Origin of the sequence: Variovorax sp. M-6 (genome assembly GCF_052114385.1) — a bacterium.
Taxonomy (GTDB): Bacteria; Pseudomonadota; Gammaproteobacteria; order Burkholderiales; family Burkholderiaceae_C; genus Variovorax.
In genome coordinates, this window is record NZ_JBFREQ010000015.1 from 1 (window position 1) to 54,036 (window position 54,036).

Here is a 54,036-nt window from a genome sequence, read left to right on the forward strand (position 1 = left end):
AGTCCGGCCCAGCTGCCGGCCATGGCCGACGCGATCCGGAAGCTGAAGTCCGAGGCGGACTATGCGGCCTTCTCCGAACGCTTCGCGGTGCGCCGCACCGACCCCGGCTTCTGGGCCGTGAGCGATGCGCTGGTCGAGCGCTATCGCCGTGACCAGCCGATCCAAGCCGGCATCCTGGACCTCAACCGCTTCGAAAACCGGTGACCGCGCCAGGGCCGGCGCAGCCAGGCTCGTTGGTGAAACACCGCGGAACCGGCTTTGCCGGGCCGCTGGTGTTGCCCCCGGCAGGGGGTGGGAGGGCTACACGCAGTGAGCCCGACCTGGGGGCGAGCCCAGTTCTTCGAGAATGGGGCAATCCGGCCGGTGGTCGCCGTGGCAGCAGTCGGCCAGCCGCTCCAGCGTCCGCTTCATCGCGCTCATCTCCTCGATGCGGCGGTGCAGGTCGGCCGCGTGCGTGAGCGCGATGCGCTTGACGTCCGCGCTGGCGCGGCCCTTGTTCTGCCACAGCTTCAGCAGTTCGGCGATCTCGGCCATGCTGAAGCCCAGGTCGCGCGCGCGCCGGATGAAGCGCAGCGTGTGGACGTTGCTCTCGGTGTATTGCCGGTAGCCCGCGTCGGTGCGCGCGACTTCTGGCAGCAGGCCCAGCGATTCGTAGTGCCGCACCATCTTGGCCGAGACGCCCGAGAGGGCCGCGGCCTGGCCGATGTTGAAGGGTTCCGTGTTCATCGATCCATCTCCGTGCCATGGGCTGCGTTCATCGTGCCTGTCCCTTCCAGCGCCGCAGCAGCAGCGCATTGCTCACCACGCTCACGCTGCTGAAGGCCATCGCGGCGCCGGCGATCACCGGGCTCAGCAGCCCGAAGGCCGCCAGCGGAATCCCGACCACGTTGTACGCGAAGGCCCAGAACAGGTTCTGGCGGATCTTGGCGTAGGTGCGGCGCGAGATGTCGATCGCGTCGCTGACCAGGGCCGGGTCGCCGCGCATCAGCGTGATGCCGGCCGCGTGCATCGCGACGTCGGTGCCGGTGGACATCGCGATGCCGACGTCGGCCGCGGCCAGCGCCGGCGCATCGTTGATGCCGTCGCCCACCATCGCGACGCGAACGCCGTCCGCCTTCAGTTGCCCGATGATCACCGCCTTGTCCTCGGGCAGCACTTCGGCCCGGACCGTGTCGATCTTCAGCAGGCGGGCCACCGCCTCGGCGGCGCCGCGGTTGTCGCCCGAGACCAGGGCGGTGCGGATGCCCTGCGCGTGCAGCCGCTCGATGGCCGCCGCGGCGCTGGGCTTGGGCTGGTCGCCGAACGCGAGCAGGCCGACCAGGGTGGGGCTGGCGCTCAGGTCGGCGAGCCACGAGACCGTGCGCCCTTCGGACGCCAGTTGCAGGGCGCGCTCGCCGAGCCGCCCCAGCGGCACCGAAAGCTCACCCATGAAGCGGGTGCTGCCCAGGCGCAGCGCGCGGCCGTCGACGATCGCCGCCACGCCGCGTCCCGCCACCGCCCGCACCTCGCTGGCCTGGCCGATCGCGACGCCGGCCTGGCGCGCGGCGTCCAGCACCGCGCGGGCGAGTGGATGCTCGCTGCCCGCCTGGAGGGTGGCACTGGCGCAAAGCAGGGCCTGTGCATCGCCGTCGACCGCCTCGCAGGCCACCAGCTCGGGGCGGCCCTCGGTCAGCGTGCCGGTCTTGTCGAAGGCGACGATCCCGACGCCGTGCGCCACCTCGAGCGCCTCGGCGTCCTTGATCAGCACCCCATGCCGGGCGGCGACGCCGGTGCCGGCCATGATCGCGGTCGGCGTCGCCAGCCCGAGCGCGCAGGGGCAGGCGATCACGAGCACCGCGACCGCGTTGAGGATCGCGGTTTCCCATTGGCCGGTGCCGAGGCCCCAGCCCAGGAAGGTCAGCAGCGCGATGCCGATCACCACCGGCACGAACACGCTGCTCACGCGGTCGACCAGGCGCTGGATCGGCGCCTTCTTCGCCTGCGCCGATTCCACCAGCCGCACGATGCGCGCGAGCGTGGATTCGGCGCCGACCGCGGTGGTGCGGACCACCAGCAGGCCTGCGCCGTTGACCGAGCCGCCGGTCACGGTGTCGGCCGCCTGTTTGGCGACCGGCAGGCTTTCGCCGGTGATGAGCGATTCGTCGACTTCGCTCGTGCCCTCGATCACCAGGGCGTCGACGGGCACACGCTCGCCCGGCCGGATCACGACCAGGTCATCGACCCGGACCTGCCCCAGCGGCAGGTCCCGGTCGACGCCGTCGCGGCGCACGCGGGCCCGGTCGGGGCGCAGCGCATGGAGCGCGCGGATCGCCTCGGTGGTCTGGTGTTTGGCCCGCGTTTCGAGCCACTTGCCCAGCAGCACCAGCGTGATCACCACGGCCGAGGCTTCGAAGTAGAGGTGGGGCATGCCGTGGTCCGCGTGCGCGAGCAGCAGGTACACGCTGAGTCCGTAGGCGGCCGTCGTCCCGAGCGCCACGAGCAGGTCCATGTTGCCGGCGCGGGCCTTCAGGGCCTTCCATCCCGAACGGTAGAAGCGCGCGCCCAGCCAGAACTGCACCGGCGTGGCCAGCGCGAACTGCACCCAGCCGTCGAGCATCCACTCCTTGCCGAACATCAGTCCGAACATCGGCAGCACCAGGGGCGTGGAGAGCAGCGCAGCCGCGATCACGGGCCAGGCATCGCTGCGGCGGTCGGGCCTGGCCGCCGTCGCGTCGGAAACGGCGGAGCCTTCGGCCGATGGCGCTTCCTCGCCGACGCTGTAGCCCGCCTTCTCGATGGCGGTACGCAGGGCGCCGAGCGCGACCGAGCCGTCGGCGCGCACGTTGGCTGCTTCGGTGGCGAGGTTGACGCTGGCTTCCGTCACGCCGGGGACGGCTGTCAGGGAGCGCTCGACGCGGGCCACGCAGGACGCGCAGGTCATTCCTTCGATCGGCAGCGAAAACTCCTGGAAGCCGGCTGCGCCAGGCGGTAGCGCCAGGCTGTTGTTCATTGATTGCTCCTGTCTTTCGAACCTCGATGAGCGAGGAATGAAGGGAGTATCAACCTTCCCATCATGGGAGGGTCAAGCCGTTTCGCGCACCTTCCGTTCGCACTACGCCGATTGAAAGTTAGTATTTTTTTGTTACGTCGCTTATGCTGCAACGCCTAAGGAGATGCCATGGGCGCGAGCGAGATCGAACCGATGATGTCCACGACCACCGACTGCCGCATATGGGTGGACGACCCCGCCGGCTTCACGACCCGCAAGGTGGGGAGGTTCCACCACAACTACCACCAGCATCCGCTGTTCCAGCTGCCCGAACTCGAGGCGCTGGCGAAGGAGTTGATGCCCCTGAAGCAGTGCCGCTTCGTCAAGCAGGGCGTGACGCAGGCCTCTGCCTTCGCGCACGCCAGCGAGCACCCCGACGGGCGCGGCATCGAGGACGTCTTCAGGCGGATCGAGGAGCCGGGTTCGTGGATCGCGCTCTACGATGTCGAAGTCGTTCCGCGCTACCAGGCCCTGCTCGACGGCATCCTGGACCACATGCGCGAGACGGTCGAGCGCGAGCAGCCGGGCATCTTCCTGGTGACCGGCTTCATCTTCATTTCCGCTCCGCCGTCGGTGACGCCGTTCCACATCGACCGCGAGAACAACTTCTGGCTGCAGTTGCGCGGACGCAAGGTCATGAATGTCTGGGAAGCGACCGACCGGGTCGTGGTGCCCGCGCCCGCGGTGGAGGAATTCATCGTCAGGGGTTCGCTGCGGAACGTCCGGCTCCAGGAAGAGTTCAAGGCGCGCAGCCACGAGTTCGACACTCAGGCGGGCGACGGGATCTATTTCCCGAGCACCTCGCCCCACATGACGCGCTCGGATCCCGACTGGACCAAGCCGGGCAACGGCGTCGCCATCTCGATCGGTGTGACCTTCTACACCTCGGTCACGCGCGAGGCGGCGCGCGTGCACCAGCTCAACCGGGTGTTGCGCAAGTGCGGGCTGTCGCCGGTCTATCCGGGCGAGTCCGCCGTTTCGGATGCGATCAAGGCGCCGATCGGCAAGGTGATCGGCGCGGGGCTGTCGTCCCTGTCCCGGATCGCGGCGCCGATCGGTCGCATGCGCCGCTTCGCGAATCCGCCTCCCGGCTCGTTCTGAAGGAGCCGGGTCACCGGCGCATCATGTCGCGCGCCGAGAGCGCCGGCGCGTCGTTGCCCCAGGAGGCGCGTACGAAGGTCAGCACGGCCGCGACGTCGCTGTCGTCGAGCACCTGGTTGAAAGGCGGCATGCCGTAGGGGCGCGGATTGCCGCCGGTGGCGGGCAGGAAGCCGCCGTGGCGCACGATCTGGATCAGGTTGGCCGTGGAATCCATCAGCACGGACCGGTTGCCGGCCAGCGCGGGATAGGCACCCTGGGCGCCCTGGCCGACGTCGCCGTGGCAGTAGGCGCAACGCTGGTCGTAGATCTTCGCGCCGCGTTCCATCACGCGGGCGTCGCGGCGTGCCGGTGCCGAGGCCGGTGCTGCCGGCGGCGGGTCCGCCTGCGGCAGCGCCTTCAGGTACAGGGCCATGGCGTGCAGGTCGGCCTCGTCCAGGTACTGGGTGCTGCGGAACACCACGTCGGCCATCGGGCCCATGACCGAGCCGCGCGGCGACTTGCCGGTTTGCAGCAGTGCCACGATGTCGTGCGGGTTCCAGTCGGCGACGCCGGCTTCCCGCCGCGAGGTCAGCGAAGGCGCATACCAGTTCTCGACCGGGATCAGGCCGCCCGACAGCCCGAGCTTCTCTTCGGTGGCGCCGAGCACGTTGCGCGTGCCGTGGCAGGCGATGCAGTGGCCGAGGCCCTCGACCAGGTAGGCGCCGCGGTTCCATTCGGCCGGCTTGGCCGGATCGGGGACGAAGGTGTCCGGCGTGAACGACAGCGCGCGCCAGACCGCCAGCGCGGCCTGCGTGTCATAGGGGAAGCGCAGCTTGTGCGCGAGGTTGGGTGCCGGCGCCGGCGGAATGCTCTGCAGGTAGGCGAAGATCGCGTCCGAATCCTCGCGCGTCACGCGCGTGAAGCTCGGGTACGGGAAAGCCGGATAGAGCAGCCGCCCGTCCTTCGAGCGGCCGTTGTGCATGGCGCGCCAGAAATGCGCCGGGCTCCAGCTGCCGATGCCGGCCTTCGGATCCGGCGTGAGATTGCTCGAGAACACGGTGCCGAAGGGCGTCTCGATGCCGACGCCGCCCGCGTAGGCGGCGCCGCCGCGCGTCGTATGGCAGCCGGCGCAGTTGCCCGCCAGCGCCAGGTAGCGGCCGCGCTCGATCTGCGCCGCGGTCGGGGTGACGGACGTTGCCGCGACGTCGGGCAGCGTGTCCTCGCCGCGCAGGTTCAGCGCCACGATGGCCACGGTGGCCAGCAGCACGAGGATGGCCAGGGAGGCCAGAAAATAGAAGAAGCGTCGCATGGCGGATCAGCGGTTCATTGCGCTGCAAGGCGTGGGCAGCGGGCCGGGCAGCGCGGCCAGCGGGCGGGTGTCCGCGGGTACGGGCTGCAGCGCCAGCCAGCTGGTCACGGCGTTGATGTCGGCGGTGGTGAGCTTCTTGCCCACCTCGGCCATGCAGTCGGGGGCCCGCGCATGGCGATCGTCGGTGAGCCAGGCGCCGAGCTGGGAGGACAGATAGAGGCGCGGCAGGCCGACCAGCCCCGGAATGCCCGGCTGCACGCCCGTGAGTGCCTGGCCATGGCATTGGGCGCAGGCCGGGATGCCGCGCGCCGCATCGCCCTGGAACACCAGCGCGCGGCCGCGCGCCAGCATCTCGGGCGAGGCATCGGTGGTGGTGCGCACCGGCGGATACGGCAGCTCGAGGCCGGCGAAATAGGCCGCCAGTTCGCGCAGGTAGGCGTCCGACAGGTGCTGCACCATGTGCGTCATGTCCGAGTTGAAGCGGCGACCGTCCCGGAAACTCTGCAACTGGTTGAACAGGTAGCCCTCGGGCTTGCCGGACAGGCGGGGGAAGTAGCCGCCGTCGACGCTGGCGCCCTCGCGCCCGTGGCAGGCGATGCAGGCGGCGGCGCGCTGCTCGATGGTGTCGGGGACCTGCATCGGCGCCGGGGCGGCCGGTACAGCCAGGCTCCAGGCGGCGAGCAGCAGGGTCTGCAGGAGGCGGAGAGGTTTCATGCGTGACGATATTTTTTTAACCATCGACTGTCGGCGATCGGTGATGAAAAGAACAGGCGCAGTGTGACGCGAATCGATCGGATCAGTTGCGCGGCGACCGGCTAAAGTCGCCTCATGAAGTCCCGATTCCTCCAGATGCCCGGCTGGCTGCGGCTGCTGTTCGGCGCCGCCGTCGGCCTGGGCGTCGGCCTTGGGCTCGGGCTGCTGCCCGGGGCGCCCGACGGCGTGACGCGCGGACTGCTGGGCTGGTGCAGCGGGGCGGCCGTGTACCTGCTGCCCGCGTGGTGGCTGGCCGAGACCTGCAACCCCGAGCGTACCCGTTCGCGCGCCCAGTCCCAGGACCAGCCGAATGCGCTGATCCTGGCCATCATGGTGAGCGTCATCGGCGTCAGCATGGTGGTGATCGCGATGCTGCTGCAGAGGGTGCCGCAGCTGTGCGGCGCGCAGCGCATCGGCCACGTCGCGCTCGGCCTCGCGGCGCTCACGGGCTCGTGGCTGATGATCCACACGATCTACGCATTTCACTACGCGCACCGCTACTACCAGGCCGAAATCGAACCGAAGCCGCAGGGACCGGGGCTCAAGTTCCCGGGCAAGCTGGAGCCGGACTACTTCGACTTCCTCTATCACTCCTTCGTGGTCGGCATGACCTCGCAGGTGTCCGACGTGCAGGTCACCTCGCACGAGATGCGGCGCATCACGCTGGTGCACGGCGTGCTGTCCTTCGCCTTCAACATGCTGGTGCTCGCGCTGTCCATCAATGTGGTGGCGTCCTCGATGCAGGGCAGCCCGGGTGGCGATTCAGCCGGCGGCGGTGCTGCGGCGGCCCAGCTTGACCAGTCCTGTCGATAGCGCGACGCCGCAGACGATCACCAGCGCGCAGATCAGCATCCACTGCGTGATCCGCTCGCCCAGGAACACCGCGCCGTAGAACAGCGCGAACACCGGCACCAGGAAGGTCACGGTGAGCGCACGCGCCGGTCCGGCCCGCTCGATCAGCCGGAAGAACAGGATGTAGGCCAGGCCGGTGCAGGCGGTGCCCACCGCCACCAGCGCCAGCCAGGCCTTCAGGCTGGGCATCTGGGCGGGCCACAGCCAGACGGCGGGCAGCGCCAGCGCCAGCGTGGCGCCGATCTGGCTGCCGGTCGCGGTCGCCATCACCGGCACGCCGGCCAGGTGCTTGCGGGTCAGATTGGCCGCGAAGGCGTAGCAGACGCAGGCCGCCAGGCAGGCCCCGATGGCCCAGAGCGCGGCGCTCTCGTCCGCGCCCGAATGGAAGCCGGCGCTGCGCCCGGCCAGCATCGCCACGCCGGCGAAGCCGATCACCAGCCCGAGGATGCGCGAGCGGTCGGGTCGGTCCTTGAACCAGGCCCAGGCGACCAGGGCGCCGAACATCGGCACCGTGGCGTTGAGGACCGCCGCGAGGCCGCTGTTGAGGGTCAGCAGGGCGAAGGAGAAGAAGGCGAAGGGCAGGCCGGAGTTCAGGATGCCGATGCCGAGCGCGGGCTTCCAGTGCTGCCTGAACGCGGACCACTGGCCGCGCAGGAACAGCAGCGGCAGCAGGAACAGCATCGCGATCGCGACCCGCACCGCGGCGGTCGGGAGGGCGCCGAACTCGGCCGCGCCGATGCGCATGAACAGGAACGAGGAGCCCCACAGCGCGCCGAGCAGCACCAGGTCGAACAGCCAGGCCCGGCTGGCGGAAGGGGAAACCGGGGCCTTCGTGGATCGCTCGGGTGGGGCTGCGCTGCACTCGCCTTCGCTCACAGCGCGCCTTCCAGTTCCAGCAGCGCCGACTTGCGGTCGAGCCCGCCGGCATAGCCGGTCAGGGAACCGTCGGCGCCGAGCACGCGGTGGCAGGGCACGATCACGCTGATCGGGTTGCGCCCGACCGCCGCGCCCACCGCGCGCACCGCGGCCGGATTGCCGACGCCGGCGCTCAAGGCGCCATAGCTGGTGGTCTGGCCGGCCGGGATGGCGAGCAGCGCCTGCCACACCGACTGCTGGAACGCGGTGCCGTGGGACAGGTCCAGCGGCAGGTCGAAGTGCTCGCGCCGGCCGGCGAAGTAGTCGCCCAGCTGCGCTGCAGCTTCGCGCAGCACCGGGTGCGCATCGTCGGTCTGCCAGCCGCTCGTGTCGGGCCCGTGGCGCTGGCGGTCGAACCAGGCGCCGGCCAGTCCCTGGCCGGTGGCGGCCAGCGTGATGCCGCCGAGCGGACTGTCGATGTGGGTGCTGTAGATGGTCGCAGTCTTGAATTTCATGGTATTCAGGCGATGGCGCCGGTGCAGGGTCGGGAGTCGGCGGTCGCATCGACCGCCGGGGAGGGGGCGGGACGCTGCCAGGCGCGCAGCACGGCATAGCCGCGCCAGGGCCGCCAGGCCAGCGAGGCTTCGGCCGCGGCGCGCGCCGAACCGACGCCGAGCGCCTTCTGCAGCGCCACGTCGCCGGCCGGGAAGGCATCGGGCCAGCGCAGCGCGCGCATCGCGATGTACTGCGCGGTCCAGTCGCCGATGCCGGGCAGCGCCTGCAGCGCCGCGAGGGTGGCGGGGACGTCGGCGCCGGCGTGCAGCGCGAGCCGGCCTTCGAGCACTTCGTGCGCCACGGCCAGCAGCGCGGCCTGCCGCTGGCGCACGATGCCGAGCCCGCCCAGCGCATCGCCGCTGGCACCGGCGATGGCCGCGGGCGTCGGGAACAGGCGGTCCAGGCCGTCGATCGGCGTCGCGATCGGCTCGCCGAAGGCCTCGACCAGCCGCGAGCCCAGCGTGCGCGCCGCCGCCACCGTGATCTGCTGGCCCAGCACGGCGCGCACCGCAAGCTCGAAACCGTCGACCGTGCCCGGCACGCGCAGCCCGTCGCCGTCGGGAAAGCTGGCATGCAGCGCGCTGTTGATCGCCATCGGCTCGGCGTCCAGGTCCAGCATCGCGCGCACGCGGCTGATCACGGTCGGCAGCACCGCGGCGAGCGAATCGCCCACGCGCAGCAGGAGCTGCTCGCGCCCGGGGTCGAAGCGCAGCTGCAGCCAGCCCGCGAGGCTGCGGCCGCCCTGCGTCACGCGCAGCGTGCGCGCGAGCTGCGGCTTGCCGCCGTGGTCGGTCGACAGCTCGACGCCGCGCAGCGCCCGGCGAGCGAAGAAACCCAGCATCGCCTCGCTGTCGTAGGGCGGACGAAAACCCAGCCGCACGTCGACCGATTCGCCCTCGCGGCCGCCGCTGGTGGCGCCGGCGCGGCGCAGGGCGCTCGGATTCAGCCCGTAGTGCGTGACGAATGCGGCATTGAAGCGGCGCACGCTGGCGAAGCCGCTGGCCAACGCGACCTGCGTCATCGGCAGGTGGGTGTCGGCAATCAGTTGCTTGGCGGCCAGCAGGCGGCGGGTCTGCAGGTACTGCAGCGGCGAGACGCCGAACTGGCTTTCGAAGATGCGGCGCAGGTGGCGGTCGCTGACGCCGAGCCGCTCGGCGATGCGGGCCGCGCCGGGCCCGTCGTCGCTCCAGGCATCGGGCTCGTCGATCAGGCGCGCGGCCTGCAGCGCCAGGATGCGCGAGGCATCCTCGGTCGACCAGCTCGCGGCCCGCGGCGCTAGCTCGGGCCGGCAGCGCAGGCAGGGCCTGAAGCCGGCGGCCTCGGCCTGCGCCGCGTGGCGGAAGAAGCAGCAGTTCTCGCGCCGCGGCAGCTTGACGCGGCAGACCGGCCGGCAATAGACGCCGGTGGAGGTCACGCCGGTGAAGAAGGAGCCGTCGAAGCGTGCGTCGTGGGCCTTCATGGCCAGGTAGCAGGCATCGCTTTCGAGTCCGGCGGTGGAGGCGGGGGCGGCTGGCATGCAACGATGATACGGCCGCGCTTGTGCAAGAGTAGCCATTTTCGGACATCTGGCTCCCTGGGCCCATGCCTACAATGTTCTACGTTTTTGGAACTTTCAGGGGATAGCTTTCATGCAGCTCAGCGCATCGATCTTCAAGGCCTACGACATTCGCGGCGTGGTGCCCGCCACGCTCGACGCGGAAGTCGCCGAAGCGCTCGGCAGGGCCTTCGGCAGCGCCGCGCGCGCGGCCGGCGAGAAGGCGGTGGCCGTGGGCCGCGACGGCCGGCTGTCGGGGCCGGCACTGGTCGAGGCGCTGATCGAGGGCCTGGTCGCCACCGGCATCGAGGTCATCGACGTCGGCGCGGTCACCACGCCGATGCTCTACTTCGCGGCGCACACCCTGTGCASCAGCGGCATCCAGGTCACCGGCAGCCACAACCCGAAGGACTACAACGGCTTCAAGATGGTGCTGGCCGGCCGCGCGATCTACGGCGACGAGATCCAGCGCCTGCGCCAGGTCATGGAAGCCGGCAGCGCGAAGCTCGCGCCCGGCGGCAGCGTGCGCAAGGTCGACGTGACCGAGGCCTACACGCAACGCATCGTCGGCGACATCAAGCTCGCGCGGCCGCTGAAGATCGTGGTCGATTCGGGCAACGGCATCGCCGGCGCCTCGGCTCCCTCCATCCTGCGCGCCATCGGCTGCGAGGTGACCGAACTGTTCAGCGAGGTCGACGGCGATTTCCCCAACCACCATCCCGATCCGAGCAAGCCCGAGAACCTGAAGGACCTGATCGCCGCGCTGCAGTCGGGCGACGCCGAGCTGGGCCTGGCCTTCGACGGCGACGGCGACCGCCTGGGCATCGTCACCAAGGACGGCAGCAACATCTATCCCGACCGCCAGATGATGCTGTTCGCGCAGGACGTGCTGTCGCGCGTGCCGGGCGGCACCATCGTCTACGACGTCAAGTGCTCGCAGCGCCTGGGCCCGGCGATCGAGGCCGCGGGCGGCAAGCCGATGATCTACAAGACCGGCCATTCGCTGATCAAGGCCAAGATGAAGGAGATCGACTCGCCGCTGGGCGGCGAAATGAGCGGCCACATCTTCTTCAAGGAGCGCTGGTTCGGCTTCGACGACGGCACCTATGCCGGCTGCCGCCTGCTCGAGATCCTGAGCAAGAGCCCGAATGCGAGCGATGTGCTCAACGCCTTGCCGACCAGCTTCTCGACACCCGAACTCAATGTGGCATGCGCCGAGGGCGAGCCCCACGCGGTGGTCGCCCAGCTGGTCGAGAGCGCGAAGTTCGCGCCGCCGGCCCAGGTGTCGACCATCGACGGCGTGCGGGTCGACTGGCCCGACGGCTTCGGCCTGATCCGCGCCTCGAACACCACGCCGGTGCTGGTGCTGCGTTTCGAAGGCCAGACCGAAGCCGCGCTGCACCGCATCGAGGGCGAGATGCTGGCGCTGCTGCGCAGCGCCAAGCCCGACGCGAAGCTCGCCGCGGCCGCGCACTGAGGCCACAACGAGCGTGCGTTCGCTGCTGCTGCGCCTCTACGGCGCCTTTACCACCCTGGCCCAGCCGCTGGTCCGGCGCAAGCTGCGTCGCCGCGCCGTGGCCGAGCCCGGCTATGCCCACGCGGTCGAGGAGCGCTTCGGCCACTACGACGCGGCGGCGGTCGGCACCGGCTGGTGCTGGATCCATGCGGTCTCGCTCGGCGAGGCGCGCGCCGCCGGCATCCTGATCGGCGAGTTGCGCCGGCAATACCCGGGCATCCCGATCCTGCTCACCAACGGCACGGCGACCGGCCGCGAAGAGGGCGCCAAGCTGCTGGAGCCCGGCGACCTGCAGGTCTGGCAGCCCTGGGACTCACCGGGCGCCGTGGCCCGCTTTCTCGATCGCTTCCGTCCGCGCATCGGCGTGCTGATGGAAACCGAGGTCTGGCCCGAGATGACCGCCGCCTGCACCGAGCGCGGCATTCCGCTGGTGCTGGCCAACGCGCGACTGAACGAGAAGTCGCTGGCCGGGGCCGAGCGGCTCGCCTGGCTGGCGCGGCCCGCCTACTCGGCGCTGGCCGCGGTATGGGCCCAGACCGAAGCCGATTCGCACCGGCTGGTGTCGCTGGGCGCCAAGGTCGCGGGCGTGTTCGGCAACCTCAAGTTCGATGCCACGCCGGACCTGCGGCAGCTCAACGCAGCGACCAAGCTGCGCACGCAGCTGCCGCGGCCGATCGTGGTCTTCGCGAGCTCGCGCGACGGCGAGGAGCGGCAACTGCTCGAGGTGCTCAAGCGCTTCGGCGCCCTGGCGCCGGTGCCGCCCGAACAGGAGGCGGTCCAGTCGATCGCGCGGCGCGTGCACGATGTGCAGTGGATGATCGTGCCGCGGCATCCGCAGCGCTTCGACGAGGTCGCGGCGCTGGTCGAATCGCACGGCTTCGCGGTCGCGCGCCGCAGTGCCGCGGGTGCGCCGACCGAAGCCGAGATCTGGCTCGGCGATTCGCTGGGCGAGATGGCGCTCTACTACGGCCTGGCCGATGTCGCGTTGCTGGGCGGCAGCTTCGAGCCGCTGGGCGGGCAGAACCTGATCGAGGCCGCCGCCTGCGGCTGTCCGGTGATCATGGGACCGTCCACCTTCAATTTCGCCGAAGCCGCCGAACTCTCGCTCGCGGCCGGCGCCTCGCTGCGCGTTGCGGACATGGAACACGCGGTGACGGCGGCGCTCAAGCTGACCGAGAACCCCGAGCGGCGCGAGGCGATGGCACAGGCCGCGCTGGCCTTCGCCAACGCGAACCGCGGCGCAGCCGAGCGCACCGCGAGCGCGCTGCTGGCGATCGCGGAGGCGGCCTCGCCGGTCGGCGAGGAGCGGGCGGAGCCGCGGCTGGAGTAGGGGGACGACGCCGGACCGGGGCTGCTCACGTCGGGCCGGAGCAGGGGGGCGGGCTCACGCCGACGGCGTACTCTGCTCCGCTCATGTCCCCCGGCCTTCGGCCTCCTCCTTGACTTCGCTGCGCAGAGCAAACCATCGACGTGAGCCATCACGGCGGTCTCCCTGTCCGGCTGACACGAAGCACCGTGCTCGCGGAATCGAGGGCGGCAGCCCGAACGGGTTGACGTGCTGACCCGCGTGCCGACGCTGTCCAATAGCCGCATCCGGGAATGGCTGCCGCATCACTGGATATCGGCCGCCTATCTTTGCCATCATGGGAAGGTCAAGTCCAAACCGAGCATCCTGCCAAGGCCGAGGGTCAGGAGCGAGAGGCCCAGAAGCGATAGCACGAAGACTGCGGCCACCTTGCCGCCCGCGCGTAGCACCGCGCTCTGCTTCTCCTTGCCCTTCTTCCCTCGCTCATAGTGCCACTTGATGGCGAAGAACATGCCCGTGCCGAACACGAGAGCCTTGAACGTAACGAAGACTATAGGGACCCAATCCATCATTTCGAGTATTTCCAGGCTATTGCTTGACACTATCTATCGTGAGGAGCACTGGTCTGCAACCAGTCTCAAGCGGACAGTCGACGCGGAACTGTGTATGTTCGCTCCTTGCCGACTCCGGTAGTCCAGCATTTTGCAGGCAGGTCAGCTTTCGCCTGCATAGCCTGCAATCCGGCATCGCGGAATCGCGATACGGAGCCGAAGTTGTCGATGCGCGTGCGCCCCGACGGGGCTTCCTGCGCAATCGGCCGGCACGCGCCCCGAACCCCGAACGCCCGTTTCGGGTTTCGCGTCGCAGAAGGCGCATGTCGCCATGGACCCCTGGGCTCCGATGCAAAATGCCGTCGACCTCAAGCGGAGCGACCCATGCACATCGAACACATCGCCCTCTGGACTCGCGACCTCGAACGCTGCAAGCGCTTCTACGTCGACTACTTCGGCGCCGTGGCCGGCAGCGGCTACGTCAACCCTGCCAAGGGCTTCGAGTCCTGCTTCCTGAGCTTGGGGAAGGGCGCGCGGATCGAGGCGATGACGACGTCGACCTTGAATCCCGTCGTCATCGAGCCGGGCGCCCAGCGCATGGGCCTGACGCACTTCGCGGTGTCGCTCGGGTCCGAGCAACAGGTCGACGACCTCACGCAGCGGCTGAAGGCCGATGGCCATCCGGTCCTCGACGGTCCCCGGCGGACCGGCGACGGCTACTACGAGAGCGTGGTGCTCGACCCGGACGGCAACCGTGTGGAAATCACCGCCTGAGCGATTCCGGCCGATGCGCCGGCGGCAGCAGGTAGCCGTCGCGGTAGATGCCCTGGACCAGTCCGCTGACGCGGTCGTTGGAGCGAGCCGTGACGAATTCCCGCTCGGAGGTCTGGTAGACCACGATGGTGCAGGGGATGCGCTTGCTCAGCGTGCGGGCGACGCCGGTCGCCTGGCTGGAGGTCGGGTAGGTGTTCATGAGAACCTTATCGGCATCCCGCCCGAATGCTGAAGGGCGCGTCAGGCCCTGCGCTTCAAGGCTGCCGGCCCGCGCTCCTGAAGAACGCGTTGAGTTCGTTCCCGGGTGCGGCGTCGGCGAAGCCGTCGAAGCGCCCCTGTTCGGCGATGCCGCGCGCGGCCCGAATGAACCCGCCCCAGGCCGAGCGCGCCATGGCGCCGCCAACGCTGACCCTGCGCACGCCGAGCGCCTCGATGTCCTGCAGCGTGAGTTCGCTGGCCGATCCGACCAGCAGGTTGACCGGCTTCGGTGCGACCGCGGCCACCACGGCGGCGATCTGCTCGCGCGTGCGAATGCCCGGCGCGTAGAGGCAATCGGCGCCGGCCTCCGAATAGGCCTTCAGGCGGGCGATGGCATCGTCGAGATCGGGGCGTCCGGCGAAGAAGTTCTCCGCCCGCCCCACCAGCAGGACATCGCCGCCGGCCTCGTCGATGGCCGCGCGCGCGGCGCGCATTCGCGCGACCGCGACATCGATGCCGTGCAGCGGATGGGCGGGGTCGCCGGTCGAATCCTCGATCGAGAGGGCCGCCACGCCGGTCGCCACTGCCATCCGGACGCTCTCCGCCACGCCTTGCGCATCGGCGCCGAAGCCGCTCTCGAAGTCGGCGTTCACGGGCAGGTCGGTCGCCGCCACGAGGTCCCGCAGATGGGCCAGCACCGTGTCGCGCGAGAGGGCGCCGTCGGGCCGGCCCAGCGACCAGGCATAGCCGGAGCTGGTGGTCGCCAGCGCCTTGAATCCCAGGCCCTCGAGATAGCGGGCGCTGCCCACGTCCCAGGGATTGGGCAGCACGAAGCAGCCCTTGGCGTGGAGAGCGCAAAAGTCGGCGCGTTTTTCGGCAACGGTGCGTGTCATGGAAGCCTCCTGGCGCAGCATTCTGCGCCCTACCGTCGGGTAGGAGCGCGAGTCTCCAAGGCGACGCTGCCTCCGGAGAAACCTTAGTCGGCGTCCTCGCACTCCCTTCCACAATGGCCCGGCGCGTTCGATGCCGCCGCGGCTGCATTGCCTGGGTCACACCGAGGAATCATGTGGAAATGTTCTTTCAGCAACTCCTGAACGGCCTCACCGTCGGGGGCGTCTACAGCCTGGTGGCGCTGGGCCTGACACTGGTCTACGGCATCCTTCACGTACCGAACTTCGCCCACGGCGCGTTCTACATGGCGGGCGCCTTCGCGGGCTACTACCTGATGGCCAAGCTGGGCCTCAACTACTGGCTGGCGATGGCCGGCGCGGCGGCCATCGTGGCGGCGATCTCGATGCTGACGCAGCGGCTGGTGTTCCACCCGCTGCGCAACGCGCCCGAGCTGCACGACATGATCGCGGCCATCGGCGTGCTGCTGTTTCTCGAGGCTGGTGCGCAGGCCCTGTTCGGCGCCGACTTCCACCGCATGCCCACGCCCTACGGGCAGGTGGTCGAGGTCTTCGGGCTCACCGCGCCCCTGCAGCGGCTGCTGATCATCGCCGGCGCCTTCGGTCTCATGGTGCTGCTGCACCTGTTCCTGAACCACACGGTGGTCGGCTCGACCATCATCGCGATGGCGCAGAACCGCGACGGCGCCGCCCTCGTCGGCATCGACGCCACGCGCGTGACGCTGCTGGTGTTCGCGATCTCGGGGGCGCTGGCCGCGGTCGCGGCGGTGCTCTACGCGCCGATCAACCTGGTGTACCCGGCGATGGGCAACCTGGTGATCACCAAGGCCTTCGTGATCATCATCCTCGGCGGCATGGGCAGCTTTCCGGGGGCCATCGTCGGCGGGCTGATCATCGGCATGGCCGAGAGCTTCGGCGGCTTCTACTTCTCGACCGACTACAAGGACATCATCGCCTTCGTGCTGCTGGTGGTGATCCTGTCGTTCCGCCCGCAGGGCCTGTTCACCGCGAAAGGGGCGCGCTGATGAACTGGCTCCAGGGAAAGACCGGCTGGGCGCTGCTGGCGGCTGCGGCGCTCGCGTTCCCGCTGTTCGCGCAGAACAACTACCTGATCTCGGTGGCGACGCAGGCCTTCATCATGGCCATCGCCGCGCTCGGGCTGAACCTCATCACCGGCTACACCGGGCAGTTCAACCTGGCGCATGGCGCCTTCATGGCGGTCGGCGCCTACACGGTGGGCATCCTGACGGTCGACCACCAGGTGCCGTTCTGGATCGCCTTCATGGCGGCCGGCCTGGTGACCGCCGTGCTGGGCTTCTTCATCGGCCTGCTGTCGCTGCGGCTCAAGGGCCACTACTTCTCGATCTTCACGCTGTGCGTGAGCTACATCATGTTTCTGCTGATCGAGAAGTGGGAAAGCCTGACCCACGGGCCGGTCGGCATCATGGGCATCCCGGCGCCGACCGGCATCGGGCCGCTGCAGTTCGGCACGCCGCTGTCGCAGTACTACCTGGTGCTGGCCTTCCTGGTCCTGGGGCTCTGGATCATGGCGCGCATCGTGCGCTCGCTGCTGGGCCGCAGCTTCATGGCGGTGCGCAACAGCGACGACCTGGCCGAGGCGCTGGGCATCGATCTGATGCGCACCAAGACGCTGTCCTTCGTGCTGTCGGTGGTCTATGCGGGCTTCGCCGGCGCGCTGTATGCGGGCCAGGTGCGCTTCCTCGGCCCCGACCTGGCGAGCGAGGCCGTGACCTTCGACCTCGTCATGTTCGTGCTGGTCGGCGGCATCGGCACGCTGCTCGGGCCGCTGCTCGGCACCTTCCTGGTCACCTGGCTGACGCAGAGCCTTCAGTTCCTGCAGGACTACCGCATGGTGGTGTTCGGGCCGGTGCTGATCGCGCTGATCATCTTCCTGCCGGACGGCATCGTCGGCACCTGGCTCAAGCGCCGGGCCCAGCGCGCGGATGCGGCGAAGGCTGCCCAGGCGGCACGCACGGGCGCGGCCGCCCAGGAGGCTCAGACCCATGCTTGAAATCGAATCGCTGACCAAGCTGTTCTTCGGGCTCACCGCGGTCGACAACGTGTCGACCCGCTTCGAACGCGGCCAGGTGAGCGCCATCATCGGACCCAACGGCGCCGGCAAGACCACCTTCTTCAACCTGGTCGCGGGCACGCACAAGCCGAGCTCGGGGCGCATCCGCTTCAACGGCCAGGACGTGACCGGCATGCGGCCCGACCACGTGGCGCGGCTGGGCATCGCGCGCACCTTCCAGACCACCCACCTGTTCGACAACGCCACCGTGCTCGACAACCTGATCGTCGGCCACCGCCTGCGCACGAAGTCGGGCCTGTGGGACGTGCTCGCCAACACGCGCCGGCTGCAGGAAGAAGAGCGCCTGTGCCGCGACAAGGCGCAGGAGGCGCTCGACTTCGTCGGCCTGTCGCATGTCGCCCACCGCATCGCGGCAGACATCACGCAGGAGGAGCGCAAGCGCGTCGCCTTCGCGCTGGCGCTGGCCACCGACCCGGAACTGCTGCTGCTCGACGAGCCGGCCGGCGGCGTGAACCCCGAGGAGACCGTGGGCCTCGCGGCCCTGATCCGCAAGCTGGTGGACCACGGCAAGACGGTCTGCCTGATCGAGCACAAGATGGACATGATCATGCGACTGGCCGACAAGATCGTCGTGCTCAACAACGGCGCCAAGATCGCCGAGGGCACGCCGGAGCAGATCCGGCGCGACCCGCAGGTGATCGAGGCCTACCTGGGAGCCGACCATGTTGCGGTTTGAAAGTGTCGACCTGCACTACGGCAGCTTCCGCGCGCTGTCCGGCGTCACGCTGCACGCGGCACCGGGTGAACTGGTCGTGCTGCTGGGGGCCAACGGCGCCGGCAAGACCTCCATCTTCATGGCCGCGAGCGGCATCCACAAGCCGAGCGCCGGCAGCATCCGCTTCGGCGAGCGCGAGCTGGTCGGCCAGCGGCCGGCGCAGATCGTCGCCTCGGGGCTGGTGCATTGCCCCGAAGGCCGCAAGCTGTTCCCGTTGATGTCGGTGAAGAAGAACCTCACGCTCGGCGCCTACGTGCACCGGCGCGACACGGCCGGCATCCAGCGCTCGCTCGACGAGGTGTTCGAGCTGTTCCCGATCCTCGCGCAGAAGCAGGACCATCCGGCCGGCTCGCTCTCGGGCGGCCAGCAGCAGATGGTGGCGATCGGCCGCGCCTTGCTCGGCCGGCCGAAGCTGCTGCTGCTCGACGAGCCCTCGCTGGGCCTCGCGCCGCTGATCGTCAAGCAGGTGTTCGAGGTCATCCAGCGCATCAACCGGGCCGGCACCACGGTGCTGCTGGCCGAGCAGAACGCGTACTCGGCGCTGGCCATCGCGCACCGCGCCTACGTGATCGAGCGCGGCCGCATCGCGCTCGAAGGCGACCGCGATTCGCTGCTGCACAACGAGGCGGTGCGTGCCGCGTACATAGGTGCCTGAGACCTCATCCCTTCACTGCTTCGTTCAACCACCTGGAGACATCCGTATGAAAAGAACTGCCTTGCCCCTCGTCGCCGCGCTCGCGGCTGCCTTCGGCGCCGGCGCCGCGTTCGCGCAGGAAACCGTCAAGATCGGCTTCACCGGCCCGCTGAGCGGCGGCGCCGCGCTGTACGGCAAGAACGTGGTCAACGGCATGGAGATGGCCATCAAGGAGATCAACGCCGCGGGCCTCGAGGTCGCGGGCAAGAAGGTCAAGCTCGAGCTGGTGGCGCTGGACGACAAGTACGCGCCGGCCGAGGCCGCGATCAACGCTCGCCGCCTGGTGCAGCAGTACCAGAGCCCGGCGGTGTTCGTGCCGCACTCGGGCGGCATCTACGCGATGCAGGCCTTCAACGAGCAGGAGAAGTTCATCGTGATGGCGTACTCGAGCACGCCGAAGATCACCGAGACCGGCAACAAGCTCACGATCCGCATCCCGCCGACCTTCAACTCCTACATCGAGCCCTTCACGAGCTACGAGATGAAGAAGTTCGGCAAGAAGGTCGGCATGCTGCCGGGTGACCACGAGTACGCCAAGAACTGGACCCAGCTCTTCGGCCCCGCCTGGGAGAAGGCCGGCGGCACCATCGCCTCGAACAATCCGATGTCCTACAACCGCTCGGCCGACTTCTACAGCGGCGTGAGCCGCGTGCTGGCCGAGAAGCCCGATGTGCTGTTCGTCGGCGGTCCGTCCGAGCCGACCGCGCTGGTGGTCAAGCAGGCGCGCGAACTGGGCTTCAAGGGCGGCTTCCTGATCATGGACCAGGCCAAGCTGGACGAGATGGCGAAGGTCACCGGCGGCCTGGCGCCGCTCGAGGGCTCGATCGGCGTGCTGCCGGTGTCGTATGACGAACGGGTCGGTCCCAAGACCTTCGCCGCGGCCTACCGCAAGGCCTATGGCGCCGACAAGGACCCGACCACCGAGTCTTCCTACAACTACACGCTGACGCACGCGCTGGCCAGTGCCATGAAGCTGGCCGGCACCACCACCGATGCGGCCGCGATCCGCGCCAGGATCGGCGAGGCGCTCACCAAGATGCCGAAGGAAACCAACGCCGGCGAGTTCAAGGGCGTCGACGCCGTCGGCGGCACCATCGTCGACCCGCTGGTCGCCACCGTCGAGGGCGGCAAGATCAAGCCGGTGAACCTGAGCGAGCTGGCGAAGTAGCGGCCCGCGGCCCGCTGCCTCAGGGCTCGACGACGTTGAACATCGGCTCGAACTCGTCGAGCATGCCGAGCAGCGCGTAGATCCGCGCCGCCTCGCCCTCCACCGCGATCTGGCCGGCCTCGATGCCGCTCGCGATCGCGGCCGCGATGCCGGACTCATGCGCGAGCAGGCTGGCGAGCCGGTCGCGGCTCACCGCGATGGAGGCGTCGGCGGCGGCGCCGGGCTCGCAGCGGCGGTAGGTCAGGGCGGCGTTGGCCAGCGTCAGCGTCCAGGACTCGCCGGCGTCGACGATGTGCCAGGCGAGGCTGAAGCCGTGGCCGCTCGCGCGTTCGGCCACCAGCCGGATCGCCAGGCAGTCGAGGAACATCTCCATCGGCACCGCCTTCAGCAGGTCGTAGCTCAGGCTGCGGCGCCTGGCCGCCGGCACGCCCAGGCGCAACTCGCGCGCGGCCAGCAGGTAGGCGTTGCGCCAGGTCGCCGATTCGCTGGCGAAGCCCAGCGCCTCGAGCGACGCCGCACACAGCGCGCGCGCGGCCTGGTGGCCGGGCTCGGCGAACACCAGATGGCTCGTGACCTCGGCCACCCAGCGGTGCTCGCCGCGCTGGAAGTCGGCCTGCGCGCGTTCGAGCAGCGCAGCAGCGCCACCCATGTAGGCCACGTAGCGCGTGCCGGCGTCGACCGGCGGCAGCGCGTGCAGCCGCGACGGGTTGCCGTCGTACCAGCCCAGGTAGTGCTGCACCACGGCCTTGACGTTGTGCACCAGCGTTCCATAGTAGCCCTGTGCATGCTCGACGTCGACCAGCTCGGGCGGCAGCCGCAGTTCCTCGGCGATCTCGACGGCGGTCTGGCCCTTGTTCATGAGGCGCACGGTCTGGTCGTGCACGTACTTGTAGAGGTCGCGCTGCTGGGCGATGAAGCGCGTCAGCGTCTCGCAGCCCCAGGTGGGCCAGTTGTGCTGCGCGAAGACCACGTCCGAATGCGGCGCGAACTCGTGCAGCGCCTCGTCGAGGTAGCGCGACCACAGCCGCGCGTCGCGCACCTGGGCGCCGCGCAGCGGACACAGGTTGTGCATCGTGTGCTGGCCCAGTTCCGCGAGGTTCAGCGCCCGCAACTGCGGAAAGAAGAAGAACATCTCCGACGGCGCCTCGCTCTCGGGCGCCAGCGCGAAGACGATCTCGACGCCGTCGATCACGTGGCGCTCGCGTTCCTTCTCGATCGTGCGGGTCGGCGGGATCAGGGTCACGGTGCCGTGCGGCAGGCTCTTGCCGAGACCGCAGTCGACCTGGCCGCAGACGCCGCGCTGCAGCGTGTGGCCGAACTGGAACTGCGAGCGCCGCGACATCGCGTTGCCGGCGATCATGTTCTCGGCCACGGTGTGCCAGAGGAAGCCGGCCGGCGCGATGATCGGCACGCCTTGGCGGATCGCCTCCTGCTCGTCGATCACGCCGCGCACGCCGCCGAAATGGTCGACGTGGCTGTGGCTGTAGATCACGGCCGTGACCGGCCGCGCGCCGCGTTGCTCGCGGTACAGCTTCAGCGCTGCCGCCGCGGTCTCGGCGCAGGTCAGCGGGTCGATGACGATGACGCCGCGCTCGCCCTCGACGATCGTCATGTTGGCGAGGTCGAAGCCGCGCACCTGGTAGATGCGCTCGCACACCTCGAACAGGCCGTGCGTCATGTTGCGGCGGGCCTGCTGCCAGAGACCCGGGTGCACCGTCGGCGCCGGCTCTTGCGCTTCGAGGAACTCGTAGCCGGCCAGGGTCCAGACGACGCGGCCGGTGGCGTCGCGGATCTCGGCGTTCGGCCATGTCGCGACAAAGCCGCGGGTGGTGGGGTCGAGGTTCTGCATCGTCATGTCAGTCCAGCTTGGCGCCCGAAACCTTGACGAGTCGTTCCCAGACCGGCCAGGCGGCTTCATAGCTCTGGTGGAACTGCTCGGGCGTGCTGCCCATCGGCACCATGCCCAGCATCTCGAAGCGCTTGACCAGCTCGGGCGAGGCCAGCGCCTGCTGTGCCACCTGTTGCAGCCGCGCGACCACCGGCTTCGGCGTGCCGTGCGGCACCGCCAGCGCGAGCCAGCCGGAAATGCGGTATTCGGGATCGGCGAAGCCCGCCTCGGCGAAGGTCGGCAGGTTCGGCAACTGGGCCATGCGCTGGTCGCCGGTGATCGCGATCGCGCGCAGCTTGCCGCCATCGAGGTAGGGCTTGGCCGAGACGATGCTCGCGAGAGTGAAGCTGAGCTGGCCGCCGACCAGGTCCTGCAGCATCGGTGCCTCGCCCTTGTAGGCGACGTGCGTGATGCCGGTTTTCCAGGACTGCGCCATGTGCGCGCAGGCCAGGTGCGGGTACGAGCCCGCGCCCCACGAGCCGCAGTTGCCGCCGGCGGCCGAGCCGCGCATCTCGCGCTGCAGGTCGGCGACGTTCTGGATCCGCGACGCCGCCGGCACCAGGAGCATCAGCGGCGCAGTGGCGATCTGCGTCACCAGGGTCAGCTCCTTGCGCGGGTCGTAGGGCAGCTTCTCGTAGAGGAACTGGTTGGTCAGAAGGGACTGCGTGAGCCCGACCAGCACCGTGTAGCCGTCCGGCGCTGCCTTCGCCACCGCCGTGGTGCCGAGGATGCCGCCGGCACCGGGCTTGTTGTCGATGATCACCGGCTGGCCCAGCTGCCGCGACATCTGCTCGGCCAGCGAGCGCGCGACCACGTCCGTGCCGCCGCCGGCCGCGTAAGGCACGACCATCGTCACGACCTTGCGTGGATAGTCCGGCGCCTGGGCCTGGGCCTGGGCCGGTGCCTGCCAGCCGAGCGCGGCCAGCAGGAGGCCGGCCAGCTGCCGCTTGAATGCCGTCGTCATCGCGTCTCCTTGGTTGCTTGAATGCCGCCCATTCTGGGCAATGGAAAATCTAATATCCAATGCAAAATAGGTCTTTGAATTTGTACTGGAGTGCAAAATGCAGCTGCGCCAGCTTCAGCACCTGATCGCGCTCGCCGAGCAGGGCAGCTTCGGCCGCGCCGCCGAGGCGGTGCATCTGTCGCAGCCGGCGCTGTCGCGCAGCATCGAGAAGCTCGAGGAAGACCTGCAGGCGCGGCTGGTCGACCGTGCCTACGGCCAGGTTCGCTTCACGGCCGCGGGCGAGCTGGTGCTGGCACGCGCCGCGGAGCTGATGGCCGATGCCGAGCAGGTGCGGCGCGACGTGCTGCTGCTGCAGGGCCTGTCGACCGGCAGCCTGCAGGTCGGGCTCGGCCCCTTCGCCGCCGGCATGCTGGGCCGGCCGGCCCTGTCGCTGATGACGCAGCGCTATCCGCAGCTCGCGGTGCGCATCGAGGTGGCCGATCCCAATTCATTGTGCGATCGGCTGCACCGGCGCCAGCTCGACCTGTTCGTCGCCGACACGCGCGACCTGAAGAAGCAGCCCGGGCTGCAGATGAAGCGGCTGCCCAACGTGTCGGTGTCCTTCTTCGTGCGGCCGGAGCACCCGCTGCTGGCGCTGGGCGAGGTGACGCTCGACCAGGCGATGGACTACCCGGTGGCCAGTCCCAACCTGCCGCTGGGCGTGAACGCGCATTTCGACAAGCAGGTCAAGCGCAGCGATCGGCCGGTGTTCAACATCGTCTGCGACGACCTGGGGACGCTCAGGCATCTGGCGCTGACCGCCAGCGCGGTGATTCTCGCGCCCGACACGGCCGGCCTCAACCACGGCACCGAATCCCTGCTGCGGCTGCCGATCAAGCGGCTGACCCGCATGCAGACGCACTACAGCATCGTGATGCTCGCCAACCGCACGCTGTCGCCGGCGGCCCTGGCCTTCACCGGCCTGGTCCACGACATGATGGACCCGGCCAGCGCGCCCGTGGCTAGCGTTGAGGAGGAAGGACGATCTCGGGCGGCGGGGGCGGCACCGGCATCGTCGGCGGCTGGGGATTGAACGGCGGCGTGATCACGGGCGGAATCACGGGGATGCGCGACGGCGCCGGCGTGGGCAGCGAGGAGGGCGGCACCGGCACCGGGCTCTGCGTGGCGGCCGAGGGCTGGGTCGGCGAGGCCTCGCTCTGGACGCTGGCGCGGCCGCCGATCGCGAGCGTGTCGTTGATCGCCTGCAGGTCGTCGGCGCTCAGCGTGCCGTTGGCCTGGCGCAGCTTGAGGTTGCCCACCAGCACGTTGTAGCGCGCCACCGCGAGATCGCGCTTGGTCTGGAACAGCTGGGCCTGGGAGTTGAGCACGTCGATGTTGATGCGCACGCCCACCTGGTAGCCCAGCCGGTTGGCGTCGAGCGCGCTCTGGCTCGAAGCCTCCGCGGCTTCCAGCGCCTTCACCTGGCCGGCCCCCGAGATCAGGCCCAGGTAGGCCGAGCGCGTGGCCTGCGAGACGCTGCGGCGCGTCGACTCCAGCGTCTGGCGCGAGTTCTCTTCGAGGGCCAGCGTTTCCTTGACGCGGTTCTCGGTCGCGAAGCCCGCGAACAGCGGCATGTTGAACACCACCGCGATGCTCGCGGCGTTCACGCGCACCTTGCCGGTGGTCGTGCTGGTGGTGCTGCCGTTCGGGTTGTTCGTGACGTTGTAGCCCAGTTGCGCATCGAGCGTGGGCTTGTGGCCGGCCTGGGCCTTCTCGACCTCGAGCTTCGCCACTTCGAGGCCCAGGCGGGCCTGGTCGATGGCCGGATGCGTGTCCTCGGCCTGGGCGACCCAGGCATTGATGTCGGCCGGCAGCACCGTCGGCAGCGCCACCGGCGCGGCCAGCGGGATCGGCTGGGTGCCGGGGCGCCCGACCAGCTGGTCGAGCACGATCTTCTTGACCTGCAGGTCGTTCTCGGCCGCGATCTCCTGGGCCAGGACCAGGTCGTAGCGGGCCTGGGCTTCGCGCGTGTCGGTGATGGTCGAGGTGCCGACCTCGAAGTTGCGCTTGGCCGAGGCGAGCTGCTCGGCGACGCCGATCTTCTGCGCCCGCACCAGCGCCAAGCTGTCCTGGCTCGAGAGGACGTCGAAATAGGCCTGGCTCACCCGCACCACCAGATCCTGCTCGGCGATCTTGAGGACGTCCTCGGCGATCGTGACCTGGCGCTTGCTCTGTTCGTAGGCGGCCCAGTTGGCGGGCCGGTAGAGCGGCTGCGTGGCGTTGATGCCGGCGGCCTGCGTCGGGATGCCGCGGTTGAGAGAGGCGTTGTCGGTCGAGAGTTCCTGATGGGTGGCCGTGGCGTTGCCCGACAGCCCCACCGCCGGCAGGATGCCCGCCTTGGCCTGCGCGGCCCGGGCCAGGTTGGCGTCGTACTGTGCCCGCGCACCCTGGTAGGTGGCGTCATAGCCGCGTGCCGCGTCGTAGAGTTCGATCAGGCTCTGGCCATGGGCCGGCAGCGCGAAAGCCGTCGCGAACACGGTCGCGAGCGCTGCCGAAAGAGGAAGAGGCCTGGGCACGGGCATGAAGCGTCCTTGGGATTCAGAAATCTCGGTGATTCGGAGACCGGGGGGTCAATAGCGCGGAACGGTCGGATCGTGCTGCGCCGACCAGGCATCGATGCCGCCGGCGATGTTCGCCACCTCGTCGAAACCGTTCTGTGCCAGGAAGGCGGCCACGCGCTGGCTGCGCGCGCCGTGGTGGCACAGGCAGGCGATGCGCTGGCCCGGGTCGAGTTCGCTGGCACGCGCCGGGATCTCGTTCATCGGGATCGTCGCCAGCGTGAAGCCCTGGGGCACCACGCTCGCTGTCTTGAGCTCCCAGGGCTCGCGCACGTCGAGCAGCACCGGCATCGCGTTCGGGTTCCTGGCGAACCAGTCGGCAAGCTCGGCCGGGCGGATTTGATCGATCATGAAAGGCAGGGGTTCAGAAGTTGAAGCGCGAGGGCGCCGGGAAGTTCAACAGGCGCGGCGCCACCGTGTCCCACGGCTGAAGCACGTCCCACTTGCCTTCGCTGGTGCGGGTCACGAAATGGGCGCGCATCATCGGTTCGTCGCCGACCACGGCCGCCAGCCGGCCGCCCATGTTCAGCGAGCCCAGCAGGCCTTGCGGAATGCGGGCGACCGAGCCGCTCAGCACGATGACGTCGAAGGTCGGGCCGCTCGGCAGCGGCGTGGCGCCGTCGGCGTGGCGCACCTCGACGTTCGTCACGCCGTTGCGGCGCAGGTTGCTGGCGGCGAGCGCGGCCAGGCCGGGATCGATCTCCAGCGTCAGCACCTGGGCCGCGCGGTGGGCCAGCAGGGCGGCCATGAATCCGGAGCCGGTGCCGATCTCGAGCACGGTTTCGTGCTTCTGGATGTGCAGGTCCTGCAGCATGCGCGCCTCGACCTTGGGCGAGAGCATGCACTGGCCGGGTTCCCTGGCCGTGCTTGCGCCTTCGAGCGGGATCTCCATGTCGAAGAAGGCCAGGGCGCGATGCGCTTCGGGCACGTAGTCCTCGCGCCGGATCCGGGCCAGCAGGTCGAGGATGTCGAGATCGAGCACGTCCCAGGGGCGGATCTGCTGCTCGATCATGTTGAAGCGCAGGCGCTCCAGCGTCGGGGTGGGGTTCATGGGGTCTCTCCTCGGGGACTCAGGACAAACTTTCGATTTTAGGCGCCGGCCCGGCGGCCTCTTCGGCCGCCGCCTTCGGCTTGCCGGCCCAGCGGCGACGGGCCCAGTTGGCCAGGTCGTCCATGTAGCAATAGACCACCGGCACCACCACCAGCGTCAGCAGCGACGAGGTGATGACGCCGCCGATCACGGCCTGACCCATCGGCGCGCGCTGCTCGGAGCCCTCGCTCACGGCGAAGGCCAAAGGCACCATGCCGAAGATCATCGCCAGCGTGGTCATGAGGATCGGGCGCAGCCGCACGCGGGCCGCCAGCAGCAGGGCCTCGGCGCGCGGCAGGCCCGGCACCGGCGTGCCGTCCTCGGTGACGCCGGGCTCGCGCGAGCGGATCGCGAAGTCGACCAGCAGGATCGCGTTCTTGGTCACCAGGCCCATCAGCATGACGACGCCGATGATCGAGAACATCGACAGCGTCGAGCGGAAGATCAGGAGCGCCAGCACCACGCCGATCAGCGTCAGCGGCAGCGCGGTCATGAGCGCCAGCGGCTGCAGGAAGCTCCTGAACTGGCTGGCCAGGATCATGTAGATGAAGATCACCGCCAGCGCCAGCGCCGAGACCGCGTAGCCGAAGGATTCCTGCATGTTCTTGGTCGAGCCGCTGAACTGCCAGCCATAGCCCGGCGGGAAGGCGATGCCGGCCAGCGCGGCGCGGACGTCGGCCGAGACCTCGCCGGCGGAGCGCCCGTCGACGTTGGCGTTGATGCCCACCTCGCGCGCCAGCGCGCGGCGGTTGATCTGGTTCGGGCCGGTGGATTCGCGCACCTCGGCCACCTGCGCCAGGCGCACGATGCGGCTCGAGCCGTCGGCGTTGGCGCCCACCGCGGTGCTCAGGAAGGGCAGGCGGGCCAGGTCGGCCGGCGAGTTGCGCACCTCGGGTGCCAGCCGCACGTTGACGTCGTAGGTCTGGTCGTCGGGCGCGCGCCAGTTGCCCACCGTGGTGCCGGCCACCAGCGTGCGCAGCGCGGCCGCGATCGGCGCCACGCCGAGCCCGAGGTCGGACGCCGCATCGCGCCGGATCACCACGCTGACCGTCGGCTTGTCGGGTTTCAGGCTGGAATCGAGGTCGACCAGGCCCGGGATCGGGCGGATCGCTTCCATCACGCGCCGGGTCAGGCGCTCGAGCTCCTTCAGGTCGGGCCCCTGCAGCGAGAACTCGATCGGCTTGTTGCCGCCGACCGAATCGCGCAGGCCGACGTGCGTGACCGTGATGCCGGGAATCGCGCGCAGCCGCTCGCGCAGCACCGTCGACATCTGGTCGACGCTGCGGCTGCGCGCCCTGCGGTCGACCAGCCGCACGTAGATGCTCGCGTAGATCTTGCCCTGCGCATCGCCGCTGTTGATGGTGGTGAGCGTGTAGCGCACCTCGGGCATCTCGCGCAGCACCGCCTCGACCTGGCGCGCCTTGGCCTCGGTCACCTCGAGCGATGAGCCGACCGGCGTGTAGAAGCTGATCGAGGTCTCGGAGAAGTCGGCCTTGGGCACGAACTCGGTGCCCAGCAGCGGCACCATGAAGATGCTGCCGATGAAGATGCCGATGGCGGCGAAGACGGTGGTCAGCTTGTGCACCAGCGCCCAGCGCAGGATGCCCTGGTAGCCCTCGGCCAGGCGCTCGGTGGCGCGGTCGAACCAGCCGGTCACGCGGCCGATGGTCCTGTCGTAGAACGTGACCGGGGCCTCGTTCTTGCCATGCTTGTCGATCGCAGGGTCGTGCCAGATGCTCGACAGCATCGGGTCGAGCGTGAAGCTCACGAACATCGAGATCATCACGGCCGCCACGATCGTGATGCCGAACTCGTGGAAGAACTTGCCGATGATGCCTTCCATGAAGCCGATCGGCAGGAACACCGCGACGATCGACAGCGTGGTCGCCAGCACCGCCAGGCCGATCTCCTGCGTACCGTCGAGCGAGGCGCGGTAGGGCCCCTTGCCCATCTGCACGTGCCGCACGATGTTCTCGCGCACCACGATCGCGTCGTCGATCAGGAGGCCCACGCACAGCGACAGCGCCATCAGCGTGATCATGTTGATCGTGAAGCCGAACATCGCCATGAACCAGAAGGTGCCGATCAGCGCGATCGGCAGCGTCAGGCCCGTGATCACGGTCGAGCGCCACGAGTTCAGGAACAGGAACACGATCAGCACCGTGAGCAGGGCGCCTTCGATCAGCGTCTGGCGCACGTTGTCGACCGCCACCCGGATCGGGCGCGAGGCGTCTGCGATGGGCTCGAGCCGCACGCCCGGCGGCAGCTGCGGCTTGATCTCGGCGATCGCCTTCACGAGCCCGTCGACCACCTGGATCGTGTTCTCGTCCTGCGCCTTCTGCACCGACAGCAGCAGCGTGCGCTGGCCGTTGTAGAGCGCGAGGCTGTCGATCTCCTGGGCACCGTCGCGCACGGTCGCGACCTGATCGACCCGGATCGGCGCGCCGCCCTTGCGCGCGACGATGATGCGGCCGAAGTCCTCGGGCCGCTCCATGCGGGCGTCGATCTGCACCACGCGGTCCTGTTCGAGCGAGCGCACCGAGCCGACCGGCAGCGCCTGGTTCTCGCTGCGCACCGCGTCCACCACCTGGCTGGCGCTCACGCCGAAGGCCTCCATCGCCTGCGGGTTGAGGTAGATGTTGATCTCGCGCTTGGTGCCGCCGACCAGCGTGACGGAGCCGACGCCGCGCACGTTCTCCAGGCGCTTCTTGAGCACCTGATCGGCCCAGTTCGTCAGCTCGACGGCGCTCGGCTGCTGGTCCTTCGGGCCTTCGGGCAGCACCGCCACCGACCACACGGCGCGCGAGGCCGGGTCGAAGCGCAGCACGCGCGGGTCCTTCACCTCGTCGCGGAAAAGGGGCCGCACGCCGGCGACCTTCTCGCGCACGTCCTCGGCCGCCTTGCGGCCATCGACGTAGAGCTGGAACTCGATGATGACGACCGACTGGCCCTCATAGCTGCGCGAGGTCAGCGCGTTGATGCCGGCGATCGAGTTGACGCCTTCCTCGATCTTCTTGGTGACCTCGCTCTCGACGATCTCGGGCGAGGCGCCGGGGTACTCGGTGATCACCACCACCACCGGGAAATCGATGTTGGGGAACTGGTCGACCTGCAGCCGCTGGTAGGAGAAGGCGCCCAGCACCACCAGGGCGAGCATCAGCATGGTCGCGAAGACCGGGTTCTTGAGACTGACGCGGGTGAACCACATGCCGTTCGACCCTCAGGGCGCGCTGCGCGCTGAAGGAGCGGCGGCCGGCGCCGTGCCGGCCGCCACCGGCGTGAGCCGCACGGCGGTGCCCTGGCGCAGCGGGCCGAGGCTGCCGGCCACCACCACCGCGCCATCGTCGATGCCGCGCACCGAGACCATCGTCTGGCCGTCGAGCTGGCCGCGCAGGCCGGTCTCGACCGGTCGGTGCACGATGCGCCCGTCGACCACCATCTGCACGTAGGGTGCCGGCTTGTCGGTGCGCACCGCGCTCAGCGGCAGCGCCAGCGTCTCGGTGCGGCCGACGTCGATGGTGCCCTGCGCGAACAGGCCCTGGCGGAACCCGGTGGAGCGGTCGAGCCGCAGGTAGACCAGCACGCTGCGGCTGCCCGCCTGCGCGCTCGGGTTGACGCGCACCACGCTGGCGCCGACGCTGCGTTCGCCGCTCTTCGGGTCGGTCGCGCTGCTGCCCTCGATCTGCAGGCTGGCGCGCTGGCCGACGCGCACCGCCACCGAGTCGGCCGCGGCCAGCGTGGCCTCGACCTCGATGCGGCTCAGGTCCACCACCTCGATGATCTTCGCATCGACACCGACGCGCTCTCCCGATTGCGCGAAGCGCTGCGCCACCTGGCCCGCGATCGGACTCTTGAGCACGGTGTCGTCGAGCGACTTGCGGGTCATCTCGACCGCCGCCAGCGCGGCGCGGTGGGTCGACAGCGCCGAATTGAGGTTCGACTGCGAAGTCTCGAGCGCGGTCCGGGAGATGAAGCCCTGCTCGACCAGCGCCTTGTTGTTGTCGAAGGTGCGCTGCGCCACCTCGGCCTGGGCGCGGGCCGAATCGGCCTGCTCCTGGGCCTGGCGCAGGCGCGACTGGTACTCGATCGGGTCGATGCGCGCGATCACCTGGCCGGCCGCGACCGTGTCGCCCTCGCGCACCGCGAGGCCGATCAGTTCGCCCGCGACCCGGGCCTTGACCTGCGCCGAGTCGACCGCCCTGAGCGTGCCCGAGACCGGCAGCGTCTCGGCCAGCTCGCGGCGCGCGACCCGCACCACGTCGGCCGGCGAGAGCTCCACCACGGTCTCGGCTGCGGGCGTGCCGGCCGCCAGCTTGGCCTGCTGCGCCTTGCGCGCACCGAGGGCGCGCAGCGCACCGCCCACGAGCAGCACCAGGATCAGGGCCGCGACGGCCCACTTCGTCGTTCTCTTCATGCGGCAGCCTTCGGCGCCAGGCTGAGACCGTGCAGCACGGTCTCGGCCTGGAGCGCCAGGTATTTCTCGGGGTCGATGTCGGATTTCTCGTCGAAGCAGATGGCCGGCGAGTGCTTGGTGAGCATCAGGAAGATCATCGGCGCGATGACGGTGTAGATCGCGAGGCCGACGTCGACCGGCGCGAACTCGCCGCTGTCGATGCCGCGCTGGACGATGCGCCGCAGCAGCGCGTGGCCCGGCTGCACCACTTCGCGGCGGTAGAACTCGGCCAGTTCGGGAAAGTTCCGGCCCTCGCTCATCATCAGCTTCGTCAGGCCCGAGGCCTTGGTCGAGCCGACGCGCTCCCACCACACGCGCATGCAATAGCGCAGCATGTCGGCGGTCGTGCCTTCGTACTCGTCGAACTCGATGTTCCACTCGGTGAAGCGGCCGGCCAGGTTCTCGATCACGACCGCCTTGAACAGCTCTTCCTTGCTCTGGAAATAAAGGAAGAGGGTGCCCTTGGAGACGCCGGCGCGGGCCGCGACCTCCTCCGAGCGGGTGGCGGCAAAGCCTTTTTCGACGAACAGGTCGAGCGCCGCGTCCAGCAGCTCGCCCGGACGGGCTTCCTTGCGCCGCTCGCGCTTGGCGCTCACGGGACACAACTTGTCCTTGAGGAATCGGGGGGCGGGCATGTGAATTAATGACTGGCGGGTTAGTAATGTAGTGAGGCCGATGCGGGGCGTCAAGCCGGCACAATGCGAGGTTCGTCTCGACATTCGCCGGAGTTGCCATGCCATCGCCATCCTCGCCCACCGAAACCATCGTCCTTGGCGGTGGCTGCTTCTGGTGCACCGAAGCGGTGTTCGACCGCGTGCAGGGCGTGCTGGACGTGGAGTCCGGCTACAGCAACGGACAGGTCGTGAATCCGAGCTACGAGCAGGTCTGCACTGGCCGTACCGGGCATGCCGAGGTCGTCAAGGTGACGTTCGACCCGTCGCAGATCACGCTGCGCGAAATCCTCGAGATCTTCTTCGTGGTGCACGACCCGACCACCCTGAACCGCCAGGGCAACGACGTCGGCACGCAGTACCGCAGCGGCATCTACTATATCGACGAGGCGCAGAAGCAGGTGGCCGAGGACGTGATCCGCGAGATCGGCGACAGCAAGACCTACCGTTCGCCGATCGTCACCGAGGTTGCGCCACTGGCCAACTACTCGGCCGCCGAGGCCTACCACCAGGACTACTTCCTGAACAACCCGAACCAGGGCTACTGCGCCTTCGTGGTCGGGCCCAAGGTCGAGAAGTTCCAGAAGACCTTCGCGGCCCGCGTCAAACCCTGAGACCTCGCGGGACAGACCAGGGAACTGCGAAGCAGTTCTTGCTCTGCCTCGACTGACTGAACGATGCCCTTCGCCCAGCGCTCCCTTCGCAGCCGCACCTTGTTGTGCGCGCTGGCGTTCGCGCTGTGGGTCGCGACCACGCTGGGCCTGGTGCACCGCACGCTGCACGGTTCGCCGCCGGCGCCGTCGGCCGCTGTCTCCGCGCATGTCGACGAGGCCGCGGCCTCGCACGGACTGTCCGCGCTCTTCGGTGTCCATACCGAGGCCGAGTGCCGACTTTACGACCAACTGTCCCACGGGTCGGCCGCGCCTTGCGTGCCGACGGTCTTCCTGCCGGTGCTGCTGCCGGCCGCCAGCTTCGTCTGGCTCGAGGGCGAAGTCTTCGCCCGCTGGATCGCGCTGTTCGACGCGCGCGGTCCGCCTTCCACTCGCTGAATCCCGCTTGATTTCCGGTTGCCGACCCCGCCTGGCGGGTCGCGGCCGGCTTTGTTCATCGATTCAACGAGTGTTTCCACATGCCTTTTCCTTTTCATCCCCATTGCGTTGGGGTCGCGGTGCTGTCCTTCCTGTCTTGCGCATCCAGCGGCGCCTGGGCACAAGCCACCCCCGACGCGCCGGCGCCCTCGCTCGGCGAGATCACCGTCACCGGCAATCCGCTCGGCGCCAGCGACCTGATCGCGCCGACCACCTCGCTGTCGAATGAGGCCTTGCTGCTGCGTTCCCAGTCCACCCTCGGCGAGACGCTCAACGGCCTGCCGGGCGTGAACAGCACCTATTTCGGTCCCAATGCGAGCCGGCCCACGATTCGGGGCCAGGACGGCGACCGCATCCGCATCCTGCAGAACGGCGGCAGCGCGCCCGATGCCTCGGCCCTGAGCTACGACCACGCCGTGCCGGTCGATGCGCTGGTGACCGACCGGCTCGAGGTGCTGCGCGGACCGGCCGCGCTGCAGTACGGCGGCAGTGCGGTCGGCGGCGTGGTCAACGTGATCGACAACCGCATCCCGACCGAACCGATCGAGGGCTTCGGCGGCCGCGCCGACCTGGGCTACGCCACCGGCAACCGCGAGAAGGCGGGCGGCGTGGTGCTCGAAGGCGGCACCGACCGCTATGCGCTGCACGTCGATGCCTTCAGCCGCAACTCCGACGACGTCTCGGTGCCGATCGAACTGGGCTGCGAGAAGCCCGGGCATCTCGGCTTCGCGCGCAAGATCTGCAACTCGGCCAACCAGGCCGACGGCGGCGCCTTCGGCGGCACGCTGTTCTTCGACCAGGGCTGGATCGGCGCCTCGGCCAGCACCTACCGCAGCAACTACGGCACCGTGGCCGAACCCGACGTCACAATCGGCATGAAGTCCGACCGCTACGCGATCGAGGGCGAGTGGCGGCCCGGCGGCTTCTTCAGCAACGTGCACGCGAAGTTCAGCCGCACCGAGTACAAGCACACCGAGTACGAGGGACCGCTGCCCGGCACCACCTTTGCCAACGACAGCAACGACCTGCGCATCGAGGCGCGGCACCGCAAGATCGGCAATCTCGAGGGCATGCTCGGTTTCACCAGCGAGAGCGGCCGCTTCTCGGCCAACGGCGAGGAGGCCTTCGCGCCCAACAGCCGCACCAAGTCGAACGCGCTGTTCCTGCACGAGGAACTCGGCACCTCGTGGGGGCGCCTGAGCTTCGGCGCCCGCACCGAGGAGGTCAAGGTGCAATCGCTCGGCGATCCGTCCAATCCGGAGGTCACGCGCTTCTTCGTCGGCGAGCGCGACTTCCACCCGAGCAGCGCCGCCTTCGGCGCGCTGGTGAACCTGTCGCCGCAATGGCAGCTGACCTCGAACCTGGCCTACACCGAGCGGGCACCCAAGGACTATGAGCTGTTCGCCAACGGCCCCCACCTGGCGACCGCGGCCTGGGAGACCGGCGACCCGAACCTCAAGGTGGAGAAGTCGACCGGCCTGGATCTGGGCGCCCAATGGAAGTCCGGCGCCAACTCGGCCCAGGTGAACGCCTACGTGACCCGTTTCAGCAACTACATCGGGCTCTCGGCCACCGGCAACGTGCGCAGTGCGGACGGCGAACTCAATCCGCCGCCGGTCGAGACGGCGGACGGGCAATTGCTGTCTCCCGAGGTGTTCGCCGACTACGTCTACCACGGGGTGCGGGCGCGCTTCACCGGCCTCGAGGCCAGCGGCAACCTGCAACTGCTCGGCGCCGACGGCTTCTCGCGCGCGGCCGACGGTTCGACGCTCGACCTCGAGTGGCGCGGCGACCTGGTGCGCGCCACCAACACCGACACCCACGAGCCGCTGCCGCGCATCGCGCCGTGGCGCATCGGCAGCACGCTGGCCTATGGCAACGGCCCGTGGACCGCGCGCCTGGGCTTCGACTACTACGCGGCGCAGAACCGGGTGCCGCCGCTGGGCGACCGGCCGACCGAGGCCTACACGCTGTGGAACGCATCGGTCAGCTACAAGATGAGGGTGCAGCGCGCCAACCTCACCTGGTATGCGCGCGTCGACAACATCGGCAACGCGCTGGCCTACAGCGCGACCTCGATCCTGACGACCACGGTGTATCCCAATGCGCCGCTGCCGGGGCGCAGCCTGAAGGTGGGCCTGAGGGCGACGTTCTAGCGCGTCGGCTATTCTCGTCGGGCATGAATGGTCCCGTCGTTTCCTCGCTGCTGCCCGTGGTGTTCCTCATCGCGGCCGGCTACCTGGCGGGGAGGCTTCGCTGGATCCAGGGTGGCGCGGTCAAGGACCTGTCGAACCTGGTGTTCCTGCTGCTGGCGCCGCCGCTGCTGTTCCGCTCGATGAGCACGGTGCGCCTGGAGCAGCTGAGCCTGAAGCCGGTGGCGGCCTATTTCGTCGCCGCCGGCCTGATCTTCGCGGCCACGCTGGCGTGGCGCGGCTTCAACCGCACCGGCGTCGTGCTGGCGCTCGCCAACACCTACAGCAACACCGTCATGATCGGCATTGCGCTCGTGGGCCTGGCCTACGGGCCCGAGGGCATGGTGGTGCTGCTGACGCTGATCTCGCTGCATTCGCTGGTGCTGCTGACCAGCGCCACCGTGTTCCTCGAACTCGCGGTGGCCCACGAGGACGCGCAGCGCCGCGAGCCGGGCGGGGAAGGGCGGCGCGCGATGGCGCGCGCCGTGGCGCGCGCGCTGCGCAACGCGATCATCCATCCGGTGCAGGCGCCGATTCTCCTGGGCCTGCTGTTCGCGCAGACCGGGCTCGCGATTCCCGAGGCGCTGGACAAGCCGATCGCCTTGCTCGGCCAGGCCTTCAGCCCGGTGGCGCTGGTGCTGGTCGGCATCACGCTGGCGCTGACGCCGGTGGGCCTGCACTGGCGCAATGCGCTGACCCAGGCGCTGGTCAAGAACCTGGTGCATCCGGCGCTGGTGGCCGTGCTCGGCTGGGTGTTCGGCCTGCGCGGCCTGCCGCTGACCGTGATGGTGGTGGCGGCGGCGCTGCCGATCGGCGCCAACGTGTTCCTGTTCGCGCAGCGCTACCGGACCTCGGAAGCGCTGATCACCGCGAGCGTGGTGGTCTCGACCGTGATGGCGCTGGCGACGCTCTCCGCGGTGATGGCGGTCGCGGGGCGGCTTTGAGCCCGACCGGCGCTCAGGGCGCCAGCCGCTCGCGCACCCAGACGCCGCCTTCGCAGCGATAGCGCAGCCGGTCGTGCAGCCGGCTCTTGCGGCCCTGCCAGAACTCCCAGCGGTCGGGCTCCAGCCGGAAGCCGCCCCAGTGCGGCGGCCGCGGCGGCGAGAGCAGGTGCTTGGCAGCCTGCATCGCCGCGTTCTTCACGAGCACGTCGCGCCCGCTGATGACCTCGCTTTGCGGGCTGGCCCAGGCACCGATGCGGGAGTCGAGCGGGCGGCTCGCGAAGTAGGCGTCGCTCTCGGCGGCGTCGACCTTGCGGACCCGGCCCTCGATGCGCACCACGCGCTCGAGCTCGACCCAGTGGAACTGCAGGGCCGCATAGGGATTGCCGGCCAGCTCCTGGCCCTTGCGGCTCTGGTAGTTGGTGTACCAGACGATGCCGCGGGCGTCGTAGCCCTTGATCAGCACGATGCGGGTGGAGGGGCGCAGGTCGCCGCCGACGGTGGCCAGCGTCATCGCGTTGGGTTCGGGCACCTGGGCGTCGATCGCCTCGGCGAGCCAGCGCTCGAACTGGTCGAGCGGGTCGGCGGCACTGCGGGTTTCGTCGAGCTCGGCGCGCTCGTAGCTCTTGCGCAGCGCGGCCAGCGATTCGGTGGGTGAACTCATGGCGCCATTGTTGCGCAAGCGAAGCGGAGATACTGCGGGCCATGAATGCCGCGCCTGAATTCCGTCCGCCGACCGTGATCGTTCTCGCCTCGGGGCGCGGCGAGCGATTCCGTGCCGCCGGCGGCGCCGGCCACAAGCTGCAGGCGATGCTGGCAGGCACCGCGGTGCTGGACCACACGCTGGCGGCCGTGCGCGCGAGCGGCCTGCCCTGGCATCTGGAGGACGTCGGCCATCCCGGCATGGGCGACTCGATCGCCGCCGCCGTGCGGGCCACGGCCGGCGCCGCGGGCTGGCTGATCCTGCCGGCCGACTTGCCGCTGGTGCAGCCCGCGACCCTGAACGCCGTGGCGCGTGCGCTGGGTCCGGCAGTGCAGGCGGCACAGCCGCACTACGGCGGCCAGCGCGGCCATCCGGTGGGCTTCGCCGCCACCTGCTTCGACCCCCTTTCGCAGCTGTCGGGCAACCAAGGCGCTGCCCCCGTGCTGCGTGCGCTCAGGGAGGCTGGGCAGGTGGCCGACATCGAGGTCGACGACATCGGTGTCGTGACCGACATCGACACCCCCGAAGAACTCGCGCGCGCCGAGGCCTTGATGAAGGCGCGGCTTGGCTAACGCTTCAGGCCGGCGCCGGGCCGCCCCAAGGCGGCCTGCGGCCCCCTCGGGGGGCAGCGACCCACACGCAGTGGGGGAGCGTGGGGGCTAGCTAGCTCCGGGCGATGATTCCGCAGGCGATGCGCGGGCCGGAGTTGCCGGCCGGCTGGGTCGTGAAGTCGTCGCGGTCGCGGTGCACCACCAGCGCGCGGCCGATCACGTTGTTGGCGGCGCCTTCGGTCATCGAGATCGTGTGCACGTCGACGCTGAAGCGCGCCACGCCGGAGGCGTCGGCCACCAGGCTCGGCAGCTCGCCCGCATGGCTGCCGGGCGCGGCGAACTTGCCGTGCGTGCCGCCGGCCGGATTGAAGTGGCCGCCCGAGGCATTGCCGTTGTCGCCGCAGTCGCCCTTTTCGTGGATGTGGAAGCCATGCTCGGTGCCCGGCGCAAAGCCGCGGACCTCGCCCTTGACCCGCACGCCGTGGTCGAGCGCCGTGAACGTCACCTTGCCCACGGTCGGATTCGGCGAGATCGCCCCGGTCGGCGCGAGCTCGGCGGTGGCGCCGGCCTTGGGGCCCAGGGTGCCGCAGGCCGCGAGCAGGCAGGCCGCGACGACGGCGAGGGCAGGGACGATGAGGCGAGGGCGCATGATCAAGTTACTCCTTGGTTTCCTGGGTTGATGCTGAAGGGTATATCCGAGCGGCGGGCTCGCCGCAGTCGGTCGATGCCGACAGGCGTGAATCGGCCAGCCTGACCAGCCGTGCGAGCGCGGCGTCGTGGATCGCATGGCGCCGCAACTCGAGCAGCGTCTGGTGCGCGTAATCCAGCGAGCTGCCGTAGCGGCCGACCGCGCTCTCGAAGATCTGGGCGTAGCGCTCGTCGCTCAACTCCCCGGTGAAGTTGGGACTGCGCCGCGACAGCGTGAAGGCCAGCGCACGCACCTTCGAATGGGGCGTCGTGCACTCGAGCCAGCGCGGGTCGTAGACGCCGGTCGGCATCTCGCGCAGCCAGAGCCGGCCCAGGGTCTCGAGCCCCTCGGCGGCAGGCACGCGGAACACCATGCCGCGGCAGCTGCCGCCCGACAACAGGCCGAACACCAGTCCGGGGTTCTCGACCGTGCCGCGGTTGACCCGGCTCCACATCTTGAGGGCGCGGTGCCAGCCATGGACCCGGGCCGGATGCCGCTCGACGAAGCCGAAATCCGGCCGCCAGATCAAGGAGCCGTAGCCGAACAGCCAAAGGTCCTGGTGGCCGCCCCATTCGGCGATCACGCGGTCGAGCATCGGCTTGGGGTCGCGCAAGGGCTTCGGCAGCGGGTCCAGGCCGGGCGGCCCGGGGTCGCCGACCGGGCTGCCGGAGGCGGCACCTACAATTTGGCGGTCATGGTTCACCGCACCATTATTTACCGACCCCTCAACTACGGAGCCCCGCCCATGTCCGCCAACAGTGACGACGAAAGCCAGCAGAACTTCATCCTCGCCTTCCTGCTCGGCCTGATCGCCCTCGTGATCCTGTTCGTGATCGGGATCGTGCTCTACACCCGCGGCCATGCGGCGGGTCCGGCGACGCCCCCGGTGGCCGCGGCCGCGCCCGTGACCACGCTGGCGGTCGTGACCGAGACCGTGACGGTCGTGATTCCCGACGGCGCCAGCATCCGCGTCATCGGCGGGGTCGTGAACTTCTATTTCGCCACCGCCAGCGCCGACCTGGCGCCGGGCGCCGCCGAGGCCCTGGCCGTGGTGATCAAGGGCGTCGAGAGCGGCCGCAAGGCGGTGATCTCGGGCTTCCATGACACCACCGGCGACGCCGCGATCAACGAGGCCCTGGCGAAGAAGCGCGCCGAGACCGTGCGCGACGTGCTGACCGGCCTCGGCGTCCCGGCCGACAAGGTCGAACTGGAGAAGCCGGCCGTCACGTCCGGTACGGGCAACAACGCCGAAGCCCGCCGGGTCGAAGTCAAGCTGCTGGATTGAGCGCCAGCGCGCTCGCAGCCATGCAAAGCCCGGCGCGTCCGGGCTTTTTCATTTGGACTTGGTACCATGCACTTCCGAGCCGCCGCCGCGTCGCGGCTCTCCGGCAGAGCGACCCCCCCATGACCACACACCCTACCGTCCGCGCTGTCACCGAGCGCATCCGCGCGCGCAGCCAGAGCCTGCGCAGCGCCTATCTGCGAGACCTCGCCGAGACCCGCGGCCGCGACCGCGGCTCCGACCGCATGGGCTGCGCCAACGTGGCGCATGCCGTGGCCGGGATCCCGGCCAACGACAAGTTCAGGGTGGTGAGCGAGCGAGCGCCCAACATCGGCATCGTCACCGCCTACAACGACATGCTCTCGGCGCACGCGCCGTACCAGGGCTACCCGGACATCGTCAAGCACGAGGCCCGCCGCCTCGGCGCCACCGCCCAGGTGGCCGGCGGCGTGCCGGCGATGTGCGACGGCGTCACCCAGGGCACGCCCGGCATGGAGCTGAGCCTGTTCAGCCGCGACGTGATCGCGATGGGCACCGCGGTGGCGCTCACCCACGACATGTTCGATGCCGCGCTGCTGCTCGGCGTCTGCGACAAGATCGTGCCGGGCCTCCTGATCGGCGCGCTGCATTTCGGCCACCTGCCGACCGTCTTCGTGCCCGCCGGACCGATGCCCTCGGGCCTGTCGAACACCGCCAAGTCCAAGGTGCGCGAGCAGGCGGCCCAGGGGCTGGTCGGGCGCCAGGGCCTGCTCGATGCGGAGATGCAGGCCTACCACTCGCAGGGCACCTGCACCTTCTACGGCACCGCCAACAGCAACCAGATGCTGCTCGAGGCCATGGGCCTGCATGTGCCGGGCTCGGCCTTCATCCAGCCCGGCGACGACATGCGCGAGGCGCTCACGCGCGAGGCCGTGCGCACCGTGCTGGGCCGGGCAACGGATGCCGCGTTCGCGGTGCCGCCGATCGGCGAGCTGGTCGACGAGCGCGTGATCGTCAACGCCATGGCGGCGCTGCTCGCCACCGGCGGCTCGACCAACCACCTGATCCACTGGGTCGCGGTGGCGCGCGCCGCCGGCATCCTGATCGACTGGAACGATTTCGCCGAGCTGTCGGAAGTGGTGCCGCTGCTGACGCGGGTCTATCCCAACGGCGTCGCCGACGTCAACGGCTTCCAGGAAGCGGGCGGTCCGGGCTTCGTGATCGGTGAGCTGCTCGACGCCGGCCTGATGCATGCCGACGTGCTCAGCGTGCGCGCCGGCGGCATCCGCGAGTTCGCCGGCATTCCGCAACTCGCCGGGGCGCCTTCGGACGAACGCTCGCTCCAGTGGGTCGCCGCCGCGCCGTCGAAGGACGACAGCATCGCACGGCCGGTCTCGGCGCCCTTCAGTGCCACCGGCGGGCTCAAGCTGCTGCAGGGCAACCTGGGCCGCAGCGTGATCAAGGTGTCCTCGGTGCCGACCGACCGCCACGTGATCGAGGCGCCCGCGCGGGTCTTCGATTCGCAGGCCGCACTGCAGCAGGCCTTCACCGCCGGCGAGCTCGAGCGCGACGTGGTCTGCGTGGTGCGCTGGCAGGGCCCGCAGGCCAACGGCATGCCCGAGCTGCACAAGCTCACGCCGCCGCTGTCGGTGCTGCAGGGCAAGGGCTTCCGGGTGGCGCTGGTGACCGACGGCCGCATGAGCGGCGCGTCGGGCAAGGTGCCGGCCGCGATCCACGTCTCGCCCGAGGCCGCCGCCGGCGGGCCGCTGGCCAAGGTGCGCGACGGCGACCTGATCCGGCTCGATGGCGTGGCCGGCACCCTCACCGTGCTGCTGCCCGAGGACGAATGGGCGGCGCGCGAAACCGCGACCATGCCCGACGAGGCGCGTGCCGCCAACGGCCGCGGCCTGGGCCGCGACCTGTTCGCCGGCATGCGGCGCAATGCATTGACTGCTGAAGAAGGAGCCTGCTCATGGCTGTGAAAGATTCGTTGTCCGCGCTCGACGTGATGCGCGACGCCCCGGTGATTCCGGTCATCGTGCTGCACGACGTCAAGGACGCGGTGCCGCTGGCGCGCGCGCTGGTGGCCGGCGGCATCCGCATGCTCGAGGTCACGCTGCGCACCCGCGAGGCGCTCGAGTGCATCGAGCTGATCGCCAAGGAAGTGCCCGAGGCCGTGGCCGGCGCCGGCACCATCCGCAGCGCCGCCGATGCCCAGGCCTCGGCGCTGGCCGGCGCGAAGTTCGGCGTCAGCCCCGGCTACACGCGCGCGGTCGGCAAGGCCTGCCACGACCTCGGACTGCCGCTGTTGCCCGGCGTCGCCACCGGCAGCGAGATCATGATGGCCCAGGAAGACGGCCTGACCGAGCTCAAGTTCTTCCCCGCCGTGCAGGCCGGCGGCCTGGCGATGCTCAAGGCCTGGCAAGGGCCTTTCGGCGACGTCAGGTTCTGCCCCACGGGCGGCATCCACGCCGGCAATGCGCACGAGTTCCTCGCGCTCTCCAACGTCGCCTGCGTCGGCGGCTCGTGGATCGTGCCGACCGACGCCATCGCCGCCGGCGACTGGGCCCGCATCGAGGCGCTGGCGCGCGAAGCCTGCCAGCTGGCGCGCTGAGGCCGGCGTCATGGGTGAGGTTCTGGACGGCAGCGAGCTGAAGGTCATTGCCTTCGACGTCTTCGGCACCGTGGTCGACTGGTATTCCGGCATCGCCGCCGAGGCCGAGCGCATCCTGCCCGGCGTCGATGGCGGCGCCTTCGCACTGGCCTGGCGCGCCGGCTACCAGCCGGCGATGCAGGGCGTGATGGAGCGGCTGGCGGCCGGCGAGGGCGGCTTCACGCTGCTCGACGAACTGCACATGAGCATTCTCGGCGGCGTGCTGCACGATTTCGGCGTGGGCGATCTCGAGGCCGACAAGAAGCGCGAGCTCAACCGTGCCTGGCACCGGCTGCCCGCCTGGCCGGATGCGGTCGAGGGCCTGGCGCGGCTCAAGCGCAAGTACACGATCTGCACGCTGTCCAACGGCAACATCGGCCTCCTCACCGAAATGGCCAAGCGCGCGGGACTGCCCTGGGACTGCGTGCTGTCGGCCGAGGTGTTCAAGGCCTACAAGCCCGACCCGCGCACCTATATCGGCGTCGCCGCCGTGTTCGACGTCACGCCGGGCCAGGTGATGCTGGCGGCCGCGCACCACGACGACCTGGCCGCGGCGCGCGCCTGCGGCTTGCGTACCGGCTACATCGAGCGGCCGCGGGAGTTCGGCCCGACGCGCCTGAAGGATGTTTCGCCGCAGCCCGACAACACGCTGCATGCGCGTGACATCGGGGTGCTGGCGGATCTGCTGGGCTGCTGATGCGCTGCTAGCGCAGCCCGCCGCCCGCCGCGCCTTCCGCGCGCTGGATCAATTCGATCTTGTAGCCGTCTGGATCCGTCACGAACGCGATCACGGTCGAGCCGCCCTTGACCGGCCCGGCCTCGCGCGTCACGTTGCCGCCCGCCGCCTTGATCTTGTCGCAGGCCGCATAGGCATCGGGCACGCCAAGCGCGATGTGGCCGTAGGCGGTGCCCATCTCGTAGCTCTCGGTGCCCCAGTTGTAGGTCAGCTCGATCTCGGCCTGGGCCGGGTTGCCCTCGTAGCCGACGAAGGCCAGGCTGTACTTGTACTCGGGGTTCTCGGAGGTGCGCAGCAGTTGCATGCCCAGCACCTGGGTGTAGAAGTCGATCGAGCGTTGCAGGTTGCCGACGCGCAGCATGGTGTGGAGGAGTCGCATATCGTGGGGCGCGAAGAGTTGTCGTTCGGCCATTGTCGCGCTTCAGGCGCGCGCGGTGGTGCCGGCCAGCGTCAGCAGATGCGCTTCATGCCGGCGCAGAAAGTCCCGAAGGTGCTGCGCGTACTCGGGCACCACGGCGGCGCGCACGCTCGGTCGCGCCGCCAGTGCCGCGCGCCAGTCGCGCACCCGCGGCGTCGCATCGAAGACGCGCGAGTCGCTGATCTCGTCGAAGACCTCGAAATAGCGAAAGATCGGTGCGAAGACGGCATCGACCAGGCTGAAGCGTTCACCCGCGAAGTAAGGGCCGTTCTTCAGCACCGCCTCGACCTGCTCGAACTTGGCTGCGAGCGCGCGGCGCTTCTGCTCGAACACATCGGCATCGCGCGTGGTCTCGTAGCCCCACAGGTCGGCCAGGATCGCGGAGCCGAACTCCATCCAGGCCCGGTGCCCGGCACGTGCGAGCGGATCTTCGGGGTGCAGGCGCACGCCGGGCTGCGTTTCTTCGAGGTACTCGCAGATCACATTGCTTTCGAACAGGATCGCTTCGCCGCCGCCGGGCTGCGGCACGCGCAGAAGCGGCACCTTGCCGAGCGGCGAGATGGCGGTGAACCAGTCCGGCTTGTCGGCCAGGTCGATGACGACGCGTTCGAAGGCGACGCCCTTTTCGTGCAGGGTAATCGCGGCGCGCTGCACGTAGGGGCAGAGCAGGTGGCTGACCAGGGTGAGCGGCTTGAAGTGCGACATGGGGCTCTCTCTCGTTCGGAGTGGGTCGGGAAGCGGGATTCTTCCGGGCCGTGAAAACCTTGTCTAAAAAAGCCCTCTTGGCACCGCGACCCGTCGCTAGCCGCGGCGGCTGGCGCCCCAGTGGGTCAACCGGCCGTCGTGCATCACGCCGATGCGGTCGGCCATGGCGTGCGCCTCGGCCTCGTTGTGCGTCACCAGCACCGCGGTCTGGCCGGCGCTCTTGAGGATCTCGCGCACCTCGGCCGTCAAGCGTTCGCGCGTGCTGCCGTCGAGATTGGAGAAAGGCTCGTCGAGCAGCAGCAACGCGGGTTCGGGCGCCAGTGCGCGCGCCAGCGCGATGCGCTGCTGCTGGCCGCCCGAGAGTTGGTGCGGATGGCGCTCGCCCGCATTGGGAAGCCCGACCAGCGCGAGCATGGCCGCCACGCGCTCGCGTTGCGCGGCGCGCGGCCAGCGGCGCAGGCCGAAGGCGACGTTGCGTGCCGCGCTGAGATGCGGAAACAGCGCGTACTCCTGGAACATCATGCCGACGCGCCGCCGCTCGGGCGGCAGGTGCACCTCGGCCGAGGACAGCAGGCTGTCGCCGAGGCGGATGCGGCCCGCGCGCACCGGCTCGAAGCCGGCGATCGCGCGCAGCACGGTGGTCTTGCCGCAGCCCGAGGGGCCGAGCAGGCAGCCGATGTCGCCGGCGGCGAGCGAGAGGGAAAAGCCTTCGACCACCGTGTGCAGGCCCTGCGCGCCTTCGTAGCCGAGGCGCAGGTCTTCGATCTGCAGTGCTGCGCTCATTGGGCGGCCTCCGAGAATCCATTTCGTGCCAGCAGCACGACCGGCAGCAGCCCCGCGACCACGATGGCCAGTGCCGCGATCGCGCCTTCCTCGTAGGTGCCGCGCGCGGCTTCCGCATAGAGCCAGGTGGCGAGCGTGTCGAAGTTGGCCGGCCGCAGCAGCAGGGTGGCGGGCAGTTCCTTCATGGCATCGACGAACACCAGCAGCGCGCTGGCCGCGATCGCGGGCCGCAACAGCGGCAGGTGGACGCGGCGCAGCGTGCCGTTGGCGTTCTCGCCGAGCAGGCGGGACGCCTGTTCGAGCGCCGGCGGGATGCGTGCCAGGCCGGCCTCGATGCCGCCCACCGGCATCGCCAGGAAGCGGATCGCGCAGGCCACCACCAGCACGATGCCCGCGCCCATCAGCGGCAGGCCCGGATGGCCGATCAGCGAGGCCAGCGCGGCGTCGGCGGCCAGCGCCGGCGTCAGAAGACCGATCGCCAGCACGGTTCCCGGCACCGCATAGCCCAGCGTGGCGATGCGGCCCTGCCAGCGCCCGCGGTTGCGCATCGAGCCCTGCGTGCGCACCGCCCAGGCCACGACCAGGCCCGCAGCGACCGCGACCGCGGTCACGCCGGCGGCGACGCCGATCGTGTTGACCAGGCTCGAGACCAGGCCGGCCGAAATGCCGCCGCCCAGGCTCAGCCGTTTCGCGGTTTCCCACACCAGGTAGAGCGCCGGCGCGGCGAAGCCGACCAGCACCGGCAGCGCGGCCGCGGCGCTGGCGAGCCATGCCGCCGCGCCGTGCAGCCGGCGCGGCTGGATCGCGCGCATGCGCTGCGCCGAGCCGAAGCGCTGGTGGCGCCGGCCGTGGCGTTCGAGCAGCACCAGAGCGATCACCACGAACAGCATGGCGGACGCGATCTGCGCCGCGCCCGCGAGGTCGGAGCGGGTGATCCAGGTCGTGTAGACCGCGACCGTGAGGGTCTGGATGCCGAGGAATTCGGAGGCGCCGATGTCGTTGAGCGTTTCCAGCAATGCCAGGCTCAGGCCGACCGCCAGCGCCGGCCGGGCCAGCGGCAGCGCGACCCGCAGGAAGGCACCCATGCGGCTCTCGCCGAGCGAGCGGGCCGCTTCCATCAGGTGGGCGGGCTGGGTCATGAACATGGCGCGTGCGGTCATGTAGACATAGGGGTAGAGCACGAAGCCGAGCACGAAGATCGCACCGGGCATGGAGCGCAGGTCGGGCAGGCGGAACTGGCGCGGGCTGTCGAAGCCCAGCAGCCAGCGGATCGCGCCCTGGACCGGACCGAGCGGATGCAGCAGGTCGAGGTAGGCGAAGGCCACGATGTAGGTGGGCATGGCCAGCGGCAGCAGCAGCGCCCAGTGCAGCACGCCGCGGCCGGGGAAGTCGCAGGCGGTCACCAGCCAGGCGCAGCCGGTGCCGATCACCAGCACCAGCACGCCGACGCCGGCCAGCAGCACGGCGGTGTCGAGCGCCGCGTGGGGCAGCACGTGGCGGGCCAGGTGGCCCCAGTGTCCCAGGCCCGAACCGAAGGCGAGCCACAGCAGACTCAGCACCGGCGCCAGCACGCCGAGTGCGATCAGCACCGAAGCGGTCCGCCAGACCGGGCCGACCGACCGCAGGCGCGTCACTGGTCGAACGCGACCTTGTCGACCAGCGCGCTGGCCTGCTTGCGGTACTTCGCGACCTCGGCGATCGGCAGCGGATCGACCTTGAGCTCGCCGATGCTGCCGGCGATGATCGGGTCGAGCGCCACGCCCTTGCGCACCGGGTATTCGTAGTTGGCCTCGGCATAGAGCACCTGCGCCGACGGCGACACCAGGAACTCGAGCAGCTTGACCGCGTTGGCGTGCTGCGGCGCGTGCTTTGCCACCGAGGCGCCGCTGATGTTGACGTGCGTGCCGCCGCCCTGCGCGAAGGTGGGCTTGATCACCTTGATGGCGTCGCCCCACTTGCGCGCGTCGGTGCCTTCCTTGGCGCCCTTGAGCTGGCCGACGTAGTAGGAGTTGGCCAGGCCGACATCGCAGATGCCGCCGAGAATGTCGCGCGCCACGTCGCGGTCGCCGCCGGTGGCCTTGCGGCCCAGGTTGGCCTTGACGCCGCGCAGCCATTGCTCGGCCTTGGCCTCGCCCTCGTGTGCAATCAGCGCCGACACCAGCGCCACGTTGTAGGGATGCTGGCCCGAGCGGATGCAGACCTTGCCCTTGTACTTCGGGTTCGCGAGGTCTTCATAGCGGAACGAGGTGAGCGGCAGGCTCTTGTCGGCATACAGCACCCGGGCGCGCATCGACAGCCCGAACCACTGGCCGTCGGCACCGCGCAGGTTGGAGGGGATGGCGGATTCGAGGGCGGCCGATTTCACCGGCTGGGTGACGCCGCCGTCGACCAGGTCGACCAGGTTGCCGATGTCGACCGTCATCAGCACGTCGGCCGGCGAGCGGGCGCCTTCGGCCTTCACGCGTTCGAGCAGGCCGTCCTTCACGAACACGGTGTTGACCTTGATGTCGTTCTGGGCGCTGAAGGCCGCGAGMAGCGGCTGGATCAGGCCCGGCTCGCGGGTGGTGTAGAGCGTGACTTCGCCGGCGGCGTGGGCGATCTGGGCGGTGGCCAGCAGGGCGAGGGCGGTTGCACCCAGCGTGCGGATCGCGCGGGCAGGCGCGCGAGGGCGTTCGGTCATGAAGCGTCTCCAGGGGGACAGTGGGATGAAGGGCATCGGCGCGGCTCGCGCGCGTCAATGCGAATCATAATCACTGGCGTCACCGGGGTGTCCGCGCAATGTCCCCCCGGCGCCGAAGGTGTATTCGCTTCAGCGGTTCGGCATCTCGAACACCAGGCAGGTGGTGGTGGCGTGCGCATAGAGAGTGCCGTCGGCGCCGACCAGGCGGGCCTCGGCGGTGGCCAGCTGGCGGCCGCAATGCAGCACCTTGCCCTCGGCGCGCACGCGCTGCACCTTGGGCGTCAGCGCCTTCACGAGGTTCACGCCCAGCTCGGCCGTGGTGTAGGCATGGCCGGCCGGCAGCATCGTATGCACCGCACAGCCCAGCGCCGAATCGAGCATGGTGGCGAACCAGCCGCCGTGGACGGTCCCGAGCGGATTCAGGTGTTCGGCCAGCGGCCTGCCCTGGAACACCGCGCGTCCCGCGCCGACCTCGATCAGCTGGAAGGACAGCGTCTTGGCGATCGGGGCATACGGAATCTCGGCCCGCAGCATCGCCCCCATGATCTCCAGCCCGGTCTTGCCGGCGATCTGCTCCCGCTGCGCGACCCCGGGGCCCGGGCCCGCGTCCAGCCGTTCGGAGATCGTGGCTTCCTCGGCGATCCAGGCCGCCAGTTGATCGGTCGATGTCATGCCAATTCCCTTAAAGTTGCATATGCAATGATTGTAGCTACAATCATCGACATGAATGCCATCGCAAAGCCGCAAGGCTGTACCAATTTCCGGCTGCGGCACCTGGTGCGGCAGGTCTCGCGCCACTACAACGCCGAGCTTGCGAAGAGCGGTCTCAAGACCACGCAGTACTCGCTGCTGTCGCACGTGCTGCACCTCGGGCCGCTGCGGCCGGTCGACCTCGCGAAGGCGATGGGCGTCGAGGCCTCGACGCTGACGCGCAACCTCAAGCCGATGGTCGCCGCCGGCTGGCTGACGCAGAGCGAAGGCCCCGATGCGCGCAGCCGGCTGGTCGCGATCACCGAGGACGGCCGCCACAAGCGCGGCGAGGCGCAGCGGCACTGGCGCATCGCGCAGGAGACGCTCAACGAACTGCTCGGCGTCGAGCGGGTGCTGGCACTGCACCAGCTGGTCGACGAGAGCATCGCGATCCTGCAGGGTCCGGACGAGATCGCCGAAGGAGAAATCGATGAATGACAAGACCACTTCGGGCGCTTCGCCCGTCGCGCGCCACGCCGTCTGGCTGGTGCTGCTGGCCGCGGCCGGTACCTTCGCGCTGACCATGGGCGTGCGCCAGACGATGGGGCTGTTCCTGTCGTCGCTCAACACCTCGACCGGCCTGGGCATCGGCAGCATCAGCCTGGCCTTCGCCTTCGGCCAGCTGTGGTGGGGCCTCACGCAGCCCTTCGCGGGCGCGGTGGCGGACCGCATCGGCACCGGCCGCGTGATCTTCATCGGCGTGCTGCTGGTGGCGCTGGGCACCTTCCTCACGCCGCTGATGACCACCACGGCCGGCCTGATCTTCGCGATCGGCGTGCTGGCCGCGGGCGGCGCGGGCATGGCGGGGCCGTCGGTGCTGATGGCCGCGACCACGCGCCTGGTGCCGGCCTCCAGGCGTGGCCTGGCCACCGGCATCGTCAACGCGGGCGGCTCCTTCGGCCAGTTTGCGATGGCGCCGATTGCGATCGGGCTGATGGCCGCCGTCGGCTGGGCCAGCGCGATGCAGTGGCTGGCGATCCTGATCCTGCTGGCGCTGCCGGCGGTGTGGGTGCTCAAGGGCAACTCGAACCTGCTCGCGGCGCAATCGGCAGCCGCCAGCGGCATCCAGCCGCTCAGCGCACGGCAGGCGATCAGGCAGGCGGTCGGCACGCCGAGCTATCGCTACCTGAGCCTCGGCTTCCTGGTCTGCGGCTTCCACGTCGCCTTCCTCGCCACCCATCTTCCGGGCGTGGTCGCGGCCTGCGGCCTGCCGCCCGAGATCGGCGGCTGGGCGCTCGGCATGATCGGCCTCTTCAACATCGTCGGCAGCCTGGCGATGGGCTGGGCGGTCGGCCGCTGGCGCATGAAGTCGCTGCTGGCGCTGCTTTACGCGACCCGCGGCCTGGCGGTGCTGGCCTTCCTGCTGGCGCCCAAGACGCCGGTCGTGATGCTGGTCTTCGCCGCCGTGATGGGCGTGACCTTCCTGTCGACCGTGCCGCCCACCGCGGGCCTCGTTGCCAAGATGTTCGGCCCCGCCAACATGGCGATGCTGTTCGGCATCGTGATGCTGGCGCACCAGGTCGGCGGTTTCCTCGGCGCCTTCCTCGGTGGCTACGTGTTCCAGGCCACCGGCAGCTACGACATCGTCTGGTACATCGACATCGTGCTGGCGGCCGGTGCGGCGCTGGTCAACCTGCCGATCCGCGAATCGCGGCCTTTGGTAGTGGGCAGGGCTCTTGCATGACGTCGCTGGACCCGCGCACCCAGCGCCTGCTCGAAGCGCCGATCGTGCCGACGCTGCTGCGCCTGGCCGCGCCCAACGTGGTGGTGATGGTCGCGCAGGCCTCGGTCGGGCTGATCGAGACCTTCTTCGTCGGCAAGCTCGGCACCGACGCGCTGGCCGGCATGGCGCTGGTGTTCCCGATCGTGATGCTGATGCAGATGACCTCGGCCGGCGCGATGGGCGGCGGCATCGCGTCCTCGATCGCGCGCGCGCTCGGCGCACGCCGGCGCGACGACGCCGATGCGCTGGTGCTGCATGCGATCGCGATCGCGGTCGGTTTCGGGCTCTTGTTCATGGCCGCGATGCTGCTTGGCGGACGCTGGCTGTTCACGCTGATGGGCGGCACCGGCGCGTCGCTCGAGGCGGCCCTGATCTACTCGAACGTGGCCTTCGCGGGCGCGGTGCTGGTGTGGCTCTTCAACTCGCTGGCGGCGGTGGTGCGCGGCACCGGCAACATGACCGTGCCCGCGAACGTCACGGTGGTCGGCGTCGTGGTGCTGATCCCGCTGTCGCCGCTGCTGATCTTCGGCTGGGGTCCGATTCCCGGCCTCGGCATCGCGGGCGGGGCGGTGGCGCTGCTGGTGTACTACCTCGGCGGATCGCTGGCGCTGTGGGCCTATCTGCGATCCGAACGAAGCCTGCTGAAGCCTTCGTGGGCAAGGGCGCATTTCCGCTGGCCGCTGTTCCGCGACATCCTGCGCATCGGCCTGGTGGGTGCGGTGTCGACCGTGGCGACCAACCTGTCGATCGGCATCGCGACCGCGCTCACGGGCCATTTCGGTCCGGGCGCGATCGCCGGCTACGGCACCGCGTCGCGGCTCGAGTACCTGCTGGTGCCGCTGGTGTTCGGCCTCGGTGCGCCGCTGGTCGCGATGGTCGGCACCTGCATCGGCGCCGGCCAGCGCGAGCGCGCCCTGCGCGCCACCTGGGCCGGCGCGGCCATCGCCTTCGGGCTCTCGGGGGCGATCGGCCTGGCCGCCGCGCTGTTCCCGCGTCCCTGGCTGCTGCTCTTCGGCAGCGACCCCGCGATGCTCGAAGCCGGTTCGCAGTACCTGCGCGCCGTCGGGCCGTTCTATGGCTTCTTCGGGGTCGGGCTGGTGTTGTACTTCGCCTCGCAGGGGGCGGGCCGGCTGCTGTGGCCGGTGCTCGGCAACATCGCGCGGCTGATCGTCGCCGGCCTCGGCGGCTGGCTCGCGCTGCGCTGGGGCGGCGATCTCGCGCACGTCTTCGTGATGCAGGGCGCGGCGCTGGTGGTGTACGGCATCGTCATCGCCTCGGCGATCGCGGGCGGCGCCTGGTTCGGCCGGGTCGGCTGGCCGCGCAGCACCCGCGCGCTGCTGCGCCGCATCCAGCCTTCCTGATTTCTTCATCCCTCCTCGAAAGAAGACCATGAATCTCAAAGGCTCCGTCGTTTTCATCACCGGCGCCAACCGCGGCCTGGGCCTGGCCTTCGCGAAGGCCGCCCTGGCCAGCGGCGCGAAGAAGGTCTACGCGGCCGCGCGCGACCCCAAGAGCATCACGCTGGCCGGCGTACACCCCATCGCGCTCGACGTCACCCGTCCCGAGCAGGCCGAGGCCGCCGCGCGCGATTGCGGCGACGTCACGCTGCTGATCAACAACGCCGGCATCTCGCGCGGCGCAAGCCTGCTGGGTTCGCCCGACGCCTTCGAGTCGGCGCGGGCCGAGTTCGAGACCAACTTCTTCGGCCCCTGGGCGCTTGCCCGCGCTTTCGCGCCGGTGCTGGCCGCGAATGGCGGCGGCGCGATCATCAACGTGCTGTCGGTGCTGAGCTGGCTGAGCCTGCCGGGCTCCGCCACCTACAGCGCCTCGAAGTCGGCCGCCTGGTCCCTGAGCAACGGATTGCGCAATGCCCTGCGCGAACAGGGGACGCAGGTGCTGAGCCTGCACGTCGCCTTCATGGAAACCGACATGACGAGCAAGGTGCCCGGCCCCAAGGCCTCGCCCGACGAGGTGGTGCAGCAGACCTTCGCGGCGCTGGAGACCGGGCAGTTCGAGGTGCTGGCCGATGCACTGACGCGGCAGGTCAAGCTCGGCCTCTCGACCGGGCAACCGCCCTACGCAGGCTGAGCGGGGCGGGCCCATCCGCGCCCGGCGTCGGCAGTTATCATCGCTCCCCGCGCCTGGTGCCTGGTCGAAGAATCCGTTGGAAGCGGTGTACGACAGCATCGCTTCCTCCCCCACCGGATTCAATTTCGAAAGCTACATGTTCGGCTTCTTCAAGGCTTTCAGGAAGTGGCGCGCGTCGCGCAGCGCAGGGCATCAGCTCGACACTCTGCTCGCGATGGCGGATGCGACAGCGCCCTATGCCGAGCGCAGCGAATGGCTGATCGAACTCGCGCACTGGATACGCCGCCGGGGTACCGTGCAGGCGGACGGTGCCACGGAGGTGCGCTCCGTCCAGGAGCACACCCGGGTGCGCTACCTGCTGAACGTGCTCGACCGCAATCCCGAGTGGAAGGCCAACGTCGCGGGCATCCTGCGCGCCGTGCTGCGCGAGAGCGACGGCATCTCGCTGCTGTGCGATGCCGGCATGCCGGTTCACTCCGGCTTCTTCGGGGCGCTGATCGAGCGCATCCAGTCGTCGCTGATTCCGCCGGCACCGAACCGGCGCGAACTGAGCGTGCTGTTCACGCTGATGTTCACGTCGAGCGCGGACGCCGACTGGATCGACACGCTGCCGGCCGATGTGCGCGATCGCATCCAGGCGCTTTTCGACCACGACGCGGCCGACGACACGCGGCGCACGGGCGCCTTCTCGCTCGACCTGCTGGCCGCCCTGCACAACCTGACCTGCCAGATCAGCTCGACGGGCATGTCGCAGATGGTGCGCGGCCGCCTCGGCGATGCCGACGCCCGCGTCGCGACCGAATCGCAGCCGTTCTACCGGCTGCCGCGGGCGATGCTGGCGGTCGAAGCCGCGCACGAAGCGGTGGAGGACGGGGCGGAGCCCGGTCGGCTGTTGCGCGAGGTCAACTACCTGCGGGTCCTGCTGGACCAGTGCCGGATCGCCATCGACGACGTGTTCGCCAACCTCTACCGCAACGGTGTCAGCATCGACATCGTGTTCCAGGTGGAGCGCATGCGCATGCGCATTGCGCGCGCCGAGCAGCTGCTCGATACCTGGATGGCGCCCGACGACATGCGTGCCATGGCGCGCCTGACGGCCGAGCTCGTGACGGCGAACCAGGATAGCCAGAGCGTCTCGCACCTGTTGCGCAGCAATTTCTCGCTGCTGGCGCGCAAGGTGGTCGAATACAACGCCGACACCGGCGAGCACTACATCGCCCGCGATCGCCAGGAGTACCTGAAGATGCTGCGCATGGCGGCCGGCGGCGGCCTCGTCACGGTGGTCACCGTCTGCGTCAAGTTCGCGATCAGCGGGGCCCATCTGGCATCGCTGCTCGAAGGGCTGCTGGCGGGCATCAACTACGCCGCGAGCTTCCTGCTGATCCACTTCCTGCACTTCTCGCTGGCGACCAAGCAGCCCGCGATGACCGCGCCGACACTGGCCCGCGAGCTCGACGCGGCGGGCACGCCCCAGGGCATGGACGCGTTCGTGACTTCCGTGCTGGCCTTGATCCGCACCCAGGCGGCCGCGGTACTCGGCAACGTGCTGGCGGTCTTTCCCGTGTGCCTCGGCGTGGCGCTGCTGTGGGGCACGCTCTTCGGGTCGGACATCATCTCGCCGGACAAGGCGCATGCCACGCTGCAGTCGTTCTCGCTGCTCGGGCCGACGCCGATCTACGCCGCCTTGACGGGCGTGCTGCTGTGGTCGTCGAGCCTGTTCGCGGGCTGGGTCGACAACTGGTTCGTGCTGCACCGGGTCGGCGATGCGCTGGCGTACAACCGCCGACTGCGCATGACCTTTGGCGCCGCCGCAGTGGCCCGGCTGGCGGCCTTCTGGCGCGCGAACATCGCCGGCGTGGCCGGCAACATCTCGCTGGGGCTCCTGCTGGGGCTCGTGCCTGCCCTCCTGTCGGCCTTCGCGTTCGGCTTCGAGGTGCGGCACGTGACGCTGAGCGCGGGCTCGATCGGCGTGGCGCTCGGCGTGCTCGGCAAGGCGCCCCTGCATTCGGCGGAACTGTGGTGGGCGGTGGCCGGCGTCTGCAGCATGGCGGTGCTGAACGTGGCGGTGAGTTTCGCGCTGGCGTTCCACATGGCCATCCGCTCCCGCGACTTGCGGCGCGCGCATGTCCGCTCCCTGTACGAGGGCGTCTGGCGCCGGATGCTCAGCCGCCCGATGGAGCTGTTCTGGACCGGCGCAGGGCGGCGCGCCTGACCGTGCGGCCCTAGGCGGCGCGGCGCGGCGCCGGCAGCAGCCGCCCGAGCGCTTCGAAGAACAGGTCCGACTGCTCGCGCTCGCCCTGGATCTGCGCCGCCACCTGCGCGGCCAGCGCAGCGTCGACCGGCACCAGCGGCCGGCCGGTGGACTGCGCGATCACCTGGTGCAGGCAGGCGCGCTCGAGGTAGTACAGGTCGTCGTAGGCATGGGCGATGGTCGCCCCGGCCACCACCACGCCGTGGTTCGCGAGGAAGGCCACGTCCTTGCCGGCCATCGCGCGTGCGATGCG

The 54,036-nt window shown here is 69.7% G+C and carries 54 protein-coding genes (1 of these 54 only partly in view); 26 read left to right on the forward strand and 28 right to left on the reverse strand.

Features of this window, described 5'->3' with window-relative positions:
- Window positions 1-204, forward strand: a 204-nt coding sequence (locus AB4Z46_RS17665; RefSeq protein WP_442284821.1) for a fatty acid cis/trans isomerase, incomplete at its 5' end; no start/stop codon positions are given.
- Window positions 205-300: 96 nt separating this feature from the next.
- Here the strand turns inward: AB4Z46_RS17665 and cueR are convergent.
- Both cueR and AB4Z46_RS17675 read right to left on the reverse strand, forming a co-directional pair.
- Complete coding sequence (cueR, locus tag AB4Z46_RS17670) at window positions 301-726, reverse strand: Cu(I)-responsive transcriptional regulator (protein WP_442284822.1); 426 nt, start codon at window positions 724-726, stop codon at window positions 301-303.
- 28 nt (window positions 727-754) lie between these two features.
- A complete protein-coding gene (locus AB4Z46_RS17675; RefSeq protein WP_442284823.1) occupies window positions 755-2,989 on the reverse strand; it encodes a heavy metal translocating P-type ATPase in 2,235 nt (744 codons plus the stop codon).
- Window positions 2,990-3,157: 168 nt separating this feature from the next.
- Here AB4Z46_RS17675 and AB4Z46_RS17680 point away from each other — a divergent pair, with 168 nt between their 5' ends.
- A complete protein-coding gene (locus tag AB4Z46_RS17680) occupies window positions 3,158-4,129 on the forward strand; it encodes a JmjC domain-containing protein (protein ID WP_442284824.1) in 972 nt (323 codons plus the stop codon).
- A 10-nt stretch (window positions 4,130-4,139) separates the two neighbouring features.
- Here the strand turns inward: AB4Z46_RS17680 and AB4Z46_RS17685 are convergent, their stop codons facing one another.
- Together AB4Z46_RS17685 and AB4Z46_RS17690 are read right to left on the reverse strand one after the other, a co-directional pair.
- Window positions 4,140-5,417, reverse strand: a complete 1,278-nt coding sequence (locus AB4Z46_RS17685) for a c-type cytochrome (protein ID WP_442284825.1) — start codon at window positions 5,415-5,417, stop codon at window positions 4,140-4,142.
- A 6-nt stretch (window positions 5,418-5,423) separates the two neighbouring features.
- On the reverse strand, window positions 5,424-6,131 hold the full coding sequence (locus tag AB4Z46_RS17690) for a c-type cytochrome (RefSeq protein ID WP_442284826.1): 708 nt from the start codon (window positions 6,129-6,131) through the stop codon (window positions 5,424-5,426).
- A 114-nt stretch (window positions 6,132-6,245) separates the two neighbouring features.
- Here AB4Z46_RS17690 and AB4Z46_RS17695 point away from each other — a divergent pair, with 114 nt between their 5' ends.
- The gene (locus tag AB4Z46_RS17695; RefSeq protein WP_442284827.1) at window positions 6,246-6,983 is read left to right on the forward strand and encodes a DUF1345 domain-containing protein; all 738 of its coding nucleotides are present in this window, start codon (window positions 6,246-6,248) and stop codon (window positions 6,981-6,983) included.
- Here AB4Z46_RS17695 and AB4Z46_RS17700 read toward each other — a convergent pair.
- The 3 genes from AB4Z46_RS17700 to AB4Z46_RS17710 are packed head-to-tail and all read right to left on the reverse strand — an operon-like array spanning window position 6,933 to window position 9,948.
- Window positions 6,933-7,898: a DMT family transporter gene (locus tag AB4Z46_RS17700; RefSeq protein ID WP_442284828.1), complete on the reverse strand. Its 966-nt coding sequence runs from the start codon at window positions 7,896-7,898 to the stop codon at window positions 6,933-6,935. The genes AB4Z46_RS17695 and AB4Z46_RS17700 overlap by 51 nt on opposite strands.
- Window positions 7,895-8,392 (reverse strand): methylated-DNA--[protein]-cysteine S-methyltransferase, encoded by a 498-nt coding sequence (locus tag AB4Z46_RS17705; protein WP_442284829.1) that lies wholly within the window; start codon window positions 8,390-8,392, stop codon window positions 7,895-7,897. The genes AB4Z46_RS17700 and AB4Z46_RS17705 overlap by 4 nt, the downstream gene beginning before the upstream one ends.
- A gap of 5 nt (window positions 8,393-8,397) precedes the next feature.
- Window positions 8,398-9,948: a DNA-3-methyladenine glycosylase 2 family protein gene (locus AB4Z46_RS17710; protein WP_442284830.1), complete on the reverse strand. Its 1,551-nt coding sequence runs from the start codon at window positions 9,946-9,948 to the stop codon at window positions 8,398-8,400.
- Window positions 9,949-10,060: 112 nt separating this feature from the next.
- Here AB4Z46_RS17710 and AB4Z46_RS17715 point away from each other — a divergent pair, with 112 nt between their 5' ends.
- Both AB4Z46_RS17715 and AB4Z46_RS17720 read left to right on the forward strand, forming a co-directional pair.
- Window positions 10,061-11,443 carry a phosphomannomutase/phosphoglucomutase gene (locus tag AB4Z46_RS17715; protein ID WP_442284831.1) on the forward strand — a complete coding sequence of 461 codons (1,383 nt, stop codon included), beginning with the start codon at window positions 10,061-10,063 and terminating at the stop codon, window positions 11,441-11,443.
- Window positions 11,444-11,456: 13 nt separating this feature from the next.
- Complete coding sequence (locus AB4Z46_RS17720; RefSeq protein ID WP_442284832.1) at window positions 11,457-12,812, forward strand: 3-deoxy-D-manno-octulosonic acid transferase; 1,356 nt, start codon at window positions 11,457-11,459, stop codon at window positions 12,810-12,812.
- A 311-nt stretch (window positions 12,813-13,123) separates the two neighbouring features.
- On the opposite strand, the gene AB4Z46_RS17725 is transcribed toward AB4Z46_RS17720, so the two are convergent.
- Entirely contained in the window at window positions 13,124-13,360 is a 237-nt protein-coding gene (locus AB4Z46_RS17725) for a hypothetical protein (RefSeq protein WP_442284833.1), read from the reverse strand.
- Between the two features lie 363 nt (window positions 13,361-13,723).
- On the opposite strand from AB4Z46_RS17725, the gene AB4Z46_RS17730 reads away from it, so the two are divergent.
- The gene (locus tag AB4Z46_RS17730) at window positions 13,724-14,113 is read left to right on the forward strand and encodes a VOC family protein (protein WP_442284834.1); all 390 of its coding nucleotides are present in this window, start codon (window positions 13,724-13,726) and stop codon (window positions 14,111-14,113) included.
- Here AB4Z46_RS17730 and AB4Z46_RS17735 read toward each other — a convergent pair.
- Both AB4Z46_RS17735 and AB4Z46_RS17740 read right to left on the reverse strand, forming a co-directional pair.
- Entirely contained in the window at window positions 14,103-14,312 is a 210-nt protein-coding gene (locus tag AB4Z46_RS17735; RefSeq protein WP_442284835.1) for a hypothetical protein, read from the reverse strand. The two genes, AB4Z46_RS17730 and AB4Z46_RS17735, sit on opposite strands and share 11 nt — an antisense overlap.
- 55 nt (window positions 14,313-14,367) lie before the next feature.
- Complete coding sequence (locus AB4Z46_RS17740) at window positions 14,368-15,204, reverse strand: isocitrate lyase/PEP mutase family protein (protein ID WP_442284836.1); 837 nt, start codon at window positions 15,202-15,204, stop codon at window positions 14,368-14,370.
- A gap of 173 nt (window positions 15,205-15,377) precedes the next feature.
- Between AB4Z46_RS17740 and AB4Z46_RS17745 the strand changes: the two genes are divergently transcribed.
- Genes AB4Z46_RS17745 through AB4Z46_RS17765 form a run of 5 tightly spaced genes read left to right on the forward strand, consistent with a single transcriptional unit; the run spans window position 15,378 to window position 19,909 of the window.
- A complete protein-coding gene (locus tag AB4Z46_RS17745; protein WP_442284837.1) occupies window positions 15,378-16,244 on the forward strand; it encodes a branched-chain amino acid ABC transporter permease in 867 nt (288 codons plus the stop codon).
- On the forward strand, window positions 16,244-17,251 hold the full coding sequence (locus AB4Z46_RS17750; protein ID WP_442284838.1) for a branched-chain amino acid ABC transporter permease: 1,008 nt from the start codon (window positions 16,244-16,246) through the stop codon (window positions 17,249-17,251). The genes AB4Z46_RS17745 and AB4Z46_RS17750 overlap by 1 nt, the downstream gene beginning before the upstream one ends.
- The gene (locus tag AB4Z46_RS17755) at window positions 17,244-18,008 is read left to right on the forward strand and encodes an ABC transporter ATP-binding protein (protein WP_442284839.1); all 765 of its coding nucleotides are present in this window, start codon (window positions 17,244-17,246) and stop codon (window positions 18,006-18,008) included. The genes AB4Z46_RS17750 and AB4Z46_RS17755 overlap by 8 nt, the downstream gene beginning before the upstream one ends.
- Window positions 17,995-18,702, forward strand: coding sequence for an ABC transporter ATP-binding protein (locus AB4Z46_RS17760; RefSeq protein ID WP_442284840.1), 708 nt, complete (start codon window positions 17,995-17,997; stop codon window positions 18,700-18,702). The genes AB4Z46_RS17755 and AB4Z46_RS17760 overlap by 14 nt, the downstream gene beginning before the upstream one ends.
- A 46-nt stretch (window positions 18,703-18,748) precedes the next feature.
- A complete protein-coding gene (locus tag AB4Z46_RS17765; RefSeq protein WP_442284841.1) occupies window positions 18,749-19,909 on the forward strand; it encodes an ABC transporter substrate-binding protein in 1,161 nt (386 codons plus the stop codon).
- 19 nt (window positions 19,910-19,928) lie between these two features.
- On the opposite strand, the gene AB4Z46_RS17770 is transcribed toward AB4Z46_RS17765, so the two are convergent.
- A complete protein-coding gene (locus AB4Z46_RS17770) occupies window positions 19,929-21,764 on the reverse strand; it encodes an alkyl/aryl-sulfatase (RefSeq protein ID WP_442284842.1) in 1,836 nt (611 codons plus the stop codon).
- 1 nt (window position 21,765) lies between these two features.
- On the reverse strand, window positions 21,766-22,761 hold the full coding sequence (locus AB4Z46_RS17775; RefSeq protein ID WP_442284843.1) for a Bug family tripartite tricarboxylate transporter substrate binding protein: 996 nt from the start codon (window positions 22,759-22,761) through the stop codon (window positions 21,766-21,768).
- A 97-nt stretch (window positions 22,762-22,858) separates the two neighbouring features.
- Here AB4Z46_RS17775 and AB4Z46_RS17780 point away from each other — a divergent pair, with 97 nt between their 5' ends.
- On the forward strand, window positions 22,859-23,833 hold the full coding sequence (locus AB4Z46_RS17780) for a LysR family transcriptional regulator (RefSeq protein WP_442284844.1): 975 nt from the start codon (window positions 22,859-22,861) through the stop codon (window positions 23,831-23,833).
- Here the strand turns inward: AB4Z46_RS17780 and AB4Z46_RS17785 are convergent.
- The 6 genes from AB4Z46_RS17785 to AB4Z46_RS17810 are packed head-to-tail and all read right to left on the reverse strand — an operon-like array spanning window position 23,763 to window position 31,536.
- Window positions 23,763-25,322, reverse strand: coding sequence for a TolC family outer membrane protein (locus AB4Z46_RS17785; RefSeq protein WP_442284845.1), 1,560 nt, complete (start codon window positions 25,320-25,322; stop codon window positions 23,763-23,765). The two genes, AB4Z46_RS17780 and AB4Z46_RS17785, sit on opposite strands and share 71 nt — an antisense overlap.
- A gap of 48 nt (window positions 25,323-25,370) precedes the next feature.
- Window positions 25,371-25,709, reverse strand: a complete 339-nt coding sequence (locus AB4Z46_RS17790) for a rhodanese-like domain-containing protein (RefSeq protein ID WP_442284846.1) — start codon at window positions 25,707-25,709, stop codon at window positions 25,371-25,373.
- Window positions 25,710-25,722: 13 nt separating this feature from the next.
- Window positions 25,723-26,409: a protein-L-isoaspartate O-methyltransferase family protein gene (locus AB4Z46_RS17795; RefSeq protein WP_442284847.1), complete on the reverse strand. Its 687-nt coding sequence runs from the start codon at window positions 26,407-26,409 to the stop codon at window positions 25,723-25,725.
- A gap of 19 nt (window positions 26,410-26,428) precedes the next feature.
- Window positions 26,429-29,656 carry an efflux RND transporter permease subunit gene (locus AB4Z46_RS17800; protein ID WP_442284848.1) on the reverse strand — a complete coding sequence of 1,076 codons (3,228 nt, stop codon included), beginning with the start codon at window positions 29,654-29,656 and terminating at the stop codon, window positions 26,429-26,431.
- Between the two features lie 12 nt (window positions 29,657-29,668).
- Window positions 29,669-30,862 carry an efflux RND transporter periplasmic adaptor subunit gene (locus AB4Z46_RS17805; RefSeq protein WP_442284849.1) on the reverse strand — a complete coding sequence of 398 codons (1,194 nt, stop codon included), beginning with the start codon at window positions 30,860-30,862 and terminating at the stop codon, window positions 29,669-29,671.
- On the reverse strand, window positions 30,859-31,536 hold the full coding sequence (locus tag AB4Z46_RS17810) for a TetR/AcrR family transcriptional regulator (protein ID WP_442284850.1): 678 nt from the start codon (window positions 31,534-31,536) through the stop codon (window positions 30,859-30,861). Before AB4Z46_RS17810 ends, AB4Z46_RS17805 begins: the two co-directional genes overlap by 4 nt.
- A 98-nt stretch (window positions 31,537-31,634) precedes the next feature.
- Between AB4Z46_RS17810 and msrA the strand changes: the two genes are divergently transcribed.
- The 4 genes from msrA to AB4Z46_RS17830 all read left to right on the forward strand — a co-directional run bounded on the left by msrA (window position 31,635) and on the right by AB4Z46_RS17830 (window position 35,796).
- On the forward strand, window positions 31,635-32,186 hold the full coding sequence (gene msrA / locus AB4Z46_RS17815) for a peptide-methionine (S)-S-oxide reductase MsrA (RefSeq protein ID WP_442284851.1): 552 nt from the start codon (window positions 31,635-31,637) through the stop codon (window positions 32,184-32,186).
- Window positions 32,187-32,249: 63 nt separating this feature from the next.
- Complete coding sequence (locus AB4Z46_RS17820; RefSeq protein WP_442284852.1) at window positions 32,250-32,621, forward strand: hypothetical protein; 372 nt, start codon at window positions 32,250-32,252, stop codon at window positions 32,619-32,621.
- A gap of 80 nt (window positions 32,622-32,701) precedes the next feature.
- Entirely contained in the window at window positions 32,702-34,816 is a 2,115-nt protein-coding gene (locus AB4Z46_RS17825; protein ID WP_442284853.1) for a TonB-dependent receptor, read from the forward strand.
- A 23-nt stretch (window positions 34,817-34,839) separates the two neighbouring features.
- Complete coding sequence (locus AB4Z46_RS17830; RefSeq protein ID WP_442284854.1) at window positions 34,840-35,796, forward strand: AEC family transporter; 957 nt, start codon at window positions 34,840-34,842, stop codon at window positions 35,794-35,796.
- 13 nt (window positions 35,797-35,809) lie between these two features.
- Here the strand turns inward: AB4Z46_RS17830 and pdxH are convergent, their stop codons facing one another.
- A complete protein-coding gene (gene pdxH / locus AB4Z46_RS17835; protein WP_442284855.1) occupies window positions 35,810-36,457 on the reverse strand; it encodes a pyridoxamine 5'-phosphate oxidase in 648 nt (215 codons plus the stop codon).
- A gap of 41 nt (window positions 36,458-36,498) precedes the next feature.
- On the opposite strand from pdxH, the gene AB4Z46_RS17840 reads away from it, so the two are divergent.
- Window positions 36,499-37,068, forward strand: coding sequence for a nucleotidyltransferase family protein (locus AB4Z46_RS17840; RefSeq protein WP_442284856.1), 570 nt, complete (start codon window positions 36,499-36,501; stop codon window positions 37,066-37,068).
- Between the two features lie 91 nt (window positions 37,069-37,159).
- Here the strand turns inward: AB4Z46_RS17840 and AB4Z46_RS17845 are convergent, their stop codons facing one another.
- Window positions 37,160-37,696, reverse strand: a complete 537-nt coding sequence (locus AB4Z46_RS17845) for a superoxide dismutase family protein (protein ID WP_442284857.1) — start codon at window positions 37,694-37,696, stop codon at window positions 37,160-37,162.
- 7 nt (window positions 37,697-37,703) lie between these two features.
- Window positions 37,704-38,438, reverse strand: a complete 735-nt coding sequence (locus AB4Z46_RS17850) for a gamma-glutamylcyclotransferase (protein ID WP_442284858.1) — start codon at window positions 38,436-38,438, stop codon at window positions 37,704-37,706.
- Between the two features lie 42 nt (window positions 38,439-38,480).
- Here AB4Z46_RS17850 and AB4Z46_RS17855 point away from each other — a divergent pair, with 42 nt between their 5' ends.
- The 4 genes from AB4Z46_RS17855 to AB4Z46_RS17870 all read left to right on the forward strand — a co-directional run bounded on the left by AB4Z46_RS17855 (window position 38,481) and on the right by AB4Z46_RS17870 (window position 42,346).
- Window positions 38,481-39,020 (forward strand): OmpA family protein, encoded by a 540-nt coding sequence (locus AB4Z46_RS17855; protein ID WP_442284859.1) that lies wholly within the window; start codon window positions 38,481-38,483, stop codon window positions 39,018-39,020.
- Window positions 39,021-39,139: 119 nt separating this feature from the next.
- Window positions 39,140-40,978: a phosphogluconate dehydratase gene (gene edd / locus AB4Z46_RS17860; protein WP_442284860.1), complete on the forward strand. Its 1,839-nt coding sequence runs from the start codon at window positions 39,140-39,142 to the stop codon at window positions 40,976-40,978.
- Window positions 40,969-41,610: a bifunctional 4-hydroxy-2-oxoglutarate aldolase/2-dehydro-3-deoxy-phosphogluconate aldolase gene (gene eda / locus AB4Z46_RS17865; protein ID WP_442284861.1), complete on the forward strand. Its 642-nt coding sequence runs from the start codon at window positions 40,969-40,971 to the stop codon at window positions 41,608-41,610. Before edd ends, eda begins: the two co-directional genes overlap by 10 nt.
- A 10-nt stretch (window positions 41,611-41,620) precedes the next feature.
- Window positions 41,621-42,346: a haloacid dehalogenase type II gene (locus AB4Z46_RS17870; protein ID WP_442284862.1), complete on the forward strand. Its 726-nt coding sequence runs from the start codon at window positions 41,621-41,623 to the stop codon at window positions 42,344-42,346.
- A 7-nt stretch (window positions 42,347-42,353) separates the two neighbouring features.
- On the opposite strand, the gene gloA is transcribed toward AB4Z46_RS17870, so the two are convergent.
- From gloA to AB4Z46_RS17900, 6 genes are all read right to left on the reverse strand, one after another.
- Window positions 42,354-42,764: a lactoylglutathione lyase gene (gene gloA / locus AB4Z46_RS17875; protein ID WP_442284863.1), complete on the reverse strand. Its 411-nt coding sequence runs from the start codon at window positions 42,762-42,764 to the stop codon at window positions 42,354-42,356.
- Window positions 42,765-42,806: 42 nt separating this feature from the next.
- On the reverse strand, window positions 42,807-43,508 hold the full coding sequence (locus tag AB4Z46_RS17880) for a glutathione S-transferase family protein (protein WP_442284864.1): 702 nt from the start codon (window positions 43,506-43,508) through the stop codon (window positions 42,807-42,809).
- A 96-nt stretch (window positions 43,509-43,604) separates the two neighbouring features.
- Window positions 43,605-44,291 carry an ABC transporter ATP-binding protein gene (locus AB4Z46_RS17885; RefSeq protein WP_442284865.1) on the reverse strand — a complete coding sequence of 229 codons (687 nt, stop codon included), beginning with the start codon at window positions 44,289-44,291 and terminating at the stop codon, window positions 43,605-43,607.
- Window positions 44,288-45,925: an ABC transporter permease gene (locus tag AB4Z46_RS17890; protein WP_442284866.1), complete on the reverse strand. Its 1,638-nt coding sequence runs from the start codon at window positions 45,923-45,925 to the stop codon at window positions 44,288-44,290. The genes AB4Z46_RS17885 and AB4Z46_RS17890 overlap by 4 nt, the downstream gene beginning before the upstream one ends.
- Complete coding sequence (locus AB4Z46_RS17895) at window positions 45,922-46,971, reverse strand: extracellular solute-binding protein (RefSeq protein WP_442284867.1); 1,050 nt, start codon at window positions 46,969-46,971, stop codon at window positions 45,922-45,924. Before AB4Z46_RS17895 ends, AB4Z46_RS17890 begins: the two co-directional genes overlap by 4 nt.
- A 129-nt stretch (window positions 46,972-47,100) precedes the next feature.
- The gene (locus tag AB4Z46_RS17900; RefSeq protein ID WP_442284868.1) at window positions 47,101-47,643 is read right to left on the reverse strand and encodes a PaaI family thioesterase; all 543 of its coding nucleotides are present in this window, start codon (window positions 47,641-47,643) and stop codon (window positions 47,101-47,103) included.
- A gap of 51 nt (window positions 47,644-47,694) precedes the next feature.
- Here AB4Z46_RS17900 and AB4Z46_RS17905 point away from each other — a divergent pair, with 51 nt between their 5' ends.
- The 5 genes from AB4Z46_RS17905 (at window position 47,695) to AB4Z46_RS17925 (ending at window position 53,744) form a co-directional block, all read left to right on the forward strand.
- The gene (locus AB4Z46_RS17905; RefSeq protein WP_442284869.1) at window positions 47,695-48,159 is read left to right on the forward strand and encodes a MarR family winged helix-turn-helix transcriptional regulator; all 465 of its coding nucleotides are present in this window, start codon (window positions 47,695-47,697) and stop codon (window positions 48,157-48,159) included.
- Window positions 48,152-49,405 (forward strand): MFS transporter, encoded by a 1,254-nt coding sequence (locus AB4Z46_RS17910; RefSeq protein ID WP_442284870.1) that lies wholly within the window; start codon window positions 48,152-48,154, stop codon window positions 49,403-49,405. The genes AB4Z46_RS17905 and AB4Z46_RS17910 overlap by 8 nt, the downstream gene beginning before the upstream one ends.
- Window positions 49,402-50,805, forward strand: a complete 1,404-nt coding sequence (locus AB4Z46_RS17915) for an MATE family efflux transporter (protein WP_442284871.1) — start codon at window positions 49,402-49,404, stop codon at window positions 50,803-50,805. Before AB4Z46_RS17910 ends, AB4Z46_RS17915 begins: the two co-directional genes overlap by 4 nt.
- Window positions 50,806-50,833: 28 nt before the next feature.
- Window positions 50,834-51,532 (forward strand): SDR family oxidoreductase, encoded by a 699-nt coding sequence (locus AB4Z46_RS17920; RefSeq protein ID WP_442284872.1) that lies wholly within the window; start codon window positions 50,834-50,836, stop codon window positions 51,530-51,532.
- Window positions 51,533-51,668: 136 nt separating this feature from the next.
- Window positions 51,669-53,744, forward strand: coding sequence for a site-specific recombinase (locus AB4Z46_RS17925; RefSeq protein ID WP_442284963.1), 2,076 nt, complete (start codon window positions 51,669-51,671; stop codon window positions 53,742-53,744).
- A 10-nt stretch (window positions 53,745-53,754) separates the two neighbouring features.
- Here AB4Z46_RS17925 and AB4Z46_RS17930 read toward each other — a convergent pair whose 3' ends face one another.
- Window positions 53,755-54,036, reverse strand: the 3' portion of a protein-coding gene (locus AB4Z46_RS17930) for an aldolase (RefSeq protein WP_442284964.1). It continues 501 nt past the right edge of the window; 282 of the gene's 783 nt are visible here — the last part of the coding sequence; the start codon falls outside the window, past its right edge; its stop codon occupies window positions 53,755-53,757.

What these genes read in the sequence shown, in the direction of transcription:
- gloA (WP_442284863.1), bottom strand. Translation starts at nt 42,764, where the DNA reads ATGCGACTCCTCCACACCATGCTGCGCGTCGGCAACCTGCAACGCTCG.
- AB4Z46_RS17900 (WP_442284868.1), bottom strand. Translation starts at nt 47,643, where the DNA reads ATGACATCGACCGATCAACTGGCGGCCTGGATCGCCGAGGAAGCCACG.
- AB4Z46_RS17905 (WP_442284869.1), top strand. Translation starts at nt 47,695, where the DNA reads ATGAATGCCATCGCAAAGCCGCAAGGCTGTACCAATTTCCGGCTGCGG.
- AB4Z46_RS17805 (WP_442284849.1), bottom strand. Translation starts at nt 30,862, where the DNA reads ATGAAGAGAACGACGAAGTGGGCCGTCGCGGCCCTGATCCTGGTGCTG.
- AB4Z46_RS17725 (WP_442284833.1), bottom strand. Translation starts at nt 13,360, where the DNA reads ATGATGGATTGGGTCCCTATAGTCTTCGTTACGTTCAAGGCTCTCGTG.
- AB4Z46_RS17785 (WP_442284845.1), bottom strand. Translation starts at nt 25,322, where the DNA reads ATGCCCGTGCCCAGGCCTCTTCCTCTTTCGGCAGCGCTCGCGACCGTG.
- AB4Z46_RS17825 (WP_442284853.1), top strand. Translation starts at nt 32,702, where the DNA reads ATGCCTTTTCCTTTTCATCCCCATTGCGTTGGGGTCGCGGTGCTGTCC.
- AB4Z46_RS17855 (WP_442284859.1), top strand. Translation starts at nt 38,481, where the DNA reads ATGTCCGCCAACAGTGACGACGAAAGCCAGCAGAACTTCATCCTCGCC.
- AB4Z46_RS17710 (WP_442284830.1), bottom strand. Translation starts at nt 9,948, where the DNA reads ATGCCAGCCGCCCCCGCCTCCACCGCCGGACTCGAAAGCGATGCCTGC.
- AB4Z46_RS17755 (WP_442284839.1), top strand. Translation starts at nt 17,244, where the DNA reads ATGCTTGAAATCGAATCGCTGACCAAGCTGTTCTTCGGGCTCACCGCG.
- AB4Z46_RS17820 (WP_442284852.1), top strand. Translation starts at nt 32,250, where the DNA reads ATGCCCTTCGCCCAGCGCTCCCTTCGCAGCCGCACCTTGTTGTGCGCG.
- AB4Z46_RS17775 (WP_442284843.1), bottom strand. Translation starts at nt 22,761, where the DNA reads ATGACGACGGCATTCAAGCGGCAGCTGGCCGGCCTCCTGCTGGCCGCG.
- AB4Z46_RS17840 (WP_442284856.1), top strand. Translation starts at nt 36,499, where the DNA reads ATGAATGCCGCGCCTGAATTCCGTCCGCCGACCGTGATCGTTCTCGCC.
- AB4Z46_RS17780 (WP_442284844.1), top strand. Translation starts at nt 22,859, where the DNA reads ATGCAGCTGCGCCAGCTTCAGCACCTGATCGCGCTCGCCGAGCAGGGC.
- AB4Z46_RS17740 (WP_442284836.1), bottom strand. Translation starts at nt 15,204, where the DNA reads ATGACACGCACCGTTGCCGAAAAACGCGCCGACTTTTGCGCTCTCCAC.
- AB4Z46_RS17870 (WP_442284862.1), top strand. Translation starts at nt 41,621, where the DNA reads ATGGGTGAGGTTCTGGACGGCAGCGAGCTGAAGGTCATTGCCTTCGAC.
- pdxH (WP_442284855.1), bottom strand. Translation starts at nt 36,457, where the DNA reads ATGAGTTCACCCACCGAATCGCTGGCCGCGCTGCGCAAGAGCTACGAG.
- AB4Z46_RS17915 (WP_442284871.1), top strand. Translation starts at nt 49,402, where the DNA reads ATGACGTCGCTGGACCCGCGCACCCAGCGCCTGCTCGAAGCGCCGATC.
- AB4Z46_RS17765 (WP_442284841.1), top strand. Translation starts at nt 18,749, where the DNA reads ATGAAAAGAACTGCCTTGCCCCTCGTCGCCGCGCTCGCGGCTGCCTTC.
- cueR (WP_442284822.1), bottom strand. Translation starts at nt 726, where the DNA reads ATGAACACGGAACCCTTCAACATCGGCCAGGCCGCGGCCCTCTCGGGC.
- AB4Z46_RS17810 (WP_442284850.1), bottom strand. Translation starts at nt 31,536, where the DNA reads ATGCCCGCCCCCCGATTCCTCAAGGACAAGTTGTGTCCCGTGAGCGCC.
- AB4Z46_RS17800 (WP_442284848.1), bottom strand. Translation starts at nt 29,656, where the DNA reads ATGTGGTTCACCCGCGTCAGTCTCAAGAACCCGGTCTTCGCGACCATG.
- AB4Z46_RS17795 (WP_442284847.1), bottom strand. Translation starts at nt 26,409, where the DNA reads ATGAACCCCACCCCGACGCTGGAGCGCCTGCGCTTCAACATGATCGAG.
- AB4Z46_RS17675 (WP_442284823.1), bottom strand. Translation starts at nt 2,989, where the DNA reads ATGAACAACAGCCTGGCGCTACCGCCTGGCGCAGCCGGCTTCCAGGAG.
- eda (WP_442284861.1), top strand. Translation starts at nt 40,969, where the DNA reads ATGGCTGTGAAAGATTCGTTGTCCGCGCTCGACGTGATGCGCGACGCC.
- AB4Z46_RS17920 (WP_442284872.1), top strand. Translation starts at nt 50,834, where the DNA reads ATGAATCTCAAAGGCTCCGTCGTTTTCATCACCGGCGCCAACCGCGGC.
- AB4Z46_RS17730 (WP_442284834.1), top strand. Translation starts at nt 13,724, where the DNA reads ATGCACATCGAACACATCGCCCTCTGGACTCGCGACCTCGAACGCTGC.
- AB4Z46_RS17830 (WP_442284854.1), top strand. Translation starts at nt 34,840, where the DNA reads ATGAATGGTCCCGTCGTTTCCTCGCTGCTGCCCGTGGTGTTCCTCATC.
- AB4Z46_RS17845 (WP_442284857.1), bottom strand. Translation starts at nt 37,696, where the DNA reads ATGCGCCCTCGCCTCATCGTCCCTGCCCTCGCCGTCGTCGCGGCCTGC.
- AB4Z46_RS17685 (WP_442284825.1), bottom strand. Translation starts at nt 5,417, where the DNA reads ATGCGACGCTTCTTCTATTTTCTGGCCTCCCTGGCCATCCTCGTGCTG.
- AB4Z46_RS17760 (WP_442284840.1), top strand. Translation starts at nt 17,995, where the DNA reads ATGTTGCGGTTTGAAAGTGTCGACCTGCACTACGGCAGCTTCCGCGCG.
- AB4Z46_RS17925 (WP_442284963.1), top strand. Translation starts at nt 51,669, where the DNA reads ATGTTCGGCTTCTTCAAGGCTTTCAGGAAGTGGCGCGCGTCGCGCAGC.
- AB4Z46_RS17705 (WP_442284829.1), bottom strand. Translation starts at nt 8,392, where the DNA reads ATGAAATTCAAGACTGCGACCATCTACAGCACCCACATCGACAGTCCG.
- AB4Z46_RS17790 (WP_442284846.1), bottom strand. Translation starts at nt 25,709, where the DNA reads ATGATCGATCAAATCCGCCCGGCCGAGCTTGCCGACTGGTTCGCCAGG.
- AB4Z46_RS17695 (WP_442284827.1), top strand. Translation starts at nt 6,246, where the DNA reads ATGAAGTCCCGATTCCTCCAGATGCCCGGCTGGCTGCGGCTGCTGTTC.
- AB4Z46_RS17735 (WP_442284835.1), bottom strand. Translation starts at nt 14,312, where the DNA reads ATGAACACCTACCCGACCTCCAGCCAGGCGACCGGCGTCGCCCGCACG.
- msrA (WP_442284851.1), top strand. Translation starts at nt 31,635, where the DNA reads ATGCCATCGCCATCCTCGCCCACCGAAACCATCGTCCTTGGCGGTGGC.
- AB4Z46_RS17750 (WP_442284838.1), top strand. Translation starts at nt 16,244, where the DNA reads ATGAACTGGCTCCAGGGAAAGACCGGCTGGGCGCTGCTGGCGGCTGCG.
- AB4Z46_RS17770 (WP_442284842.1), bottom strand. Translation starts at nt 21,764, where the DNA reads ATGACGATGCAGAACCTCGACCCCACCACCCGCGGCTTTGTCGCGACA.
- edd (WP_442284860.1), top strand. Translation starts at nt 39,140, where the DNA reads ATGACCACACACCCTACCGTCCGCGCTGTCACCGAGCGCATCCGCGCG.
- AB4Z46_RS17910 (WP_442284870.1), top strand. Translation starts at nt 48,152, where the DNA reads ATGAATGACAAGACCACTTCGGGCGCTTCGCCCGTCGCGCGCCACGCC.
- AB4Z46_RS17885 (WP_442284865.1), bottom strand. Translation starts at nt 44,291, where the DNA reads ATGAGCGCAGCACTGCAGATCGAAGACCTGCGCCTCGGCTACGAAGGC.
- AB4Z46_RS17880 (WP_442284864.1), bottom strand. Translation starts at nt 43,508, where the DNA reads ATGTCGCACTTCAAGCCGCTCACCCTGGTCAGCCACCTGCTCTGCCCC.
- AB4Z46_RS17690 (WP_442284826.1), bottom strand. Translation starts at nt 6,131, where the DNA reads ATGAAACCTCTCCGCCTCCTGCAGACCCTGCTGCTCGCCGCCTGGAGC.
- AB4Z46_RS17680 (WP_442284824.1), top strand. Translation starts at nt 3,158, where the DNA reads ATGGGCGCGAGCGAGATCGAACCGATGATGTCCACGACCACCGACTGC.